50 protein-coding genes and 1 tRNA gene (1 of these 51 only partly in view) are annotated in these 41,866 nt (G+C 43.4%); 24 read left to right on the plus strand and 27 right to left on the minus strand.

Annotated features, from left to right (window positions below; genetic code table 11):
- The 5 genes from trpC to F6K46_RS09960 all read right to left on the minus strand — a co-directional run.
- Positions 1–686: the 5' portion of an indole-3-glycerol phosphate synthase TrpC gene (gene trpC / locus F6K46_RS09940; protein ID WP_366510656.1), read on the minus strand. 205 nt of this gene lie to the left of the window's left edge; the window shows 686 of its 891 coding nt (coding positions 1–686); the start codon lies at positions 684–686; its stop codon lies beyond the left edge, outside the window.
- Between the two features lie 100 nt (positions 687–786).
- Complete coding sequence (lpdA, locus tag F6K46_RS09945; RefSeq protein ID WP_293051926.1) at positions 787–2,217, minus strand: dihydrolipoyl dehydrogenase; 1,431 nt, start codon at positions 2,215–2,217, stop codon at positions 787–789.
- Between the two features lie 189 nt (positions 2,218–2,406).
- Positions 2,407–2,613: a hypothetical protein gene (locus F6K46_RS09950; protein WP_293051923.1), complete on the minus strand. Its 207-nt coding sequence runs from the start codon at positions 2,611–2,613 to the stop codon at positions 2,407–2,409.
- A 71-nt stretch (positions 2,614–2,684) separates the two neighbouring features.
- On the minus strand, positions 2,685–3,464 hold the full coding sequence (locus tag F6K46_RS09955) for an RNA methyltransferase (protein WP_293051921.1): 780 nt from the start codon (positions 3,462–3,464) through the stop codon (positions 2,685–2,687).
- 17 nt (positions 3,465–3,481) lie between these two features.
- Positions 3,482–3,565 (minus strand) — tRNA-Leu (locus tag F6K46_RS09960).
- A 320-nt stretch (positions 3,566–3,885) separates the two neighbouring features.
- Here F6K46_RS09960 and murA point away from each other — a divergent pair.
- Complete coding sequence (gene murA / locus F6K46_RS09965) at positions 3,886–5,283, plus strand: UDP-N-acetylglucosamine 1-carboxyvinyltransferase (RefSeq protein WP_293051918.1); 1,398 nt, start codon at positions 3,886–3,888, stop codon at positions 5,281–5,283.
- Positions 5,284–5,358: 75 nt separating this feature from the next.
- Here the strand turns inward: murA and F6K46_RS09970 are convergent, their stop codons facing one another.
- Positions 5,359–6,273, minus strand: coding sequence for a TIGR01777 family oxidoreductase (locus F6K46_RS09970; RefSeq protein ID WP_293051915.1), 915 nt, complete (start codon positions 6,271–6,273; stop codon positions 5,359–5,361).
- Positions 6,274–6,375: 102 nt separating this feature from the next.
- On the minus strand, positions 6,376–6,762 hold the full coding sequence (psb28, locus tag F6K46_RS09975; RefSeq protein WP_293020132.1) for a photosystem II reaction center protein Psb28: 387 nt from the start codon (positions 6,760–6,762) through the stop codon (positions 6,376–6,378).
- A gap of 415 nt (positions 6,763–7,177) precedes the next feature.
- Between psb28 and F6K46_RS09980 the strand changes: the two genes are divergently transcribed.
- Complete coding sequence (locus tag F6K46_RS09980) at positions 7,178–7,783, plus strand: hypothetical protein (RefSeq protein ID WP_293020133.1); 606 nt, start codon at positions 7,178–7,180, stop codon at positions 7,781–7,783.
- A 9-nt stretch (positions 7,784–7,792) separates the two neighbouring features.
- On the opposite strand, the gene F6K46_RS09985 is transcribed toward F6K46_RS09980, so the two are convergent.
- Positions 7,793–7,924, minus strand: coding sequence for a hypothetical protein (locus tag F6K46_RS09985; RefSeq protein WP_293020135.1), 132 nt, complete (start codon positions 7,922–7,924; stop codon positions 7,793–7,795).
- 86 nt (positions 7,925–8,010) lie between these two features.
- On the opposite strand from F6K46_RS09985, the gene F6K46_RS09990 reads away from it, so the two are divergent.
- Together F6K46_RS09990 and F6K46_RS09995 are read left to right on the plus strand one after the other, a co-directional pair.
- A complete protein-coding gene (locus F6K46_RS09990; protein ID WP_293064864.1) occupies positions 8,011–8,166 on the plus strand; it encodes a hypothetical protein in 156 nt (51 codons plus the stop codon).
- Positions 8,167–8,190: 24 nt separating this feature from the next.
- Positions 8,191–8,751, plus strand: coding sequence for a Uma2 family endonuclease (locus F6K46_RS09995; RefSeq protein WP_293051909.1), 561 nt, complete (start codon positions 8,191–8,193; stop codon positions 8,749–8,751).
- Positions 8,752–9,002: 251 nt separating this feature from the next.
- On the opposite strand, the gene F6K46_RS10000 is transcribed toward F6K46_RS09995, so the two are convergent.
- The 3 genes from F6K46_RS10000 to F6K46_RS10010 form a co-directional block, all read right to left on the minus strand.
- Positions 9,003–9,209 (minus strand): type II toxin-antitoxin system HicB family antitoxin, encoded by a 207-nt coding sequence (locus F6K46_RS10000; protein WP_075898394.1) that lies wholly within the window; start codon positions 9,207–9,209, stop codon positions 9,003–9,005.
- A gap of 88 nt (positions 9,210–9,297) precedes the next feature.
- Positions 9,298–9,792, minus strand: a complete 495-nt coding sequence (locus F6K46_RS10005; protein ID WP_075898392.1) for a DUF3368 domain-containing protein — start codon at positions 9,790–9,792, stop codon at positions 9,298–9,300.
- A complete protein-coding gene (locus F6K46_RS10010; RefSeq protein WP_293051906.1) occupies positions 9,789–10,034 on the minus strand; it encodes a UPF0175 family protein in 246 nt (81 codons plus the stop codon). Before F6K46_RS10010 ends, F6K46_RS10005 begins: the two co-directional genes overlap by 4 nt.
- A 266-nt stretch (positions 10,035–10,300) precedes the next feature.
- Between F6K46_RS10010 and F6K46_RS10015 the strand changes: the two genes are divergently transcribed.
- Genes F6K46_RS10015 through F6K46_RS10025 form a run of 3 tightly spaced genes read left to right on the plus strand, consistent with a single transcriptional unit; the run spans position 10,301 to position 11,153 of the window.
- Positions 10,301–10,525 carry a hypothetical protein gene (locus tag F6K46_RS10015; RefSeq protein ID WP_293047829.1) on the plus strand — a complete coding sequence of 75 codons (225 nt, stop codon included), beginning with the start codon at positions 10,301–10,303 and terminating at the stop codon, positions 10,523–10,525.
- A gap of 29 nt (positions 10,526–10,554) precedes the next feature.
- Positions 10,555–10,776: a hypothetical protein gene (locus tag F6K46_RS10020; protein WP_293051903.1), complete on the plus strand. Its 222-nt coding sequence runs from the start codon at positions 10,555–10,557 to the stop codon at positions 10,774–10,776.
- A gap of 2 nt (positions 10,777–10,778) precedes the next feature.
- Positions 10,779–11,153, plus strand: coding sequence for a nuclease (locus tag F6K46_RS10025; RefSeq protein ID WP_293051900.1), 375 nt, complete (start codon positions 10,779–10,781; stop codon positions 11,151–11,153).
- A gap of 271 nt (positions 11,154–11,424) precedes the next feature.
- Here the strand turns inward: F6K46_RS10025 and F6K46_RS10030 are convergent, their stop codons facing one another.
- Complete coding sequence (locus F6K46_RS10030; RefSeq protein WP_293052204.1) at positions 11,425–14,934, minus strand: NB-ARC domain-containing protein; 3,510 nt, start codon at positions 14,932–14,934, stop codon at positions 11,425–11,427.
- Entirely contained in the window at positions 14,935–15,432 is a 498-nt protein-coding gene (locus F6K46_RS10035) for a hypothetical protein (protein WP_293051897.1), read from the minus strand.
- A gap of 216 nt (positions 15,433–15,648) precedes the next feature.
- Between F6K46_RS10035 and F6K46_RS10040 the strand changes: the two genes are divergently transcribed.
- The 3 genes from F6K46_RS10040 to F6K46_RS10050 are packed head-to-tail and all read left to right on the plus strand — an operon-like array spanning position 15,649 to position 16,769.
- Complete coding sequence (locus tag F6K46_RS10040) at positions 15,649–16,509, plus strand: tetratricopeptide repeat protein (protein ID WP_293051894.1); 861 nt, start codon at positions 15,649–15,651, stop codon at positions 16,507–16,509.
- Between the two features lie 21 nt (positions 16,510–16,530).
- On the plus strand, positions 16,531–16,650 hold the full coding sequence (locus tag F6K46_RS10045; RefSeq protein WP_269087127.1) for a hypothetical protein: 120 nt from the start codon (positions 16,531–16,533) through the stop codon (positions 16,648–16,650).
- The gene (locus tag F6K46_RS10050) at positions 16,638–16,769 is read left to right on the plus strand and encodes a hypothetical protein (RefSeq protein WP_269087035.1); all 132 of its coding nucleotides are present in this window, start codon (positions 16,638–16,640) and stop codon (positions 16,767–16,769) included. The genes F6K46_RS10045 and F6K46_RS10050 overlap by 13 nt, the downstream gene beginning before the upstream one ends.
- Before the next feature lie 603 nt (positions 16,770–17,372).
- Here F6K46_RS10050 and F6K46_RS10055 read toward each other — a convergent pair.
- On the minus strand, positions 17,373–18,932 hold the full coding sequence (locus F6K46_RS10055) for an FAD-binding oxidoreductase (protein WP_293051891.1): 1,560 nt from the start codon (positions 18,930–18,932) through the stop codon (positions 17,373–17,375).
- Between the two features lie 77 nt (positions 18,933–19,009).
- Between F6K46_RS10055 and F6K46_RS10060 the strand changes: the two genes are divergently transcribed.
- From F6K46_RS10060 to petJ, 3 genes are all read left to right on the plus strand, one after another.
- A complete protein-coding gene (locus tag F6K46_RS10060) occupies positions 19,010–19,249 on the plus strand; it encodes a hypothetical protein (RefSeq protein WP_293051888.1) in 240 nt (79 codons plus the stop codon).
- 334 nt (positions 19,250–19,583) lie between these two features.
- The gene (gene petE / locus F6K46_RS10065) at positions 19,584–19,949 is read left to right on the plus strand and encodes a plastocyanin (RefSeq protein ID WP_293037064.1); all 366 of its coding nucleotides are present in this window, start codon (positions 19,584–19,586) and stop codon (positions 19,947–19,949) included.
- Between the two features lie 160 nt (positions 19,950–20,109).
- Complete coding sequence (petJ, locus tag F6K46_RS10070; protein WP_293051885.1) at positions 20,110–20,445, plus strand: cytochrome c6 PetJ; 336 nt, start codon at positions 20,110–20,112, stop codon at positions 20,443–20,445.
- A 363-nt stretch (positions 20,446–20,808) separates the two neighbouring features.
- Here the strand turns inward: petJ and F6K46_RS10075 are convergent, their stop codons facing one another.
- Positions 20,809–20,973, minus strand: a complete 165-nt coding sequence (locus tag F6K46_RS10075) for a hypothetical protein (protein WP_293051883.1) — start codon at positions 20,971–20,973, stop codon at positions 20,809–20,811.
- Between the two features lie 120 nt (positions 20,974–21,093).
- On the opposite strand from F6K46_RS10075, the gene hppD reads away from it, so the two are divergent.
- Positions 21,094–22,236, plus strand: coding sequence for a 4-hydroxyphenylpyruvate dioxygenase (gene hppD, locus F6K46_RS10080; protein ID WP_293116977.1), 1,143 nt, complete (start codon positions 21,094–21,096; stop codon positions 22,234–22,236).
- Between the two features lie 7 nt (positions 22,237–22,243).
- Here hppD and F6K46_RS10085 read toward each other — a convergent pair whose 3' ends face one another.
- Positions 22,244–22,933: a Uma2 family endonuclease gene (locus F6K46_RS10085; RefSeq protein ID WP_293068643.1), complete on the minus strand. Its 690-nt coding sequence runs from the start codon at positions 22,931–22,933 to the stop codon at positions 22,244–22,246.
- Between the two features lie 60 nt (positions 22,934–22,993).
- On the opposite strand from F6K46_RS10085, the gene F6K46_RS10090 reads away from it, so the two are divergent.
- Positions 22,994–23,176, plus strand: coding sequence for a hypothetical protein (locus tag F6K46_RS10090; RefSeq protein WP_293068640.1), 183 nt, complete (start codon positions 22,994–22,996; stop codon positions 23,174–23,176).
- A 34-nt stretch (positions 23,177–23,210) separates the two neighbouring features.
- Here F6K46_RS10090 and F6K46_RS10095 read toward each other — a convergent pair whose 3' ends face one another.
- The 4 genes from F6K46_RS10095 to F6K46_RS10110 all read right to left on the minus strand — a co-directional run bounded on the left by F6K46_RS10095 (position 23,211) and on the right by F6K46_RS10110 (position 24,804).
- Positions 23,211–23,687: a GUN4 domain-containing protein gene (locus F6K46_RS10095; RefSeq protein WP_293068637.1), complete on the minus strand. Its 477-nt coding sequence runs from the start codon at positions 23,685–23,687 to the stop codon at positions 23,211–23,213.
- Positions 23,688–23,951: 264 nt separating this feature from the next.
- On the minus strand, positions 23,952–24,221 hold the full coding sequence (locus F6K46_RS10100; RefSeq protein WP_293068634.1) for a hypothetical protein: 270 nt from the start codon (positions 24,219–24,221) through the stop codon (positions 23,952–23,954).
- Between the two features lie 13 nt (positions 24,222–24,234).
- Positions 24,235–24,672 carry a hypothetical protein gene (locus F6K46_RS10105; RefSeq protein ID WP_293068632.1) on the minus strand — a complete coding sequence of 146 codons (438 nt, stop codon included), beginning with the start codon at positions 24,670–24,672 and terminating at the stop codon, positions 24,235–24,237.
- A gap of 3 nt (positions 24,673–24,675) precedes the next feature.
- Complete coding sequence (locus F6K46_RS10110; protein ID WP_293068629.1) at positions 24,676–24,804, minus strand: hypothetical protein; 129 nt, start codon at positions 24,802–24,804, stop codon at positions 24,676–24,678.
- A gap of 671 nt (positions 24,805–25,475) precedes the next feature.
- Here F6K46_RS10110 and F6K46_RS10115 point away from each other — a divergent pair.
- Positions 25,476–26,237: a peptidylprolyl isomerase gene (locus tag F6K46_RS10115; protein WP_293051692.1), complete on the plus strand. Its 762-nt coding sequence runs from the start codon at positions 25,476–25,478 to the stop codon at positions 26,235–26,237.
- 257 nt (positions 26,238–26,494) lie between these two features.
- On the opposite strand, the gene F6K46_RS10120 is transcribed toward F6K46_RS10115, so the two are convergent.
- Both F6K46_RS10120 and F6K46_RS10125 read right to left on the minus strand, forming a co-directional pair.
- Positions 26,495–26,689 (minus strand): hypothetical protein, encoded by a 195-nt coding sequence (locus F6K46_RS10120; RefSeq protein ID WP_293051689.1) that lies wholly within the window; start codon positions 26,687–26,689, stop codon positions 26,495–26,497.
- Between the two features lie 627 nt (positions 26,690–27,316).
- Positions 27,317–27,466 (minus strand): hypothetical protein, encoded by a 150-nt coding sequence (locus tag F6K46_RS10125; protein ID WP_293051687.1) that lies wholly within the window; start codon positions 27,464–27,466, stop codon positions 27,317–27,319.
- A 255-nt stretch (positions 27,467–27,721) separates the two neighbouring features.
- Between F6K46_RS10125 and F6K46_RS10130 the strand changes: the two genes are divergently transcribed.
- Both F6K46_RS10130 and F6K46_RS10135 read left to right on the plus strand, forming a co-directional pair.
- Complete coding sequence (locus tag F6K46_RS10130; RefSeq protein ID WP_293116979.1) at positions 27,722–30,319, plus strand: DUF4347 domain-containing protein; 2,598 nt, start codon at positions 27,722–27,724, stop codon at positions 30,317–30,319.
- A 213-nt stretch (positions 30,320–30,532) separates the two neighbouring features.
- On the plus strand, positions 30,533–30,721 hold the full coding sequence (locus F6K46_RS10135; protein ID WP_293051680.1) for a hypothetical protein: 189 nt from the start codon (positions 30,533–30,535) through the stop codon (positions 30,719–30,721).
- 903 nt (positions 30,722–31,624) lie between these two features.
- Here F6K46_RS10135 and F6K46_RS10140 read toward each other — a convergent pair.
- Positions 31,625–32,041, minus strand: a complete 417-nt coding sequence (locus F6K46_RS10140) for a hypothetical protein (RefSeq protein ID WP_008189230.1) — start codon at positions 32,039–32,041, stop codon at positions 31,625–31,627.
- Between the two features lie 152 nt (positions 32,042–32,193).
- Here F6K46_RS10140 and F6K46_RS10145 point away from each other — a divergent pair, with 152 nt between their 5' ends.
- From F6K46_RS10145 to F6K46_RS10170, 6 genes are all read left to right on the plus strand, one after another.
- Positions 32,194–32,580, plus strand: a complete 387-nt coding sequence (locus tag F6K46_RS10145; protein WP_293051677.1) for a hypothetical protein — start codon at positions 32,194–32,196, stop codon at positions 32,578–32,580.
- 539 nt (positions 32,581–33,119) lie between these two features.
- On the plus strand, positions 33,120–35,702 hold the full coding sequence (locus F6K46_RS10150; RefSeq protein WP_293051674.1) for a peptidase domain-containing ABC transporter: 2,583 nt from the start codon (positions 33,120–33,122) through the stop codon (positions 35,700–35,702).
- A 104-nt stretch (positions 35,703–35,806) separates the two neighbouring features.
- A complete protein-coding gene (locus F6K46_RS10155) occupies positions 35,807–36,583 on the plus strand; it encodes a biotin/lipoyl-containing protein (protein WP_293051671.1) in 777 nt (258 codons plus the stop codon).
- 57 nt (positions 36,584–36,640) lie between these two features.
- On the plus strand, positions 36,641–37,342 hold the full coding sequence (locus tag F6K46_RS10160) for an HlyD family efflux transporter periplasmic adaptor subunit (protein ID WP_293051668.1): 702 nt from the start codon (positions 36,641–36,643) through the stop codon (positions 37,340–37,342).
- Between the two features lie 119 nt (positions 37,343–37,461).
- Positions 37,462–37,683: a hypothetical protein gene (locus F6K46_RS10165; RefSeq protein WP_143727427.1), complete on the plus strand. Its 222-nt coding sequence runs from the start codon at positions 37,462–37,464 to the stop codon at positions 37,681–37,683.
- Between the two features lie 32 nt (positions 37,684–37,715).
- A complete protein-coding gene (locus F6K46_RS10170) occupies positions 37,716–38,471 on the plus strand; it encodes a peptidylprolyl isomerase (RefSeq protein ID WP_293051664.1) in 756 nt (251 codons plus the stop codon).
- A gap of 170 nt (positions 38,472–38,641) precedes the next feature.
- On the opposite strand, the gene F6K46_RS10175 is transcribed toward F6K46_RS10170, so the two are convergent.
- The 4 genes from F6K46_RS10175 to F6K46_RS10190 form a co-directional block, all read right to left on the minus strand.
- Complete coding sequence (locus tag F6K46_RS10175) at positions 38,642–38,788, minus strand: hypothetical protein (protein WP_293051661.1); 147 nt, start codon at positions 38,786–38,788, stop codon at positions 38,642–38,644.
- 509 nt (positions 38,789–39,297) lie between these two features.
- Positions 39,298–39,630 (minus strand): hypothetical protein, encoded by a 333-nt coding sequence (locus tag F6K46_RS10180; protein WP_293051658.1) that lies wholly within the window; start codon positions 39,628–39,630, stop codon positions 39,298–39,300.
- A 323-nt stretch (positions 39,631–39,953) separates the two neighbouring features.
- Positions 39,954–41,225: a nif11-class peptide radical SAM maturase 3 gene (locus F6K46_RS10185; RefSeq protein ID WP_293051655.1), complete on the minus strand. Its 1,272-nt coding sequence runs from the start codon at positions 41,223–41,225 to the stop codon at positions 39,954–39,956.
- 357 nt (positions 41,226–41,582) lie between these two features.
- Positions 41,583–41,866 (minus strand): Nif11-like leader peptide family natural product precursor (locus tag F6K46_RS10190; protein WP_293116982.1); only part of this gene is annotated, 284 nt, incomplete at its 5' end.

The raw sequence follows: 41,866 nt of genomic DNA on the forward strand, positions 1-41,866 counted from the left end.
AAATCGACGGAAAAATCTTCCAAGTTACGATTGTTTATACCTACTAGGGTAACTCCATCGAGAGATAATACTCGATCTAATTCAGATTGGGTATGGACTTCGATCAAGGGAGTGATCGACAGAGTCTTAGCAATTTTGATAAAGTATTGCAGGTCTTGATCGGAAAGGATGGCTGCAATCAGTAAAACTGCATCTGCTCCGTGACTACGAGCCATGTACATTTGGTAGGGATAGATGATGAACTCCTTACACAGCAAAGGCAGGTCTACAGCAGCACGAACTTTTGCCAGGTTTTCCCAACTACCCTGAAAGAATTTTTGATCTGTCAGCACTGAGATCGCACTAGCACCACCCTGGCTGTATGACTGAGCAATGGCTACTGGGTCAAAATCTTCTCGAATAACCCCTTTGCTAGGAGATGCTTTTTTGATTTCTGCAATCAGGGCAGGGCTAGTCTTTCCTGATTTTAGGGCTGCTAGAAAGTCTCGGGGGGGTGGTGCTGTTTGTACTCGCTTACGCAACTCCACTAGGGGCAGACTTTCCCGCATCTGGTCAATTTCTTTCTCTTTGTGCCAGACAATTTCTTCGAGAATATGGTGGGGTTTATCGTCTGGTAGTGCAACTTGATAGTGCAGGGTTTGGATTTTAACTGCTGGATTAGGTGGGCGTCGGCGAATTTGCATCAGTAGTTTTATATAGTGAGTGCGTCAGTCCCTCAGTGCGTCAGTTTCTCAGTGCGTCAGTTCCAAAATCCTTTGTTAATTAGCAATTAACAAAGGATTTTGACTAATGAGTTACAGCTCGTTTGTAAGCTTCGTCGAGTACTTCTGACAGAGTGGGGTGAGCATGGACTAAGTAGGCGAGGGAGTTGACCGATTGTCTGTTTGCGATCGCATTTGAGGCTTCGTGAATTAAGTCGGAGGCGTGGATACCTAGGATGTGGACTCCTAGGACTTCCCCGGTATCTTTACGGTAGATCACTTTCGCTACCCCATCTGCTTCTCCTTCTGCGATCGCTTTAGAATTCCCCTTAAAGTATGATTTTACAATGGATACTTCAAAGCCTTCTTCGGAGGCCAATTTTTTGGCTTGTGGTTCGCTTAGGCCGACGTAGCTGATTTCTGGATGGGTAAAGGCGGCTGCGGGTATGCTGCGGTAGTCCACAGTGCGCTGACGTCCACAGATATTCTCTACTGCGACAATACCTTGAGCGGATGCGGCATGGGCTAACATCATTTTCCCAGTGGCATCACCAATTGCCCAAAGATGAGGTACGGGTTCCCCTGCTGAAAGTACTGCCATGGTGTCATCTACGGGAATAAAACCGCGCCGGTCTGTTTCCACTCCTACGGCATCTAGTCCTAGGTCTTTGGTGGCGGGAATCCGACCTGTAGCGACCAGGCAAGCATCGACTTCGAGCACATCGACTACTTCCTTGGTTTTGGTATCTGCTAGTTCAATTACTACCGGGGAACCGGGAGTTACTTTCATCGCTAGCACCCCAGTGTGGGTTTCAATGTCCCGAGGTTTGATCAGGATGCGTGTGGCTAGTTTGGCAATATCAGGGTCAAAGGTTGGCATCAGGTCGTCTAGGGCTTCTATCATGGTGATTTCAGACCCTAGTGCTGTGTAGACATCAGCAAACTCTAGACCAATGTAACCACTGCCCACGATTGCTACCCAATCTGGCAGCCATTCTAGTTTGATGGCATCATCGCTGGTAAACACGGTTTTGCCATCAATCTCAATTCCTGGGGGTACAAAGGGAATTGAACCAGCGGATATCATAATATCTTTGCCAGTGATAGTTTTTTCGCCATTGTCTGTAGCAACGGTTACTTTTTGATGTCCAGCTACTTTACCCCAGCCTTTAATAATATCCACACCCAAGCGTTTTAGGCTGTTGGTCAGGTCACCACGAATTTTACTGACTAGATTGCTGGCATGATTTGCGATCGCATTTCGGTCAAACTCAACCCCTGCTACTGTAATCCCAAGGGCATTGAGGTGATGAGCGTCCTGTAGCTCTCGCACTCTACCTGATGCGGCTAATAGAGCTTTAGAAGGGATGCAGCCCCGGTTGACACAAGTTCCGCCCATGTCAGCGGCTTCAATAATAGCGGTTTTCAGACCACAGCTAACTGCGTGTAAGGCAGCACCATGACCCCCTACACCAGCACCGATAATCAATAAATCGTAATCAAAGTCTTGACTCACATCTATCTCCTGAGTTACATTGGCTATGCTTCGTCATTATCATTTTCAACTTGAGCAATCCAGGATTGCAAGTGCTCAAGTATTAAGATTGGGAGGGTGAAGTATGAAGTATCTAGGATCGCAAAGGGAATAGGGAACAGGGAACAGGGAACAGGGAACAGGGAATATGGCATCAAAAATTATCACAATTCATTCCTTTAGGATCCCTAGATTAAGGGCGTTGCTGAATTTAGGAATGAATAAGAGTAGAGTGGGCATCCTGCCCGCTCGAAAATAAGGATGAAACTGGCAAGATGCCAGTTCTACGCAAGATGCCAGTTCTACGCAAGATGCCAGTTCTACGCAAGATGCCAGTTCTACGCAAGATGCCAGTTCCACGCAAGATGCCCATTCCACGCAAGATGCCCATTCCAGAAAACTCTTAAAAACATTCCATTATTAAGCAACGCCAGATGTTGCTGATTAATTCAGAAACGCTGCCGTTTAGCTTCGTACAACATCAAGGCAGCAGCAATCGCTACGTTTAATGATTCTACTCCTGGCATCAGGGGAATCTTAACTTGCTGATCTGTGGTGTTTACTAACTCTTCCTTAAGTCCAGCTGCTTCATTGCCCAGGAGTATTAAGCTAGGACAGCGCCAATCTATGTCCCAGTAACTGACCTTAGCATCTGGTACTGTGGCCACTACTTGTATCCCTTGAGCTTGAGCTTGAGCTACGAGGGTGGGCAAATCCGGGGTAACTGCCATGGGAAGACGGAACCACTGACCAACTGAGGCTCGCAATACTTTAGGATTATCTAGCTCTACACTATCGGAACTTAGCCACAATCCTTCTGCACCAGCAGCTACGGCAGTTCTAATGATTGTGCCAAGATTTCCTGGGTCTTGTATGGTTTCTAGGGCTAGCCCTAGGGAGAGGGAATTGAAGGGTTTCGGGGAAAGGGGAAGACGGGTTGCTGTGGCTACTACCCCATCTGGCTCAACTGTAGTAGCGATCGCTTTTAGTACAGACTGACTTACCACTTCCACTCTTTGGGACCGAACCGAAGCATCTTGGGATAGTTGTGGATGAGCTTCAAGCCATTCTGGTGTATAGCAGAGGGTGACTAGGGGATAATCTACCGCACAGGCTTCTGCCAACAGGTTGGTTCCCTCCAACAGAAATAGGTCTTGCTGCCGACGTCCTTTTACTCTGTGCAGCTTCCGAATTTCCTTGACTAGGGGATTCTTAGTGCTTGTCAGCATACAAGTCTGGCTAATTATGCGGAACCCGGGACTTGAACCCGGAAGTCCTTGCGAACACTAGAACCTGAATCTAGCGCGTCTACCAATTCCGCCAGTTCCGCGTTTGTTGGCGCTATAGCAATCTTTGGTGATTCCGATAGTGGTCAGTTCTGATTCAGAACTGTCACGGTTGAGGATTAAACTTAGGGTTGCTATAGGGTTTGCTCTATTAGCTCACCGGTTTTTTAGTATACAGCATTTACTGGGATTTTGGACAAGAAACTTGTCGATAGCCGCAACGCCTGCAAATTTCCCGGTTTACATTGCCAACTACTGAGTATAGTGGAAAACCTGACATTCGATCAAGATACGTGGAAAACTAGACATTTAAAAACTTTCAGGTAAAATCAAAACCAAATTTAACATTTCGCCAGAAATTGCAATGATTTTGGAGGATAGACCCATTAATCACTCTCAAAGCCCGATAAATCCCCAATCTCTGTCCCAGGAAAACGAATCGGTTCTCAAGATTTGGGGTAGAGCGTCTCTCCACGGACAGGTAAAAATTAGTGGAGCTAAAAATTCTGCCTTGGCAATTATGGCAGGGGCTTTACTGTGTTCTCAAGATTGCCGACTGCGTAATGTGCCTTCCCTAGTAGATATCGAGCGGATGAGCCAGATTCTTGCTGCTGTGGGAGTGAAGCTCAAACGCAATGGTGACATCTTAGATTTAGATGTCAGCCATATCGGACAATCAAAAGCTCCCTATGAGTTGGTTAGCCAGCTGCGAGCTAGCTTTTTTATCCTTGGTCCGATGCTAGCGCGATTGGGAGTGGCACGGATACCACTGCCTGGTGGCTGTGCGATTGGTGCTAGACCTGTAGACCTCCATGTCAGGGGTCTACAAGCTATGGGCGCTCAGGTTCATATTGAGCATGGGATTGTCAATGCTTATGTGAAAGGAACAGGTAACAACAAGCTAAAGGGGGCAAAAATCTACCTGGATTACCCCAGTGTCGGCGCAACGGAAACTCTGCTGATGGCAGCCACTCTGGCAGAAGGGGAAACGACCCTTGAAAATGCGGCTCAAGAGCCAGAAGTGTTGGATTTGGCGAATTTCTGCCGAGCGATGGGAGCTCAAATTAGTGGTGCTGGTACTAAAACGATTACTATCTCTGGGGTTTCTAGTTTACATTCGGTGGATTACCCGATTATTCCTGACCGGATTGAGGCTGGCACTTTCTTGGTAGCTGGGGCAATTACCCACTCTGAACTGAGCCTTTACCCAGTAATACCGGAACATTTAACTGCTGTGATTGCTAAGCTACGGGTAATTGGTAGTGAGGTGATTGTTGAGGCACCCAATCGCTTACGAATTATTCCTAATAAACTAAGGGCAACGGATATTGAAACTTTGCCTTATCCTGGATTTCCTACGGATATGCAAGCCCAGTTTACGGCCTTGCTGGCTCTGAGTGAAGGAAACTGTGTGGTGAGCGAAACGGTTTTTGAAAATCGGCTGCGTCATGTTGCTGAATTGAATCGTATGGGGGCGGATATCCGGGTTAAAGGGAATAATGCGATTATCCGAGGTGTGCCAATGTTGTCGGGAGCACCAGTAGTGGGTACGGATTTACGGGCATCTGCTGCACTTGTGGTCGCTGGGTTAGGGGCAGAAGGAATAACTACGATTCAGGGACTCCGTCATTTAGACCGGGGTTATGACGATTTGGAGGGTAAACTCCGACAACTTGGTGCTAGAGTAGAACGGGTTCCGGCTCAGATAGAGGAAGAGGAACTTCCTCCGACTCCCACTAATGCCATGACTGCAACACCTTAGTAGTTATAGTCATTAGTCATTAGTCATTGAGAAATTGTTAATTGTTAATTGTTAATTCTGATCAATTTTCAATTTTCAATTTTCAGTTTTCAATATCTCTACTAGAGCTTGCTTTACTGTGGAATACTGATATTCCCATCCATAACTAGTGGTTCGTTTGGGTAGCACCTGTTGACCTTCCAAGACTACTGTGGCTCCTTCTCCCAGCAGGGCTTCTAGGGCAACACTGGGAACTGGTAACCAGGAGGGACGATTGAGAACCTCTCCAATGGCGTTACATAGTTCGGACATCAAGACAGGATTGGGGGCTGTGGCATTAAAAATCCCTTCCATGTCTGGTCTGGTTAGGGCAGCTATGATTAAGTTCACTACATCGTCTCGGTGAATCCAAGAAAACCATTGGCGACCGGTACCGATTGGCCCTCCAGCAAACATTTGAAAGGGGGGTATCATTTTGGCTAAGGCACCGCCATTGCCCAAAACTATACCGAGGCGCAGAATCACTAGTCGTACATCAGCTTCTTTGACTTTCTGGGCTTCCCCTTCCCAGGCTTGACAAACCTCTGCCAGAAAGTCGTCTCCAGCAGGACTTGTTTCATCAAAGGTTACTGTTTCACTAGTGCCGTAGTAACCAATGGCAGAAGCGTTTACTAATACCGTGGGTTTAGGGTCAGCAAGAGCGATCGCTTCCACTATTTTTTGGGTACCTAATTGGCGGCTATTGAGGATTTCTTGCTTACGGGCTGCTGTCCAGCGCTCTTCAGCAATGGGGGCTCCGGCTAAATTGACTACACCATCACAGCCTGCGATCGCATTTTGCCAATCCCCTGATTCGGTGGGAGTGTAGGCAATAGTTTCTATATTGGGAAATTTCGCCTTAGCTTTAGCTGAGTCACGGGTTAAGATTAAGGGTTGATGTCCTTCTTCTTGTAGACGCTCTACTAAGCGGCTACCGACAAATCCTGTTGCTCCAGTAATTGCGACTTTCATACTTCATCCTTGATACTTGATATCGTGTCTGATAGCACACTCATGGCTTAGGTTAACCTGGAACGGGACCCGAAGAGCGGGGGAAATGTTCAGGATGGGTAATTATCCTTCAGTAGATGGTTTGCTTTCACCGTAAGCCATGCCATTAGCTTCAGCGTACCGATTCATGAAGCGCATGAAGCGTTCCCAATGGTCGTCTTGATCAATTTCAACTTTACACTCCACTCCTGCTAGCTCATCTCCTTCTGGACCACCGAAGCGAAATTTTATTGAGGATGGAGTCATATTAATGACCCCTTCTTCGTCTGTTAAGACCATTGATTGAGAAAATCGGTTTCTATAACTGTTGAATTGTTCAATAGCCTTTAAGCTTTCAAAGGTCATTAAGACGATGCGGGCTCCTGAGCTTCGGTTTTTTCTGAGGCTGACGTCACTCAGCTGTTCATAAATACCGTCAAAGAATTGGATGGATGGTGTTGAGGAGTTCATTTGAAATATAAAAACATCGTTAAATTTTAGTATATCGCCTTGGGAGGGGTTGACAAAATTATTTTTATAGGTAACAGGGAGTAGGGAGTAGGGAGTAGGGAGTGGGGAGTGGGGAGTAGGGAGTGGGGAGTAGAGAGTAGGGAACTAGATTAGATGGCTTTGCTCAGCCTACTTTAATTGGTATTTTTTGGATTTACTTCCTATGATTTACAACACTTTTGCTAAGCAATTATTTTTGCTATTATTTCCAGTTAATTGAGGATATTTAATGATAAAATATAGGTATATTTTTGATAAAAAGTTTATGAGCAATTTTGGTAATTTATCATAACATAAAAAAGTAGCTTGCTTTCTTTACTATTGCTATTAAGTCCCTGCTCCGAATTTCCTCAAAACCAAGGAAGACTAACCACAAATGAACCGCCGCCGCATTCTTAAAACTGGACAACCTTACAGCTTTAGCCAATATTTTGACCTTCCCTTTACCCTAGAAGATATCTTGGCTGAATTTGACTGTACCTTTGTGCGATCGCATATCGATCTACCTCGTCAACCCTTCACTGCTGCTATTGAACCCCTGCTGCACCAACTCCAGCGTAACCGCAAGCGCATCGAGCTCATCAACGAAACTGCCCGTCGCGAAGCCTTGATCGCACCAATTCTGTTTGAAGTAGTCGATCTCACTAATCACCGCATTTACATTGAATATTCCATCGCCGTTAGCGAACACCTGCGGGGAACCTTAGATTATTATATTGCTAACCATAACGTGATTGTGATAGAAGCCAAACAATCTGATCTGGTACGGGGCTTCACTCAACTGGCGGTGGAGTTGGTTGCCCTTGATCAGTGGCTCCAGTCTGACCAGAGAATTTTGTACGGCATTGTTACCACCGGAGAAGACTGGCGTTTCGGTACTTTTAATCGCCAAGAACGTTCCATACAACAAGACCCCAAGCGCTACCTCGTCCCAGAAGAGCTAACCGAGTTGCTGGAAATTTTAGTCGGGATTATGAATTGAAACGGTTAATTAATTATAGTGGTTTTTAATTAGGGAGTCGGGAATCGGGAATCGGGAATCGGGAATAGAGAATAGGAATATAAGTATGAAAAACGCGCTGATCGCAATTTTTAGTTTAAATTTATCCTTGCTCTCAACCATTACTTTTATTTAAAAGTATGATCAACGAGTTTTGATTAAGGAGGCGATAATATCATCAGATATCGATGATCGACTGCATCAATACAATGTCTTTAACTATACCCAATTATCGAAAATTACTTCTTCAGTATCCTCTCTACCCACACTCCCCACACTCTTTCCCCTACTCCCTACTCCCTACTCCCTACTCCCTACTCCCTACTCCCTACTCCCTACTCCCTACTCCCTTTATTCTATACTAATAAAGTCACTGTATTGAAACTATCATGATTGCTGATAAAATCCCCAATTACATTTCCAAAGAAGAGTATCTATCCTACGAAGAAGATAGTGCCATCAAACACGAGTATAGTGATGGAGAAGTCTATGCTATGGCTGGCGCTAGTGATGCCCATGTTACTATTGCCCTTAACCTGGCTTCAGCCTTAAGAAATCATGTCAGGGGCACTGGCTGTCGGGTTTATATGGCAGATATGAAAACTTATGTCGAAGCATCCAATAGTTATTATTATCCTGATGTTATGGTGACTTGCGATGCCAGAGACCGAGAATTGGCTAATTATAAAAAATATCCTTGTTTAATTGTAGAAGTTTTATCTCCCAAGACTGAGGCGTTTGACCGGGGTGACAAATTTTCTGACTATCAACAGTTAGAAACCTTGGTGGAATATGTTTTAATTAGCCAAAATCGTAAACGCCTAGACTGCTTTCGCCGGAATTCCGAGGGAGTTTGGACATTGCAATTTTATTATCCGGGCAGTGAGATTCATCTAGAAACTGTGGATTTTAGAACTAGTCTTGAGGCTTTGTATGAAGATGTAACGTAAGCAGTCAGCCGTGAGCTAAAAGCTCACGCTACGCGAACAGTCGTCAGCCGTCAGCTGACTGCTTACAAGAAGTCTTAGAGCTTTTAGTAGAAGATTACCAAGCTAGAGGTAAAGAGTTACCTTTATTAAATTATTCACAAATAACAACAGTTTAATTACAGCGGTTTGCAATTCAGTTAGGTATAAAGTTCTAAGTTTTTAGGGAGTGTAAGCATTCAGCTAATACCTGAATACTTACTTTTAGGCTAATTTCAGGCTACCTCTAGTATCTTTGGAGTTGGTAACTCTTTATTAACTTGGCTATAGGCGTATACCAAATCCTCTAAAACTTCCTTAGCATTCTCAAGAGCTTCCTCATAGGTGTCACCGTGGGTACGAGCATAGTTACCCCATTCGGGTAAACTAGCCACATAAGAGTTATCTTCCTCTGACCATTGAATTAAAATGCTATATTTCATGGCTCTTCTCTATTCTCGACTCTCGACTCCCAACTCCCTAAAACCCAAGAAGGATAAAGTCCTGCCTCTTTTAATTTTATAATGTACTTTATTCATCGGTAGCTTGGAGAATTGCGTGGTACAATTGAGAACTAATACGAAAGTCCATTGTTTCAATCAATTGATCCATTAATGGTTTAACCGCCGGAATTAAATTACTTTTCTTGGCTTGCACCAGAATGCCCAGTAACCCCACAATAGTTAACCCCAATTCTTGAGCAACTGTTCGTCCCCGTCGCTCATCCATCAGTAGCAAATCGGCATCCATTTCCAGTGCTAATACGATCGCTTCTGCTTCACCTAAATCGATGGTTTCTTGACTTTCCTGAAGTATGACAACTTGCTGCCTATCTGAAACAGCCTGAGTTTTAATCCAAGATAAGGTTTGGACTTCTACTGTTCCAGGTACAATTTTACCGATACCAACCATTTCATTGTAGACAGCAACGGGAATAATAACAGAACCATATAAGCGATGCAAGAGGTTAAGTTGATTGATGCCTGCTAGATTAGTAATGGGTGATGTATCGCTAATAATAATCACAGCAAACTCATCGATTGTATGGTTTTAAGGTCTGCTTCAAAATCAGCAACATCATAATTCAAATCTAAACCGCGCTTGGCAAGTTCATGCTGAAATTCAATCACGGTTAACCCCGTCCAGGCACGGACTTTGCCACTGCTAATTTTGTCTTGCTTATACAGCATCAGGGCAATTTCAAGTTTGAACTCACCCTCAGTCATTTGGCTAGCTTGGACAATATCGTCAGGGATAACTACACTCATAGCTACACTGATAAGTAATTAGTCGATTATCAACAGTTACTTTAATTTTATCAGAAACTTCAACTGCATTATAACACCCATCCACGCCACACCCAGTCAGGCTAATCATAATTCCTCTATCGTTGATTAACTCTTATCTCTTCCCTACTCCCTACTCCCTACTCCCTACTCCCGATTCCCGACTCCCGATTCCCTAAAACCCATAACTTTATAGTTTACCCCATTGAAAAATACTGTAAAATTATAGTAGTTAAGTTACTCTACAAATGAACCGCCGCCGCATTCTCAAAGCTGGACAGCCTTACAGCTTTAGCCAATATTTTAACCTTCCTTTTACCCTAGAAGATATCTTGGCTGAATTTGACTGTACCCTTGTGCGATCGCATATCGATCTCCCTCGTCAACCTTTCACTGCTGCTATTGAACCCCTGCTGCACCAACTCCAGCGAAACCGCAAGGGCATTGATAACCGCTATACTAAATTTAAGTAAAGCATGAAGTAAACAAGGTGTTAAGATCTATGGCAACCAATACTCAAAGTCATTTTGCTCCCTACTTAAGACATAGAGGGAAAACTGTCGAAGAACAAATTAAACTCAATCAACCTGCTCTGGCATGGCTAAGAAAACGCCTTGAAGAGGAAATCACACAAGAAGAAGCTAAAATTAGACAGGAAGATTTAGAAAATTTTAAACAAATTGTTGATAGTTTTCGTCCAGAAGGCTCTAAGCTATATAGCTAATAATGATTGTTTTTGTTGATACAGGCGTTTTAGGGTTATTATCTTCTCCCAATGACAAATTAGAAGCACAACAATGTCAGCAATGGCTTTACTCTCTTTTAGCTAGAGGAGTTTATGTACTGAGTTCTGATTTGTGTGATTATGAAGTTAGAAGAAGTTTAATCTTAGATGGCATGAGAAAACCATTACATCAAGGTTTAGCTAATCTTGATGAGATGGGCAATATCATTGACTTTCTACCGATAACTCAACCGGTTATGCGTCATGCTGCTCAACTTTGGGCAATGTCTCGCCATCAAGGAATGCCGACCGCTGATGACAAAACTCTTGATAATGATGTGATAATTGCTGCTCAGTGTCAACTATTTCAACAATAAAACTTAGGACAACGTTTAGTTATTGCTACCACTAACGTTAAACATCTAAGTCGTTTCCTTGAGTCTCGACGATGGCAAGATATTAGATTTTGAAATTAGGGATGCGATGTTGCTCTGTATTTTATGAACTTTATTTCAGTGCAATTATTCCCCATGGCACAGGCATCAACTGAATCCTAACACCCATCCACGCCACACCCAGTAAGGCTAATCATAATTCCTCTATCCTTGATTAACTCTTGCCTCTTGCCTATTGCCTATTGCCTCTTACCTATTTCCACCATCGACTAACATCATCAACCGCTGCCACCGTTTCTCTTAGGGCTTCAACACCCCCAAACTTGATGATTAAAGAAGCTAATTGAGGAAGAGCTTCAACAAACTCTTGACGGGTTAGACTAGCTAAACCATCAAGAGTTTGTTGCCAAAGAGGACAATCAACTGATGAAGGAGTTAAGGTCTTAATTAAGTCCTGTAAGGCATAGGTTCGGGAGAATTGATCGGAAAGCCCTCTGGCTAAATCTAAGGCTTCCGGTAACAGATCAGGTAAGTGGGGGGCTAAGGCCACTAAGGCTAATACTCGGTCTGATTCATCGGAAAGCCCTCTGGCGCAATCTAAGGCTTCCGGTAACACTTCGGGTAACTGGGGGGCTAAGGCCACTAAGGCTAATACTCGGGATTCTTCATGGGAAATCCCTCTAGCGCAATCTAAGGCTTGGGCTAACAACACATCGGATAAGTGGGGGACTAAGGCTCCTAAGGCTCTGGCTCGTTCGTATTCATGGGAAATCCCTGTGGCGCAATCTAAGGCTTCCGGTAACAGATCACGGAAGTGGGAGGCTAAGGCTACTAAGGCATCGGCTCGGTATGATTCATGGGAAATCCCTCTGGCGCAATCTAAGGCTTTGGGTAACAACAGATCGCTTAAGTGGGGGGCTAAGGCTCCTAAGACTTTGGCTCGGGATTCTTCATGGGAAATCCCTCTGGCGCAATCTAAGGCTTGGGGTAACAACAGATCGCTTAAGTGGGGGGCTAAGGCTCCTAAGACTTTGGCTCGGGATTTTTCATCGGAAATCCCTCTGGCGCAATCTAAGGCTTCCGGTAACAGATCACGGAAGTGGGAGGCTAAGGCTACTAAGGCATGGGCTCGGGAGGATTCATGGGAAATCCCTCTAGCACAATCTAAGGCTTGGGGTAACAGATCACGGAAGTGGGGGGCTAAGGCCATTAAGGCATGAGCTCGGTGCCATTCACTGGAAATCCCTCTGGCGCAATCTAAGGCTTGGGGTAACACATTGGGTAAGTGGGGGGCTAAGGCGACTAAGGCATTGGCTCGGTATCTGTCATCGGAAATCCCTCTGGCACAATCTAAGGCTTTGGATAACACATCGGGTAAGTGGGGGGCTAAGGCCACTAAGGCTAATGCTCGGGAGGATTCATCGGAAATCCCTCTGGCGCAATCTAAAGCTTCTGGTAACACATTGGGGAAGTGGGGGGCTAAGGCTCCTAAGACTCTGGCTCGGTGCCATTCACTGGAAATCCCTCTGGCACAATCTAAGGCTTGGGGTAATACATCGGGGAAGTGGGGGGCTAAGGCGACTAAGGCATCGGCTCGGTGCCATTCACTGGAAATCCCTCTGGCGCAATCTAAAGCTTCTGGTAACACATCGGGGAAGTGGGGAGCTAAGGCCACTAAGGCATCGGCTCGGTGCCATTCACTGGAAATCCCTCTGGCGCAATCTAAGGCTTCTGGTAACACTTCGGGGAAGTGGGGAGCTAAGGCTCCTAAGACTCTGGCTCGGTCATCTTGATCGGAAATGCCTCTGGCGCAATCTAAGGCTTTGGATAACAAAACATCGGTTAAGTGGGGGGCTAAGGCTCCTAAGACTCTGGCTCGGTACCATTCACTGGAAATCCCTCTGGCGCAATCTAAGGCTTCTGGTAACACTTCGGGTAAGTGGGGGGCTAAGGCTCCTAAGACTCTGGCTCGGTCATCTTGATCGGAAATGCCTCTGGCGCAATCTAAGGCTTCCGGTAACACTTGGGGTAAGTGGGGGGCTAAGGCCACTAAGGCATAGGCTCGGGAGGATTCATCGGAAATCCCTCTGACGCAATCTAAGGCTTCCAGTAACACATCGGGTAAGTGGGGTGCTAAGGCCACTAAGGCATCGGCTCGCCAATATATCGAAATGCCTCTGGCACAATCTAAAGCTTCCGGTAATAAAGAAGCCGGAAGATACTCACTAATTGCCTTCAAACCCTCTGCTTGCCTACTAGAATCTTTAATCTGTCGCACATAAGCTAGTGCCTGGGCTGGCGTCCAGATTTCGTTCTTCAATAATGCTGCCATTAACCCTGGAGGAATATTGCTAGCCAAGCTATTGAGAGATGTCGTAATCAGAGCATACCGACACTGTAAACTAATGGATTTCGTGGGATTTTCTGTAAAATTATCTGCTGCTATTGCCCAAGCTTTCGATACATCCTTGATAAAATTAGCAGTGTTTCCCTGTCTCTCACACTGCCAATACCAACCGTTATCTCCTGCTGGAGTTTCTTCTTTCAGGAGTTGATGAATGTCATCTATCTTTTCGGCTTTCTCTAGGTGCCAGGTTAAGTGGCTATAGATATAACCATCATCGGGTAACGTATGCCATAATCCGTTTTCGGTCTTAGTTTGATAACGTTCTAATAATTGCTTATGAGCTGAGGGTATTGATAATCCTAGCTCTGGTTGCAGCAGATTACGGGCTAAATCATGTAACAGGTCATGGAGACGATAGTTAGTTTTTTTTGTACTAGAGACCCCTGGTAGTAATAAGGCTTTTTGTCGTAAGTATATTAACGTCTTTTTAGCTTTAAATGAATTACAGTCCCATAAGGTACTCGCCATGGTTTCAGTAATAGTGACATCTTCTGGCAGTACCCCTAACCAAGCAAATTTTTGCAATCTCTCGGCAGATAATCGCTTTAAACTCAGATTAAAGGAAGCCACTAGACTGTAGTTTTTGCGCTTGGCGTCACTTGGTTCTTCCTCTGCTTCCAATCGATCCAAGGCTTCTAAATCAGCAATTTCTGCTTGTAACTCATCCAGTAACTCTTCCCAAGAGAATCCATCCCTAACTTGAGCAGCTGCTAATTCTAATCCTAGGGGTAAGTAGCCGACAGTTTTGGCTAAGGTTTTAGCATAGTCGAGTTCTTGATTAGTTAATTCGTTCGTTAAACAAGAGGTTAATAACTCCAAAGATTGCTTTGGAGTCATCACGTCCAAATCATAGCGATCGCCTTTAACCGAAGCTTCTCTGGTAGTGACTAAAACCCGACAGCCACCCCCTCCCACTCGAAAGGGTTCAACATGCTCAGGATGCCAAACATCATCCACGACTAGCAACGCTTTTTTATCAGACAATAACGTTCTTAATTGTAACGAAGCGCTATCAATATTAATCGGTTTAAAGTCATAATCTCCTAATGCCTGTATCCACGTACTTAGAAAGGATAAGATATCAGGTTCCTGACCTAAGGTTGCCCAAAAAATCCCATCGGTAAAATGGGATTGAACTTCCTCGTCATGGGCTAAGGCGGCAGTAATGGTAGATTTTCCAATTCCTCCCAAGCCATAGATGGCACTAACCACTAAAGTGCCAGCTCTAGCGGTTTCTTCCGATAAAAGCTTTTGTTTTAGTGGTTGGCTTACTTCCGGGCGTTTGACATAATACGGAGGTAGTGGGGGAGCTTGATTTGGTCGAGTTTGTTTAACCTGCCTCCCAGGCGACTGCAGTCAAAATGTATTATGTTGGTCCCCTTGAATAGTTTGCTTTTCTCCAATATTTCCAATATTAGTTTGTTTCTCTCCAAAATTAGTATTCTCTTGATTAAGAATATTCCTTTTGGCAAAGTTTTTCACGTTTTCATTGTTGTAAGTCTCACTAGTAGCCTGGTGGGATTCCAAGGCTTTGGTAATCTTTTCAAGAATTTCCTCTAAGTTAGGCAAAGCTTCAGCATCAACAGTAGTCACCAAACCCTCGATGGCTTGGGCAACTTCGGGATTTTGCTTGGCTGCTGCTTCTACTTCCAATACCACTTCAGCATAATCAAGTGGTTGCTCTGGAGCTTGCTCGATAGCCATTACTGTATCTGGAGACTGGTTTCTCAGGGATTCCACAAACTGGTTAGTCTGGTCCCAGACAACTTGCCCGACATTTTCCCCAGTTTTTTCTAGGGCTTTAGTGGCGAGCACAGTAGAAATAGCGACAACGGCAGCGGCTAATGGTTCCATAGTTGAAGGAGATGATTGATAGTTTTATTATATAACTTTAGCAAAGGGAGCAGGGAGCAGGGAGTAGGGAATCGGGAGTAGGGAGTAGGTAAATGCTATAGTAAGCATTCAGCTATCAGCTATCAGCTATCAGCTATCAGCTATCAGCTTATGTGCTACGCATATGCTTACATGCTATACTCAACTTATATTATATCATTAAAAGTAGTTTAACTAATGCTAATCTTACCAGAAGAAGAATTAACTAAATTAGTTCTAAATAACGAGCACTTGATTATCGAATATTTAGCAATAAGCGAGGCAAAATTGAGGAATCTGGAGCAATCTAATCAAGAAGGATTTTATGCTGAATTCAAGCAAATTATCGAAAGAATGAATTTTGTAGAGGATTTGGGTCGAATTGGATCAGAACACAAGGGTCAGCCTTTAATAGCAGCTCTGGGAGATGAATTTGAACTAAATGGTCAAATCGCGACTGCCCAAACCCTCAATAATCAATCATTACTTGCTATGGGGTGGAATCGTTTAGGACGATTACTCCAACAACAGGGTAAATTAGATCAAGCACAGCAGGCTTTTGAACGAGAAATTGCGATCGCTGAAGCCCTCAATAATCAATCATTACTTGCGATGGGATTGAACCATTTAGTAGAAGTGCTCCAACAACAGGGTAAATTAGATCAAGCACAGCAGGCTTTTGAACGAGCACTTGAAATCGATACTGTTAATAAATTCAGTAGTCTTTACACAGGACTGTCTAGATTATCAACAGTTTTGGAAAAACATATCTTTGACTTCTCCAAGGACTATCTAGAACGTATTAAACGTAGATTAATGGCAATTTTGCAAGCTTCTGCCTTGGCATCTGAACAAAATGAGCTTCCAGACGCAGCCAAAAACTATCTTATGGATATCAGAAATACGGCAAGGGTAATTTTGTGGCAGATTGACAATTATCAACTATCTCATCAAAAGTATCCAGTCACAAACCTCTTAGATTGGCTAAAAACTTCACCAACTTGGGCTGGAGATGATTTTCAAGAGTGTTTGGACTATGTCAACCGAGTTAGGGAATAAATAGAGGATGCCGGAGTACGTATCAACGATTTATGGATAGCTTGCACAGCCATACAACATAATTTAATTATTGTTTCAGAAGATAGAGATTATCGAAAAATGAATGAAGTCAGGAATCTAAAATTAGAGTGCTGGAAGTAATAAGCGCGTTGTATCTGGGTTGTGAACATACTCCCAAAGGCCAAGAGGCAACAGGCAACAGGCAACAGGCAACAGGCAACAGGCAAGAGGAGAAAGAGATTCTCAGTTTTATTGTCTAATCAAAAAAGATATCCTAGGTTTACATCTAACCCTACACAAAAAAAACAAAGGGGCATTGGGGATTTTGGTTAAGGTGTTGCTCATTAACACAGCTAACTCAAAAAAATAAAATAAATTACACATAATTGAGTCCATAAATCGCTAAAACTAATATTTGTAAATAAATGTAAAAACTTTTAATTATCCCTTGCATTTTTTCCAGTAGTTATCTATACTATAGAAGGTAAAGACCGATACTAATAACCGCGCTGGTAACAGCTTTAATCAAAATCAGCGCGGTTTTCCTCCCACCTAAATAGGAGTTACTTCCATGATGCCAAAAAGATCACGATCATCAATCCCGGCTGGGTGCATCTTATTCAAGGGGTTTGAGCCGGTGGTGCGTTACGGGACGGGCTATCCCAACCCTGGCTACTGATAAAATCAGAGGCTTTCCGTCCCTAACGCACCCTACCCAACTGGCTCGGTGCATCTTGTTCAAGGGGTTTGAGCCGGTGGTGCGTTACGGGACGGGCTATCCCAACCCTGGCGACCGTGACAATCACGGCGAGCCCGTCCCTAACGCACCCTACCCAACTATTGCCTATTGCCTATTGCCTAAATTAATAATCACCCCCAGACCCATAGCGCCATGCTTCCAGCCAACGGTGGTAATAATATTTTGGTTTCGGTGGCAAGGTAGTCAACATGCCACGGAGTAATTTACCTGCTGGATACAAACTACTGTAAAGGGCTAAATTACTATAATGAACCATCCAATCCAATAGCATGGTTAATCCTACTTGAGGAATCACTGGCACCACTAATCCTGGTTTAGTTAATGATGTCACAAATAGCGTTTTAGATAATCCTGAAAACTTCACGACATCTTGGAGGAAGGGCTTAAGCACATCATCTCCCAGGTTTGCCATGGCTTGGAATACGCCAGTGAGTAATTGATTAATTTGATTTGGTGCTAATTGTTGCTTGATGCCAACACTCATTGTTCGTTGAAACATCCAGGTTACACCAATATTAGGCTGATAAGGTTGTAGTTGGGCTAAGGCATTGCGGTCTAGCAAATCATAATCTAAGGCTTCATGAATACCGTTACTTAGACGCTTTAAATGTCTGACCATGGAACCAAATCCACCAAAACTGACTGGTGATTGCCCACCACTGCTATCCCCTATGGGTAAAATCCGATTCCAAGGCATTCTTAGGGGGCTTTTTTGATAGGAAGGAAAAAAGCCAAATAGTACTCGTTTAAAGTCAAGTTGGGATAAGTCTACTCCCTGGTATTCTGGTAACAGACGGAAGTATTCGTCACATAAAAATTCTAAACTAGGACGTTCTGGATTAGCATCTAAGTAGGTAAATAAATAGGTTGTTCTACCATCCCGGGCTGGAAATGCTTCCCAGAAATATTGACATTGATTTTGGATAGGAGTGAAGGATACAATTAAATCCCCCATGTCATTTTTAGGATAGCCTTGAGCACAGCTACCAACCACTAAACAAACTCCTTCTGGTTTCTGACCTTGCCTGACTTGCTTAACAATTGGGGAAAAATGTCCCATGGCATCTATCAGTAAGCGAGCTTTAACTTGGGTATCCTCCAACTGGTTAACTTTTAACCCGATTGAGACGCCATCCGGATGAATGGTTGCTTGCGTAAAGGATGTCTTTTCCAAGAGCTTACCGCCCGCAGCTAAAAATTTGGCTTTGAGGGTATCGAGCAGAAACACTGGGTCAACACCAATGTTGAGTACGTCCTTTACCAAGAAATCAGGACCCTGGAAAAAACTGATCCGAGCTGGGTTATACTCGGATGCGATCGCATTCTCTAATTCCGCCGTTGAGAGTAACTCAAGTTCCAGGAATACCTCCAGTTCTTGGCGAGAGATATTCCACTCTTGGTCTCTACCGCGCAAAACCCCCCGTTCAACTACGGCAACTCGCCAGCCTCGCTGTTGTAGAGCAGCACCAATCAGAATTCCCAAGGTACCGCCACAGATTACTACATCCAAGTCTAGGGTGCCTAATCCCTCTTCGGTTTCTGTAATCACCTCTGGGATTGGAGTTGTGCCATCTCGTAAGGCTTTCCAGACTTTGTCAGCACTGCGCAGGCGTCCGAGAACATCACCAGGTAACTGGGATAGGATTTGTTCGGTTTGACTCATGGATGTTGGTTGGTCGTTAGATGCTAAGACTTTCTCTGTTTTATTTTAAATTGCTCCATCACAACGCTTAGAGGCTGATGCGATTGACCGTAGGTCACGCTACGCGATCGCACTTAAGCATTCAGCTATCAGCTATCAGTTATCAGCATTCAGCATTCAGCATTCAGCATTCAGCATTCAGCATTCAGCATTCAGTTATCAGTTATCAGTTATCAGTTATCAGTTATCAGTTATCAGTTATCAGTTATCAGTTATCAGTTATCAGCTTAAGCGCTACGCGAACAGCCATTGGCCGAAGGCTCACGGCTGACCGCTGACCACTGACGGCTGACCGCTGATTGCTGACCGCTGATCGCTGCATGCTTACGTAGAATCCATCAATCGTGCTCTACAGCTTAAGAGCATCGAAATCTTGAGATTTGTAACAAAATCACTATTCCCAAAACAAAGTATGACAAATTGTCATACTTGAATATTAAAATAATTACCACGACGAAATATTCGTCATTGTTTTGATGCAAAGTGCGAATGGGGGTTTCCCCCTGTTGCCTTGCTCAATCGCTCGTTTAGCCAAAGGAAGCTGTATCCGCCGCCCGGCTTCCTCCCCGCCCAAACTAGGATGGGGTATTCAGCGGCAAGTGAATCAAGAAAATGTTCAAAAAACTAGGTTTAGTTCTTGCTAGTCTCTTACTGGCCATCGCCACCTTTGCGATGTCCGTAGCACCTGCTACTGCAGCTACCGTAGAAGTGGACATGGGTTCGACTAAAGGTTTTCCCATGCAATTTGTTCCTAATGAAGTTACCATTTCTGCTGGAGATACCGTTAAGTGGGTTAATAAGAAGATGTTTCCTCACAACGTAATCTTCGAAGGAGATGCAGCAGACAAATCTCACAAAAAGTATGCCTACAAACCAGGTGAATCCTTTACAGCCACATTTGATCAGACTGGAACTTACAAGTATTTCTGCGCACCCCACCGTGGTGCAGGTATGACTGGCAAAGTTATTGTGAAATAGTCGCATCAATTAAGTAATATATCTCTAGGAATAAGGTGGGCAATGCCCACCTTATTTTGTTAACTTTTGTTATAACTTTGACAGCCTGTCGTTTGACAGAGTTCCTCCTCTTAGTGAACGCTAATATCTGGCTTAACGCCATACTAAGAGGAGAAACACTTTGAAAAAAATACTAATTGCGATTCTGCTAGTTTTCGCTTTAATAACGTTCAGCTTCCCTGATTCCGCTTTAGCTGCTGGTGATGCGACTAAAGGAGAAGCGGTATTTACAGCTAACTGCAATGCTTGTCATATGGGCGGCAACAATATAGTCAATCGCCAGAAAACTCTGAAGAAGGAGGCCCTGGAGAAATATGGGAAGTATTCTGCTGAAGCTATCAAGACACAAGTCACAAACGGCAACGGAGCTATGCCTGCCTTTCGTGGTCGTTTAAACACCCAGCAAATTGAAGATGTAGCTGCTTATGTTTTACAACAGGCTGATAAAGGCTGGTAGACTGGATTCAGTGACCAATTCTTAATCAATCATCCCGTAGGGTGCGTTAGGCGCGGTGTAATCAACTAGCAACAGTTTAGAGTTTACGTCAGGAGCGCCGTAACGCACCAGCCATGAATGAATTAAGAATTAAGAATTAAGAATTAAGAATTAAGAATTGGGAATTAAGAATTAAGAATTAAGAATTAAGAATTGGGAATTCAAGAGAATTCGCGAATGCGCAAAGGTAGGATTTTCAAGTCTCAAGTCTCAAGTTTCAAGTCTCAAGTTTCAACTATCTGGCTGGAACAATGCAGATGTCTGCCTTAGAGGTATTACCAGCAGATGCGAGTCACGCAAAGCTTCCGCGCTTTAGGGATTGGCCTATGGCCACGCTACGCGAGTCACGCAAAGCAAATCGGCCATCTCAGGGGAATCGGGAATCGAGAATCGGGAATCGGGAATCGGGAAAGAGAGGGGAGTGTGGGAGGTGTGGGAGGTGTGGGAGGTGTGGGGAGTGATAAAAGTCAGATCAGCTGAAAATGCCATGACTTACCCACTCAGATATGTAAAATATCTGTAATCCTCTTTTCCCCACTGCAAATTGGTATAATTTTCTAAAAATAGCAACATTAAAAACAGTATAAGCTCTTTAACTAGATGTCACCCATGAAAATTGATCATGTTCATTTCTATGTTGAAGATGCTACAGTTTTTTCTGATTGGTTAGTCAACATTCTTGGCTTTCAACGGGTCGCTAGTGGCAGTAGTCACCATACCTACACAGAAGTTGTCAAAAGTGGCTCAATCACTTTTGTTATCTCTTCACCTCTGACATCAACAAGTCCTATTGCTGAGTTTTTGCGTCTACATCCTCCTGGGGTGGCTGACATCGCTTTTCTTGTAGAAGACCTCGAAGCAGTGATTGAGAATGCGATCGCTCAAGGAAACCAAGTGGTAAAATTACCTCAGGAGCAATTGCAAAGACAGGGACGGCTAAAGTGGAGTAAAATCCCCTCCTGGGGTTCTCTGGTTCATACCCTAGTTGAGCGGGATGGCATCTGTGAGGAATCCTTTTTCCCGGCTCAGTTGAACTGGATCACGAATACTGCTGATGGTAAGGTACCCTCCCTTAGTAGAGAGGCAAACCAGGTCAATAACAATCCTCAGACCATGTTCACCACCATTGATCATGTGGTACTTAATGTAGCGGCTGGTGAGTTAGAACGGGCAGTAAATTGGTATCAACAAGTGCTGGGATTTTGCCCACAACAAATATTTTCTATTAAGACACAACAGTCTGGTTTATACTCTCAGGTCATGGTTAATCCCACTGGTGAGGTGCAGTTGCCGATCAATGAACCAACGTCTGCTAATTCCCAGATTCAGGAATTTCTAGATTTCAATGGTGGACCAGGAATCCAGCATATTGCTCTTAGAACTAGCAATATAGTAGAAGCGATCGCTCAACTCCGTGGTCGAGGTTTGCCGTTTATTGAAGTTCCTTCCAGCTACTACAGCCAGTTGCGGCAAAGACCAGGGGGCTCTAATTTACCCTTACCAACAGCAGAATGGGAAGAAATTGCTACCAGAGAAATTTTAGTAGATTGGCAGCAACAGTTTCCCCAAGCTTTGTTACTTCAAACCTTCACCAAGCCCATTTTTGGGAAGCCTACGTTCTTTTTTGAAATCATTGAGCGCCGCTGTCAGGCCAAGGGATTTGGAGAAGGGAATTTTCGTGCTTTGTTTGAAGCAATTGAGCGGGAACAGAACAAGCGAGGAAGTTTAGGAACTGGTGAATTATCCAGGTGAATTCAAGCTATTCCAGCTCGATCCCTTTTTCCTGCAATTTGGCTAAAAGGGCTTGCATCTGTTGTCGTTCCTGAGCCAACAAGGCTTCAGCTTGCTCTGCTCTCGATTCAGCTTCTTGCTTCCCTTGGGCTAACTCAAGATAGGTAGCAAAAGGCTTGCCATCCGGTTGATAGATCTGGAGTTGTGTACCACTCATATCAAACCGAATCCCCAATCTCGGACTCACCCAATCGCTGATCGAGTCAATCACCTCTAACTTACCCTGATTACGCAGCCAGCCACTCAAGTCCACTTTATCTGGGTCATAGAGATAATACTCTTCAACCCCATAGCGGTCATAAAATGCCAGTTTTTTGGCCATTTCGGTGAGGGTGTTTCCTGGAGAGAGTATCTCAAACACCACTTGTGGGGGGATATTATCTTCTTTCCACTGTAGATAGGAACTACGATCACCTTTGGGTCTACCAAAGATCACCATCCCATCAGGAGCAGTACAAATTTTATTATTGCCTTCTACGGGATACCACAGTAAGTCTCCTACCACCAAGACATTAGGGTCATCCTGAAACAGGGCATCTAAACCGCCTTGAATTGTGACAATCCAGCGAAACTGTTTAGTATTGTCTGACATCGGTTTTCCATCACGTTCGGGGTAGATGACGTCTAGTTTAGTCGGAGAAGATAGGGGTGCAACCATGGCTTGACCTCTGCTATAGTATTCAGATTATTGACGGTTGACGGTTGAGTGTTAAAGGTTTTGGGCAAACCCATCAACTATTTCTTCCAAGGAAACTTGGTACCCATCTCAGTTAGGGCAGAAAATACCAGATACAGGATAAGTAGACCAACAGTAGCTAGAAACAAAACGATATCATTGTCCATAAAATTAAGGGAATCGGGAATCGGGAATCGGGAATCGGGAATCGGGAGTAGGGAATAGGGAATAGGGAGCAGGGAGTAGGGAACTCAGAAAACTATATCCCCTTGTGCGACATCAGATACCAACCAAAACCAAAAAATCGAAACGCCCAGCATCCAGGTAAATGTCCTAATGGTGCTTGAGTAATGTCAAAGATCAGATCTTTGTAACTATCCATCTGCCAACCAACACGCTTGACAAACTCAACAGACTCATTAGATATGATTCCAGAGTCTTGTCTTGATAATTTTTCTACAGATTGTTTATTATCAATATAAATTTTCTTTTGGATACTAAATCCAAATTTATCGTAACTATATTTACGCCATAATTTATCAATAGCTAAGAGGTCAGTAGTGGGAAAGTTTTTGATCTCTTCTGGTCTGATCCAATCTCCCTCTTTACGGCCAACTACTTCTAGCATTACAAGGTATGTCTCATAGTCTGCTTCTCTCCACTTACCTTCCGAAAGAAGCTGCTGTAGCTTTGAATAATCAACGCTATGTCTTGGATAAGAATTATCGTTACTCATCGTAATACCTGCCGAAGTTTTACGTTAATATCCTAAATTAGGAGAGCCAATGAGCGCCAAGCTACCTGTTCAGTGAAAATAAGCGCGTTTGTATTTGAGATGTAAACCTAGGAGATCTTTTTTTACTGTCCAATAAAACTCCGGATCTCTTTCCCCTCCTGGGAGGGGTTAGGGGTGGGTTCCTTTTGCCTCTTGCCTCTTGCCTCTTGCCTTTTTCGGCAATTCGTGTGTTTACAACCCAGATACAAATGCTATAGCCGGTATTCAACCTTCCTCCTGTTCTTGCTCAACAGATAACAATTGGTCAAGGCAACCCTGAAACTCTTCGAGAGAAGCAATAGTAATTCCTTGTCGATGCAAGGTTTTCAAGACAGAGACCGACTTAATATGGTTAATTGTCTCAATCAACTCCCTTGGCACATCCTCAAATCGTACCTGAAGCACTTCCAAAAGAGTCTCTCGACTAGTTTGGAGAATGCCTTCTTCCATCCCCTCTTGACGAGCAAGGCGCTCTATACTGGTAACATAGGGCATTGTACTTTCTTCCTCAAAACCTCTGTTCTTGCTCAAGAGACAGCAATTGGTCAAGCCAACCCTGAAACTCTTTGAGAGAAGCAATAGTAATTCCTTGTCGAAGCAAAGTTTTCAACACAGAGACCGACTCAATTTGGTTAATTGTCTCAACCAACTCCCTTGGCACATCCTCAAATCGTACCTGAAGCACTTCCAAAACATTCTCTCTACTACTTTGGAGAATGCCTTCTTCTATCCCCTCTTGACGAGCAAGGCGCTCTATACTAGTAACATAGGGCATTGTGCTTTCCTCCTCAAAACGTCTGACTATCTTATAGCAAAGGGAACAGGGAACAGGGAATAGGGAACAGGGAGTAGGGAGTAGGGAGTAGGGAGTAGGGAGTAGGGAATATGGCATCAAAATTTTCTCAATTTCTACACGGATTGCTATATCAAAACCTTTGTTAACCAATAACTATCCAGCCAATTCCTGTTGAACGTCTTTAAAAAACTTTGCGATCAGCGAAGCTGATCGGCGAAGCCGCGCCAAAGGCGATCGCGTAGCGTGACCATTCGCGTAGCGTGGCCTAAAGGCCAAGGTCAATCGCAAAGCGGTTCCAAACTGAAGTTCCCCCGTGCATTTGTACTACAAGGCCAGTGAAAGGCTATCCTAATCAGGGATTTGGGTGACCAATCCCTGACCCTTGTGTGTCCATGTAATCTTTCGATTTTCTTAAGATTTAGGTGAGTTATAACTAAAAGAAGTGGGGGGAGGGTGGGGAGGGGGGGGAGAGGGGGAGATAGGGAGATGGGGAGATAGGGAGATAGGGAGATGGGGAGATGGGGGATATTTTTATTAAAGGTAATTGTCATAAAATGATATTAGCTTTCTATTGCCAGATGAAATTGATCTTTATCCGACTTCCGACTTCCCTCTTCTGAGAGGTTGTCTGAGAAGTCTCATTTGCTACATCCAAGCCCCCTAAATCCCCATCTGTAAAAAAGCGAAGCATCCGCTAATTCCCCCCAGAATTGGGGGGTTAGGGGGGCGGGGGACTTTTAGAAGCAAATTGACTCTTGTTCCCCCCAAGCGAGGGATTGCTCGCTTGGGGGGCTAGGGGGGCAAAATTCAGTATAAAAAAACTTTTCAGATATCCTCTGACTTCTCTGTTCCCTGTTCCCTGTTCCCTGTTCCCTGTTCCCATAACTTCTAGTTTCACATCTAAACTGATAATTATAAAACCACTAATCAAGAAGTAAATTAGGTCAAAACTTATGGTTAATTCCCAACAAAATATAACTATTACTAAGGAAGATATTTGGCATCAAGTTAAGCTATCGGGTAATATTCCTGATCTAGTTGAGGAGATTCTTAATCGTCAGGTGATCAAGGATGCTGTCGATCAAGCGGGGATAACTATTGAGGTTGAAGAACTTCAGGAAGTAGCTGACCAAACGCGATTAATGAACAACCTCAGTAGTGCTGAGGAAACTTGGGCTTGGTTAGAACAACGTGGTATGTCTCTGGATGATTTTGAGGAGGTTGTCTATGACACGGTTACCTCTGGAAAGTTAGCTGATCATTTATTTGCGGATAACGTTGAGTCTTATTTTTATGAAAATCAGTTGGATTATGCCGGTGTGGTGATGTATGAAGTGGTATTAGATGATCAGGATTTGGCTCTAGAACTTTTCTATGAAATTCAGGAAGGGGATGTGAGTTTTTATGATGTGGCTCACGAGTATATTCAGGATCAGGAGTTACGTCGAAAACTTGGCTATCGGGGGATAATGTACCGTAACGATTTGAAGCCCGAGATTTCCGCTGCTGTTTTTGCTGCTAATCCCCCAGAGGTGCTTAAGCCGATTGTGACTGCTCAGGGGGTGCATTTGGTTTTGGTGGAGGAGATTGTTAAAGGGGAATTAGATGAGCAGCTCAAGTATCAAATTATCTCGGATTTGTTTAGTGCATGGCTCAAGCAACAAATTGGGAAAGTTGAGGTGGTGAAAAATCTGGAATCAAAGTTAGACGACTAAATTTAGTAGATATTGCTGAATTAATCAAATAATCCTCTGATAGATACCAGAGGATTATTTGATACCTAATTAGGTATTTTGTTATAACACTTTTTCAGCAGCGTCTCCCAGCATAGCAGCGATTTATTCGGCTGATACTTAAGTGAACAGATAATTTATTTCTAGTTCAGCCGAATTGTAGAGCTGAGATTGTAATCCTAGCCATTGATAATAGTTATCCATGGGTTACTGGATTGAAATTATAATCGTGCTGGTCTTTATCTGATTACTATTACTGGGCGAGGGGGAGTGCACTCTTTAACAACAACCTTAACTTCACCATTTGGAGAGACAGTTGTTGTTACTGTTCTTGTTCCACCGATGATACCGTTGATATTATGCTCATCAAGTTCAGTAATGAAGCTTTCAGAAACAGGTGCAATAGCAAGGTCAGAGATTGTAATGTTAGCCATTCGTCAATGTCCTATTTACAGTAATTATTCTTGTTTAGGATTAGACCTTTTATTGCCTCATCCCATGACTATCCTCTCGAGTTTATTCCAGGATTGCAAGGGGTTAATCAATTAAAAAAGTGACAAAAGTAATTCAGTTATATCTTGGTCGATTGCAAGTATATATATACTAGGTGTTTAGAGGTTTTCTTGCCTTATTCCATGACTATACTCTAGGCTTTATTCCAGGATTTAAAGGGGTTAATCAATGAAAAAAGTGACAAAAGGAATTCAGTTGTGTCTTGGTCGATTTGAAAAATAACCCTACTAGTGGGTCAAGTCATAACAAGTATCAAGTAAACCTGAACAAATATCTAAGTTTTGAGAAACTAAATTCAATTAGTTATATTCTTTTTGCTTCTGGGTCGCTCCCTTGAAAGCTAGACCTGATCAAACCTCATCAAACAATTCCACCCAAGATAAACCTTGGGTGGAATAAGAATCAGTAGTATAGCGCTATGGGCAAGGCAAGAGGCAAAAGGCAAAAGTTGACTACAACAGCTAGTGGTGCTTGTATAAATGTCAAACACCTTAATACGTAGTGCTATAGAGTTCCAGGGATAGAGTTGAGTTAATTGACATTAGGTATTACTGCTTGGGAATCAAAAGCGATCGCGTAGCGTGACCTACGGTCAATCGCGTTTGGCCGTAGGCCACGCTAAGCGATCGCGCAGCGTCGGCAAAGCCGAAAGGGTGACCATTCCCGTAGCTTCGCCTTTTGGCCAAGGTCAATCCCATAACTTCCGTTTACTGTAGCGCTATATATATAGCCTCCCATTGCTGATTACTTACAGGGGTTTGCAAACCCCTGTAGTTTGTTATATAGTTTTAATTGCGTTACAAAATTTTAGGGAAATAGTTACAAAACTTTATATAAAACTGTAGAAAAATTAGGTTTTTGGATTGATTTACAAAGTGAGAGTTGTTCCGGGTTAAATCATCCCGCATCAATGCAACGCCTTATAGTCAATATAACCAAATAAGGATTATAAAATGTTAGCCACCAAAGATGTAATAAGCAACGATCTCGATAAGTCCTTAAACTTTTACGTAACTGATCAACACAACCCTTTAACACGTTACTCCAAAATCTCTAGCACTATTATCTTTATTGACTCAGGGGTTGATGATTATCAGAGTTTAGTTGATGGTACGGTACCGGGAACTGAGGTAATTGTCCTGGAATCTACACAGGATGGTGTGGTACAAATTACCAAGGCTCTGCAAGGACGCACTGATATTTCTGCTATTCACATCGTTTCTCACGGTTCACCGGGGTGTTTGTATTTAGGGAATAGCGAACTTAGTCTAGATACTTTAAACCATTACCTCCCTCAATTAAAAACTTGGTCAACCACTGATTCAGCCACTCCTATTCTGCTCTACGGCTGCAATGTTGCTACTGGAGATGCTGGTACAGAATTGTTGGAACGACTACACCAAATAACTGGTACTGAGATTGCCGCTTCTGCGAACCGCACGGGTAATGCTGCCTTGGGTGGTGATTGGAATCTAGAATGTTGTACGGGTCAGATTGCTGTAGATTCAGCATTTTTGCCAGAATTGATGCAGGTATATCAAGGAGTTTTTGCTGTGTCCTTTAGCAACGCTAACAACTTTACAGTAGGAACTGGTCCTGCTGCTATTGCCACCGGAGACTTTGACGGTGATGGTGATTTGGATTTAGTAACAGCGAACTCAGACTCTAATAACGTCTCGGTGCTGTTAAATAATGGCGCAGGAAGCTATACCTTAAGTGGGAACTTTGCTGTAGGACGAAATCCCGTTGACATTGCTGTGGGAGACTTCAACAAAGATGGTAACCTGGATTTGGTGACAGCAGACTTCGGTACTCCTTTTACATCCTCGACTGATAACACTGTCTCAGTATTGCTAGGAAATGGCAATGGCAGCTTTGGTCCTGCCACCCAAGTCAACGAAGGAGATATTCCTCTATCCGTGGCCGTGGGGGACTTCAACCGCGATCGAGATTTGGATATAGCGGTAGGAAGATTTTCCTCACCAGGTATAGTCTCGGTGTTGTTCGGAAATGGGACGGGGAGCTTTCCACTTACTAACGACTTTACCACCGGGGTTAGTGGCTTTTCTACCTCTGTGGGGGACTTCAACAACGATGGTAACCTGGATCTAGTCACAGGAAGTGGCAGCAACCAAGTCTCGCTGCTGTTAGGGAACGGCACAACAACCTTTCAGCCTAGTATATCGATTCCAACAGGTGTGTCTTTTGCCGCTCCTGATGCTGTGGGAGACTTCAACAAAGATGGCAATCTGGACTTAGTCATAGGAAGTGGTTCTGGTGCTGAGAACGACATCGCAGTGCTGTTGGGCAATGGAAATGGTACCTTTGGTTCTCCCATACCATTTACAACCGGTGGAGGTTCTGAAGTCACCGTGGGGGACTTCAATAATGATGGCAACTTGGACATTGCTGCAGCAAGTGATGATCAAGTCTCACTGCTATTAGGGAATGGTGCAGGAGGCTTTACCCCTTCTGGTCAGTTTGATGTGGGCAGTAATCCCTCTTCCATCACCGTAGGGGATTTCAACGGCGATGGTAAACCAGACATTGCGACGGCCAACTCTGGCTCCAACAACGTCTCAGTATTGCTCAACACTAGTTCCATGTTTGCTTTAGGTTCAACAACTCAAGTAGGGGACTTTCGAAACGATACTGACTACTTAGTCGCTGATGTAAATGGGGATAATCAGTCTGATATCGTTGAACTTTGGAATAATAACAATAAGTTCTTTGCTGCCACTTGGATTAGTAATGGTAGCGGTGGATTTAACCTCGGCAGTAATACAGCAGTAGGGGACTTTCGAAACGATACTAACTACTTAGTGGCTGATGTAAATGGAGATAATCAGTCTGATATAATCGAGCTTTGGAATAATAACAATAAGTTCTTTGCTGCCACTTGGATTAGTAATGGTAGCGGTGGATTTAACCTCGGCAGTAATACAGAAGTAGGAGATTTTCGAAACGATACTGACTACTTAGTCGCTGATGTAAATGGTGATAATCAGTCTGATATCGTTGAACTTTGGAATAATAATAATAAGTTCTTTGCTGCCACTTGGATTAGTAATGGTAGCGGTGGATTTAACCTCGGCAGTAATACAGAAGTAGGAGACTTTCGATCCGATACTGATTACTTAGTCGCTGATGTAAATGCGGATGGTGAATCTGATCTAATCGAGGTTTGGAATGATAACAATAATTTCTTTGCTGCGACTTGGATTAGTAATGGTAGCGGAGGATTTAGCCTGGGCAGTAATACACAAGTAGGAGACTTTCGAGAGGATACTGATTACTTAGTCGCTGATGTAAATCCGGATGGTAACTCTGATCTAATCGAGGTTTGGAATGATAACAATAATTTCTTTGCTGCGACTTGGATTAGTAATGGTAGCGGTGGATTTAGCCTGGGCAGTAATACACAAGTAGGAGACTTTCGATCCGATACTGATTACTTAGTTACCGATTTAAATGGTGATAATCAGTCTGATCTTGTTGAACTTTGGAATAATAACAATAATTTCTTTGCTACTAGTTGGTTAAACATTTAGTTGGTTAAGCATTGCTTAAAAACTAACCTAGTTCCGTAGGGGTGCATCTCAATCCATGCTGTTTCACCCGGTGGGTGTAACGGGCATCTTGGTGGAACGGGCATCTTGCCCGTTTCATTTCGGGACGGACTGTCCCAATACTGGCTACTGATAAAATCAGGGGGAGCCTGTCCCTAAAGCACTACTAGCAACTTTTTTACTAATCCCCCAGAGGTGCTTAAGCCGATTGTGACTGCTCAGGGGGTGTATTTGCTTTTGGTGGAGGAGATTGTTCAAGGGGAATTGGATGATCAGCTCAGGTATCAGATTATTTCGGATTTGTTTAGTGGATGGTTGAAGCAACAAATTGGTAAAATTGAGGTGGTTAAAAATATGGAATTATCGACTACAACGTCAGAATAATAAATTTAGTAGAGAAAACGTCATAAAACCATTCCACCCAATATAAATTTTGGGTGGAATCAGAATCAGTATTAGAGTTAAAGGGATAGAGTTGAGTTAATTGACATTAGGTATCACTGCTTCAGAGTCAATAGCGTTCGCGTAGCGTGACCTACGGTCAATCGCCAAGCGTGACCATTCCCCTAGCGTGGCCCAAAGGCCAAGGTCAATCCCATAACTTCAGTTTACTGTAGCGCTACATACCTATGCTCTGAATAACTCAATGGCTATATTATCGTTATGCCATCAGTTGATCAGCTTTCTGCTTGCTTTAGGCAGGCGCTTTAGTAATGAACCTGCACCGAAGGCACCAACCAAAGCTAATGTACCCCAGGCAGCACTCGGTTCAGGAACTCTGTAGCTCAGGGGGTAGGGTGTAGGGTGTGGGGTGTAGGGTGTGGTGAAAATAGAAAGTACGATATGCTCATCTTTCCCCTAGAAAAGATGGGGGATGCCAACCATTAATTGTCCATCGAAACCGTGCTTCTACAACAAGGGGATTATTCATTTTGAGCGTAATGACTGTTACTCGTCCCACAGGGGTTAGTCCTTGAATTTTTGTGAAATCCACATTCCATGAGAAATGTTCATCCCAATTCTGAGTGCGGGGATTAAATAAGTGAACAGTTTGATTGGTTAAAGGGTCGAGGGCAACAGTTGTATCCGATTTAAATTGGTTGCAGGTATAGCAGGCGAGGCAAACATTGGAAAATATGCTCTTTCCCCCAATAGAGCTGTGGGAAAATGTGATCGTAAGTTAAAGGAATACCACTATTTGCCTCACTGGTTTGACAATAACAACAATAACGGCGATCTTGGCGATCAATCTCATTCTTCAAAGATATTGGAATATAGGCCATGAGGTTACACAATACTTTGAGGAACTGGGTAACCGCGCCATTTCAGGAGAGCCGCTGCATGAGCTTTGCGTAGCATAAAACGATCTGCTGAAATCTTAAGCTGCTCAAGTTCAATCTGTTCTGCATCTGTTAAAGAACGCTCTTGATTTTGAGCTAACAACCAGTAGTGACGCTCCATTTCTTCCGGTGTTTTTTTACTCTGGGCGATGGGCCACAAAGCTTGGTCTTCCAACCTATCTAAGGCAGCTAGATCTGCTTGAAATTCTTCAGGTACATCAGACCAATTGGGGGGACTACCAATTTGTAAAGCATGGAGCATGACAGCTTCAAGAGAGCGTTCAGTTGCTTGGGCAGTGTTGACCAAGCGCTGATAGAGGAAGTCAGGAATTTGCAGGGTAATGGTTGTTGAAATAGAATTCATGACGGGAGCTCCTGAAAGCGCAGTCCGTTAAGAGTCTATTGTAGCTCAGGGGGTAGGGTATTGGCTTCAATGTGGTTGAAGCTATTCAAAAAGAGGAGAATGCTGATCTTGCCAAAAAGTGGTCAAAACTTCTGGAAGAAGGAACAAACAAGATGGCCTATGACATCTTATCAGTGCCGACCGAAGATCGTGAGTCTGTGATAGATCAGCTTTATAACCCAGAAGGAAGACTGAGGAAGAAAGTCTCTGTTGAACGTGCTTATAATGAGGTCAAAGCTGAACGACTGATCGATGCTGAACTAGAATCTTCTGGTAATAGTAATGATGCTTCTGGTGAAGCTGTTGATGGAGAGACTAACGACTCAGATATGGGGAAGTGTATGCAAAGGGCTTCTAAGGAAATAGTAGAAGGTTACACGAAAACAGCGATTTATTTGTGTGACTCTGGAGTTTTATTCAACAAGAAGACTCAGAATATTATTGATCAGCACGAAATGTCTATAGCGTTTCTCGCAGTAATGAGGTACATTATTATTTGACACTTATTCTCTTCAAACCCTCTTTACTATTGCATGCACGCCTATTGCCTTTTGCCTTAAAGGGATTAGCTTTTTCCTCATGACTCTGAGAATTGCATAATTTGTGCTTGGAATTGCAGGATAGAGTTTGTACCAGGGGACTTGCTAATAATTGTCTTATCCCCCACACCCCACACCCCACGCCCCACACCCCACACCTGACGTCTTTGTAAAAAACATACCCTTGAAAGCTTCTCCCACTTCTCCCTAAAAGAACCTAATCCCTAGTGCCTGATTATCTTGATCCAAAAATTAAATCAAACTTTACACAAACAACATAAAAATCCACCAAAATCTAAAATTAGATAAAAATCATCCAAAAAAACGACAAAATAAGCCACAAATTGGCCAAAATCATCCAAAAAATCCACAATACTAGGTTAATTTGACGATTAAAACCAACATAAAAGCCAACATCCACCCTCGATCATCAAAACAATGAGTTAAAGACTTTTTAGTTACAGATATGTCAGGACATCAGTCGAAACCTGATCTTGAGGGTGCATGTACTAGTACAGGTAAGGTTGCTGAATCAGGCCGGTGACTTAATTGCCAGCTTAGAAACAGGGGCATCATTTGGGGAATTGACCTTGTTTCCCTCCGCTGACTTAGCCAGCTATAGCGCTAGAGCTTCTCTGAAGCTAAAGCTATGCTTTGTACCGGGGGAAGTCTTGTTTCCCCTGATCAATAAGTATCCCGAAATCCGAGAGCATTTTTGGAGTCAGGCGCAAGCTCGTAATGCCCTACTAGTTAGCTCCCCTACTCCCCCTATCACTCCATCTGACTATCCCCCCATCTCCCCATCCCCCCATCTGACCATCTCCCAGTCTCGGTCTGGGGAAGCCAAGTCCCAGAAATCCCAGAAAAAAGTTAGCAAAGCTTACTTTCCTAACCCGACCCAGCAAGCAGGGCATTTATGGCAACGGGTAATCCGACGCTATCCGTTTTTTGCCCAGCAGAGTGGCTCTGACTGTGGTGCCGCGTGTTTGGTAATGGTATCTCGCTATTGGGGTAAACGCTTTAGTGTGAATCGCTTGCGGGATATCGCTAATGTTGACCGCAATGGCGCATCATTGCGAGGACTATCAGCAGCAGCGGAAAGTATTGGCTTTTCTACTCGTCCAGTTAAAGCCAGTCTTGACCAGCTAGCGAAGCAAAAATTGCCAGCTATAGTCCATTGGGAAGGTAAACACTATATTGTCGTTTATGAAATTACTCGGAAACGAGTGATTGTTTGTGACCCTGGCATTGGTCAACGTAGTCTCACCCATCGAGAATTTAACGCCGATTGGACCGGTTATGCACTGCTGCTACAACCAACAGCATTACTCAAGGATGCTAAAGAGACGAGTACTCCCTTCTGGCAATTCTTTGAGTTAATCAAACCCCATGGGTTAGTAGTGTTAGAGGTATTTCTTGCTTCCTTATTTATCCAGATATTTGGATTAATTACACCTCTATTCACCCAGCTAATTTTAGACCGAGTGGTGGTACAGCGCTCTGGGCTAACCTTAATGGCGGTGGGCTTAGGGCTGCTGATATTTAGCCTGTTTCGAGTGGCAATGATGGGGTTGCGGCAATATCTACTAGACCACACGGCTAATAAAGTAGATGCAGCACTGATTGTAGGATTTATTCGCCATACACTGCGGTTGCCTCTTTCGTTTTTTGAGTCCCGCTATGTTGGTGACATTATATCACGGGTTCAGGAAAACCGCAAGATTGAGCGGTTCCTTACCGGTGAGGCGTTATCAATTCTGCTGGATTTAGTAACGGTATTTATCTATGTAGGATTGATGGTTTGGTACAGCTGGAAAATGGCGTTATTGGCCTTAGTAATTGTGCCGCCATTCTTATGGCTAGCATTGATTGCAACACCGTTTTTACGCAGGATTTCCCGAGAAATATTTCAATCGATGGCTAAAGAAAATAGTTATCTAATTGAAGCGCTTTCCGGTGTAAGTACGGTAAAATCAACCGCAGTAGAACAAACAGTACGTTGGCATTGGGAGGAGTTATTAAATAAGGAAATTAAGACAAGTTTTGATGGGCAAGTTATCAGCAATCGTCTGCAAATTTTTAGTAATGCTATTGAAGCCGTAGTAACCACAAGCCTGCTGTGGTATGGAGCGTGGTTAGTGATTCAGAATCAGTTAACCATTGGACAATTAGTGGCATTCAATATGCTGTTGGGAAATATTATTACTCCCTTCAAGCGGTTAACCGTGTTATGGAATCAATTCCAGGAAGTAGTTATTGCTATGGAACGGATTAATGATGTGTTGGATGCCGAACCAGAGGAGGATTTGCTCAATCAAGCCCGTCAATCGTTACCATCCATTCAGGGTCACATTGCCTTTGATAACGTCACCTTTCGCTATCACCCAGAGAGTGATTTAAATGTACTGGAAAATCTATCATTTCAAGTGAAACCAGGACAAATGGTAGCCCTAGTGGGACGCAGTGGTTCAGGCAAAACGACGATTTCTAAATTGGTGTTGGGATTGTATCCACCCACAGATGGGAAAGTATTGATTGATGGCCTTGATCTTACCAGCCTCTCCTTAGGGTCTTTGCGATCGCAAGTGGGAGTAGTAGACCAAGATACGTTTTTGTTTGGTGGAACCATTCGGGAAAATATTAGCTTAGGTCATCCTGCCGCTAGTTTAGACGAGATTATAGAAGCAGCACGATTGGCAGGTGCTGATGAGTTTATTAAACAGTTGCCCATGGGCTATGAAACCCAGATTGGAGAAGGGGGAGGGACATTATCTGGCGGACAACGGCAACGGATTGCGATCGCACGGGCTTTGTTAGGCAATCCTAAGTTATTAGTCTTAGATGAAGCCACCTCCCATTTAGATGCAGAATCTGAACGGATTATTCAGCATAATTTCACTCATATTCTCAAAGGTAGAACAACATTCGTCATTGCTCATCGGTTGTCTACAGTCCGGAATGCGGATTTAATTTTAGTGCTGGATAGAGGAGTCTTGATTGAGAGGGTAACCCATCAGGAATTAATGGCAAAACGGGGACATTATTATTATCTTAATCATCAGCAACTTAGTCATGAATCATGAGTAATCCAGAAGAGTTTATCAGGTAATATCCAATAATTAATAGGCAAGTGGCAAGTGGCAAGACTTTACCTATAACTAATCCCAAATAACTAATAACTAAAATTATGCCCAATACCTTAAATGGACACTTAAATGGACATCGTCCAACTCACCTACAAGACACTAATCATGATCAAGATAGTTTCAACGCCCCAGACTTAGGTAAGTTTACTGATGATTGGTCTTACGCCACTAAAGAATTACTCGATAGTTTACCTCAGGTTTGGACTAGGGGATTACTGTACTTTCTAGTAGTATTTGTGTCTATTATTTTACCCTGGTCGATGCTCTATAAGGTAGATGAAACCGGTACAGCTAGAGGAAGACTTGAACCAAAGGGTAAGACCGTGAGGCTGGATGCTTCTGTAGCCGGTACCGTGGATGAAATTAAGGTTAAAGAGGGGGAAAAGGTTGAGGCTGGACAAAATTTAGTGATTTTGAAATCCGGGTTAGTTCGTACTGAATTGCAGGAAATTAACGATAAATTAAAAGGGCAATTGAGTAGGCGATCGCAGTTAGAATTACTAAAAAATCAGTTAGTGGTAGTCTTGACAACTCAGCAGCAACAAAATCAAGCCCAAGCCTTGGAAAAGCAAGCTCAAATTGACCAAGCGCGACAGACTATAACTGATCTTAGGAATTCCTATAACTTACAAAAAGACGAAAAATTAGCTCAAGTTAATCAGGCTAGGCAAACTCTTCAACTTAGTAAAACTGCCTCTAAGTTAATAGAAATTCGTTTAGCTAATGCCCAGCGAGAAGTGCAACGCTATCGTAAACTTTGGCAACAAGGAGTTGTGCCAGAAATTGATGTATTAGATAAGGATGATGTGGTACAATAAAGGCGACGCTTCTATGAACAAACTAAGTCTGATATTGAACAAGCTAAGTTACGGATTATGGAAGAACAAAGTAGTTATAAACGGACAATGGGTCAAGCCCAGGCAGATATTGAGCAAGCAAAGTTACGATTAAAAGAACAGGAAAGGAGTTATCAGAGTATAATTCATTCCGGTAAGTTATCAGTACTTAAAATAGAAGAACAACTGAATAATATAGAGACCCAAATTACTACCCTAAATTCAGAAATTTCTCAGAGTAAGCGTCAGATTGACTCCTTGCAGCTTCAGTTAAAGCAACGAGTCTTAGAGGCACCGGTCAGTGGAATGGTATTTCAGTTACCGATTCAAAGACCTGGTGCTGTAGTGCAGCAGGGAACTATGGTAGCAGAAATTGCCCCAGAGGATTCATCATTAATTATTCGAGCCCAGATGGCAACCACTGAAAGTGGTTCTTTAAAGAAAGGAATGCCAGTTAAATTGAAATTTGATGCCTATCCGTTTCAAGAGTATGGGGTGATAGCAGGAGAATTAGTGGAAATTTCTCCAACTACCTCTGAGGTGGAAACGCAAAATGGAAAGGTAGCAGCATACAACATAGAAATTGCCTTAAATCAAGATTGTCTTCCCACAGGTAAGGAGTGTATTGGGTTGCGTCCTGGAGATACAGCGACTGCTGAGGTGATTGTACGCCAGCGTCGGATTATTGATTTTATTCTCGATCCGTTTAAGAAGTTGCAGCAAGGAGGTTTGAAATTATAGGTAATTTCCGGGATGTCATATCAGTCAATTCAGGGCATTATCAATTAGTGCAGTTCTCAATTGCTTGAGGTACTTTCATCTTCGGTTTTAGGGAGCTGGGAGTAGGGAAAGAGAGGGAAGTGTGGGAGGTGTGGGGGGGGTGGGGAGCAAGTGGTGTGGTTTCCACCACTCGCTATTGCATCAATACAATGTATTTAAAAATACCAAATTCTCGTCAACTACTTCTTCTCTCTCCCCACACTCTTCTTGTCTCCCCCCTCTCCCCACACTACTCCCTCTCCCCACACTCTGTTCCCTATTCCCTATTCCCTATTCCCTATTCCCTGCACCCAGCACTATAAATTTCACAGTTTAAATTACTAGGATAAACACGATGTCACCAGCTATCACAATTACCAAAGACGATATTCTTGAAGAAGTAAAGCTATCTTGTAAGATTCCTGAGATTATCGAAGCAATTACTATCCGCAAGTTAATCGCATCTGCTGCCGCTGAGGCGGGTATCCAAGTAGAAACAGAAGAACTTCAAGACGCAGCAGATCAATTCAGGATACTTAGCCAACTCGGGAGTGCTGAGGAAACTTGGGCATGGCTGGAAAAACATGGTATGACTTTAGAAGAGTTTGAAGCCATGGTATACAATGGCGCTATTTATGGAAAATTAGCTAAGCATTTATTTGCCGATAAAGTTGAAGCATATTTCTTTGAAAATCAGCTAGATTATGCTGGTGTGGTGATGTATGAGGTAATCATAGATGATGAAGATTTAGCGATGGAACTATTTTATGGAATTCAGGAAGGGGAGATGAGTTTCTATGATGTTGCTCATCAGTATATCCAGGATAAAGAATTACGTCGCTCTGGGGGATATCAAGGAGTAGTAAGTCGTGAGCAGATCAAGCCGGAGATTTCTGCTGCTGTCTTTGCAGCAAAACCACCGCAGGTTATCAAACCCATTGTGACCTCTAAGGGAGTACACCTGATTTTGGTGGAGGAGATTATTGAACCGCAATTGGATGATAACCTGCGCTCTAAAATCCTATTAAATTTATTTTCTGAATGGACTAAGCAACAGGTTGAGCAATTTGAAGTTACGAAAAACCTTGACTTAGCTTACCAAGCTGCCTAGGTCTTGAGTGGAATGTAGAATGTAGAATTATCAATTCTCAATTCTACATTCCACTCTTGGTCTTTAGCCTCCTGAAATTAAATGCCCCCTGATGCTGATCAGAGGGCATTTTTGATGATTTATTTTTCTAAGTTAAGTTCTCTGGATTAAGACTGTATTGATAATTTAAATTAGCCCAATTGAGGAATAATAATAATAATAATTACAGTATCTTTTCGACCTCCATGAGTTAAATTAAGTTCATTATCGCTTAGATCTTTGATAAAGCTTTCAGATTCTTTGGATGGAGCAATATCTGCAATTGTAATGTTAGCCATTTTTTAATTTCCTCGTCAATAATCTTAGTTTCAGTTGAGATGATCGTTTTCTTTGAGTCATCTTATTTATATCATATATTTTTTTTTCGATAATTTCAAGGGATATGCCACTATAAAAACGACCAAAAAGATGCATTTATTTCATTTTTTATTCCCAATCATGACCGTTTTTTTGTCAAAACTGTAAAAACAATCATTATTAAGCACATAATCTAAACAGTTATGTCTTTTTAAGGCTAGTCACTTCAGTCAAAACAAAACAGTACTAAAAAGCGATATAGCACTACCCATTAAGGTTAGGACATTGATAAAAGCTGAAAAGCTGTTATAGTAAACTTTTGCCTTCTGCCTTTTGTATGCAAGCCTTTTGCCTTGCCCGTAGCGCTATAACCTCCCTTTAGCCCAGACCAGGCTTAGGTCGCGCGTCCAAAAAAAAAGCCCGCCTGGGCGGACTGGATTTTCAAGGGAGTTTTTAAGTGTTAAGTTTTAACCCGACTTTGGAATTTGTATTAACCTCTCAACAAACCAGCTTCCTGCTCGATTCGGTCTAAAGCCTTCTTGGCTCTAAAAATAACTCTCAATAATGCCACCTGACTAGTCCAAGCTGAGCGTGGTAACAGGGGCAAGGGAGAATCTACATCAGTCTGAGAGTCATCAATGGATAACTCTAAATTACTAGTTTTCAAATTACTAGTCTTGTGATCGGAAACTGGAGTATTATCTAGCGCTATTGAATCAGTGGAGATATTAGTCATAGGAATGGCTTGCTCAAAGGGATAATTAGCTTGATGTAGCTTGATGTAGCTTGATGTAGGGTGGGCAGTGCTTGACAAACGATTCATGTGCTGGCCATAGCTTTGGTAGCCACTGCCCACCGAGGATTAATCACAAGCTTGATGTAGGGTGGGCAGTGCTTGACAAACGATTCATGTGCTGGCAGCTTTGGTAGCCACTGCCCACCTACGATTAATCACAAGCTTGATGTAGGGTGGGCAGTGCTTGACAAACGATTCATGTGCTGGCAGCTTTGGTAGCCACTGCCCACCTACGATTAATCACAAGCTTGATGTAGGGTGGGCAGTGCTTGATAGAGATTCATGTGCTGGCAATAGCTTTGGTAGCCACTGCCCACCTACGATTAATCACAATAGTGCAAGATCTTAAATTAACCACTAGTACTAGCTAACAATGGCACCAACTCTTCTTCGTCCTGCCAACCTTTTGGCCAAAGTATACGATCAGCACTAAAGTGAAGTGGATCATTGTCTGGCCAAGGAGCATCAATCGGTTCCTCAATCAGAACAAATTCGCCATTGTCAAAAGGGTTACCTTCGGCGCGATGCTTGATTTCAACTCGTTCCCGAATACCCTGTTTTTCCTGAGTAAGAGCGCGGTGGTGACAGTAAGGATTATTCCCTCTGCGGTCAAAGAAAACATGAGCAGTCCAACTGCAGCCACCACGACACAGTTGAGCAAATTCACAACTCTTGCAGAAACCCCACAGATGGTCTGTACCTTTAGGAGTATCAGCTCCTAGATTAAACCGCAACTCCTCGGTCTCTTCAATAATTTCACGCAGGGAGTGGTCTCGGATATTACCTCCAGTGTAGGCGGAAGTCGGCAATGAGGGACAACCTTTGATAGCACCATCGGCTTCGATGCCTAAGCTAGATAGTCCAGCATTGCACCCCTGCCAAAATGCCCAAGGATTCTCCTCTCCCCGTCCCCGCAGCAGTCGTTCATAGGGACCATAGTAACCAATATTATTACCAGCTTGAACCTTGACCCCTTCCCGAAAAGCCCGACGGGCCACCCGCGCTATCATCGGGTAAACATCTAGCAACTCATAGGGTTGCAGCAGAATGTCACTATTATCCGCCGCATTCCCCATAGGTACAGTCAACTGAATTTGCCAAGCGAAGACTCCTGCATCCCGGATACGCTCGTAAATCTGGGGAAACTCTGGTGCACTGAGGCGATTAATTTGAGTGTTACAACCAAAGGGGATACCGGCCTCTTTGAGATGGCTCATGGTCTTAAACGCCCATTGCCAAGAACCTTTCCTACCCCGCAACCGGTCGTGTGTGGCTTCTAAACCATCCACGGACACAGAAACTACTCGAATCCCAGCGTCTTTCATCCGGCGGGCTGTATCTAAGCTAATCCCAAACCCTCCAGTGGTCATGCCACAGACCATTCCAGCAGAAGTAATCGCTTTGGCAATATCGAGCCAGTCAGGACGTAGAAAGGCTTCACCTCCAATTAAGGTGACTTCTGTAATCCCAACGTCGGCCAGTTGTCTGACCATGTCTAGGGCTTCTGTAGTGGAAAGTTCTTTAGCCCTGGTATGACCAGCCCGAGAACCACAGTGTTGACAGGCTAAATTGCACTTAAGGGTGATTTCCCAGACGGCATAACTAATTCTGCGATAAGTCATCACAATTCTCCCATTTTAAGTTATTTCGAAAGAGGGACAGACATCAGCTGATACATGGTTAACCTGCACAGTTTAAGGGACTGGTTTTAGGGTAATGGGTAATAGTAAGCCAATCACAAATTAGATACTTTGGTGTCAAAAAACTACCAATTAAAGATATCAATTCAAGTAGGGTGGGCAAAGTGATATAATTTAGAGTATTCAAAATAATCAAAATTTTTTTTGCCCACCGGACGAGCTAAAAACTGGTGTTTTTTTGGCTACTCCCTTACCGACTAACTATCTGTAGCATCCATAAACTGAAATGGTATGATCTGTGTCTGTCGGAATCAACCTGAGCTTATTGCTCAAACTTCCTTAGAGAGTATCGTTTAGGACAGCGCCATACAGCAGCTGAAGCGGCGGCCAAATAACCCCATAAAGTGGCTGAATACCTCCCTTTATGCCCATAACTTGACTAGCCCCACCAAAAACAGCTTCTAGTTCTTGTTGATCAAGATCCCTCAGACCATCTTCAGCAGCACTTGACTCCAACAATTGGCCAGTATAGTCTTCAAGCTCCTCTTGGGTGAAGTCATAGCCAGCGCTTTGCACGATTTGGCGACATTCATCTTTACTGTTTACTCCTTGAATTTGGGCAC

Origin of the sequence: Moorena sp. SIO3E8 (assembly GCF_010692445.1) — a bacterium.
Lineage (GTDB): Bacteria > Cyanobacteriota > Cyanobacteriia > Cyanobacteriales > Coleofasciculaceae > Moorena > Moorena bouillonii.

Bases quoted from the DNA above. Each gene is read 5' to 3' on its own strand.
- F6K46_RS10075 (WP_293051883.1), bottom strand. From the start codon at position 20,973: ATGGCATTTTCAGCTGATCTGACTTTTATCACTCCCCACACCTCCCAC.
- F6K46_RS10100 (WP_293068634.1), bottom strand. From the start codon at position 24,221: ATGCCCTATGTTACCAGTATAGAGCGCCTTGCTCGTCAAGAGGGGATG.
- F6K46_RS10055 (WP_293051891.1), bottom strand. From the start codon at position 18,932: ATGAGTCAAACCGAACAAATCCTATCCCAGTTACCTGGTGATGTTCTC.
- F6K46_RS09970 (WP_293051915.1), bottom strand. From the start codon at position 6,273: ATGAAAGTCGCAATTACTGGAGCAACAGGATTTGTCGGTAGCCGCTTA.
- F6K46_RS10095 (WP_293068637.1), bottom strand. From the start codon at position 23,687: ATGAGTAACGATAATTCTTATCCAAGACATAGCGTTGATTATTCAAAG.
- F6K46_RS10040 (WP_293051894.1), top strand. From the start codon at position 15,649: ATGCTAATCTTACCAGAAGAAGAATTAACTAAATTAGTTCTAAATAAC.
- F6K46_RS09995 (WP_293051909.1), top strand. From the start codon at position 8,191: ATGATTGCTGATAAAATCCCCAATTACATTTCCAAAGAAGAGTATCTA.
- F6K46_RS10060 (WP_293051888.1), top strand. From the start codon at position 19,010: ATGCGATTGACCGTAGGTCACGCTACGCGATCGCACTTAAGCATTCAG.
- murA (WP_293051918.1), top strand. From the start codon at position 3,886: ATGATTTTGGAGGATAGACCCATTAATCACTCTCAAAGCCCGATAAAT.
- F6K46_RS10025 (WP_293051900.1), top strand. From the start codon at position 10,779: ATGATTGTTTTTGTTGATACAGGCGTTTTAGGGTTATTATCTTCTCCC.
- F6K46_RS09980 (WP_293020133.1), top strand. From the start codon at position 7,178: ATGAACCGCCGCCGCATTCTTAAAACTGGACAACCTTACAGCTTTAGC.
- F6K46_RS10020 (WP_293051903.1), top strand. From the start codon at position 10,555: ATGGCAACCAATACTCAAAGTCATTTTGCTCCCTACTTAAGACATAGA.
- petE (WP_293037064.1), top strand. From the start codon at position 19,584: ATGTTCAAAAAACTAGGTTTAGTTCTTGCTAGTCTCTTACTGGCCATC.
- F6K46_RS10175 (WP_293051661.1), bottom strand. From the start codon at position 38,788: ATGGCTAACATTACAATTGCAGATATTGCTCCATCCAAAGAATCTGAA.
- hppD (WP_293116977.1), top strand. From the start codon at position 21,094: ATGAAAATTGATCATGTTCATTTCTATGTTGAAGATGCTACAGTTTTT.
- F6K46_RS10115 (WP_293051692.1), top strand. From the start codon at position 25,476: ATGGTTAATTCCCAACAAAATATAACTATTACTAAGGAAGATATTTGG.
- F6K46_RS10000 (WP_075898394.1), bottom strand. From the start codon at position 9,209: ATGAAATATAGCATTTTAATTCAATGGTCAGAGGAAGATAACTCTTAT.
- F6K46_RS10180 (WP_293051658.1), bottom strand. From the start codon at position 39,630: ATGAATCGTTTGTCAAGCACTGCCCACCCTACATCAAGCTACATCAAG.
- F6K46_RS10170 (WP_293051664.1), top strand. From the start codon at position 37,716: ATGTCACCAGCTATCACAATTACCAAAGACGATATTCTTGAAGAAGTA.
- F6K46_RS10015 (WP_293047829.1), top strand. From the start codon at position 10,301: ATGAACCGCCGCCGCATTCTCAAAGCTGGACAGCCTTACAGCTTTAGC.
- F6K46_RS10145 (WP_293051677.1), top strand. From the start codon at position 32,194: ATGGCCTATGACATCTTATCAGTGCCGACCGAAGATCGTGAGTCTGTG.
- F6K46_RS10035 (WP_293051897.1), bottom strand. From the start codon at position 15,432: ATGGAACCATTAGCCGCTGCCGTTGTCGCTATTTCTACTGTGCTCGCC.
- F6K46_RS10155 (WP_293051671.1), top strand. From the start codon at position 35,807: ATGCCCAATACCTTAAATGGACACTTAAATGGACATCGTCCAACTCAC.
- F6K46_RS09985 (WP_293020135.1), bottom strand. From the start codon at position 7,924: ATGGTTGAGAGCAAGGATAAATTTAAACTAAAAATTGCGATCAGCGCG.
- F6K46_RS10140 (WP_008189230.1), bottom strand. From the start codon at position 32,041: ATGAATTCTATTTCAACAACCATTACCCTGCAAATTCCTGACTTCCTC.
- F6K46_RS10085 (WP_293068643.1), bottom strand. From the start codon at position 22,933: ATGGTTGCACCCCTATCTTCTCCGACTAAACTAGACGTCATCTACCCC.
- F6K46_RS09955 (WP_293051921.1), bottom strand. From the start codon at position 3,464: ATGCTGACAAGCACTAAGAATCCCCTAGTCAAGGAAATTCGGAAGCTG.
- F6K46_RS10010 (WP_293051906.1), bottom strand. From the start codon at position 10,034: ATGAGTGTAGTTATCCCTGACGATATTGTCCAAGCTAGCCAAATGACT.
- F6K46_RS10185 (WP_293051655.1), bottom strand. From the start codon at position 41,225: ATGACTTATCGCAGAATTAGTTATGCCGTCTGGGAAATCACCCTTAAG.
- F6K46_RS10125 (WP_293051687.1), bottom strand. From the start codon at position 27,466: ATGGGATTGACCTTGGCCAAAAGGCGAAGCTACGGGAATGGTCACCCT.
- psb28 (WP_293020132.1), bottom strand. From the start codon at position 6,762: ATGAACTCCTCAACACCATCCATCCAATTCTTTGACGGTATTTATGAA.
- F6K46_RS10160 (WP_293051668.1), top strand. From the start codon at position 36,641: ATGGAAGAACAAAGTAGTTATAAACGGACAATGGGTCAAGCCCAGGCA.
- F6K46_RS10130 (WP_293116979.1), top strand. From the start codon at position 27,722: ATGTTAGCCACCAAAGATGTAATAAGCAACGATCTCGATAAGTCCTTA.
- F6K46_RS09990 (WP_293064864.1), top strand. From the start codon at position 8,011: ATGTCTTTAACTATACCCAATTATCGAAAATTACTTCTTCAGTATCCT.
- F6K46_RS10120 (WP_293051689.1), bottom strand. From the start codon at position 26,689: ATGGCTAACATTACAATCTCTGACCTTGCTATTGCACCTGTTTCTGAA.